Here is a 55,571-nt window from a genome sequence, read left to right on the forward strand (position 1 = left end):
CTTTTTGGTATACAAGCGCCTGTTTATCCCCTGCGGGCCCGCGTGGGGGAGTCTGGCCGGGCCCAATCCCGGGCGCGGGGGGGGGGCGCCCGGCGCACCGGCGGGGCGGCCGCCTTCACAACCCTGAAAATTTTGGCTGACCTTGAAGGGTGACCGTCATGGCTACTCAGCAGACCCGTTCGCTTGCCCGCTTCATGATGGCGCCATCCGTGGTGCTGCTGTTCGTCTGGATGATCGTTCCGCTGGCATTCACCCTGTGGTTCTCCTTCCAGCAGTACAATCCGCTCAACCCGATCCGGGACGGGTTTGTCGGCTTCTCGAACTACGCGCTTTTCTATTCCAATCCGGCATTCCTGCAGTCGATCCTCAACACGCTTGTCCTCGTGGCCAGCGTGCTTTTGATCACGGTGATCGGCGGCATCCTGCTGGCGCTGCTGATCGATCAGCCGATGTGGGGACAGGGCATCGTCCGCATCCTCGTCATCTCGCCGTTCTTCGTCATGCCGCCGGTCGCCGCACTTGTCTGGAAGAACATGATCATGCATCCGCAATACGGCGTCTTTGCCGACATTGCGCGCTTCTTCGGCGGGCAGCCGATCGACTGGTTTGGGCAGTATCCCATGCTGGCGATCATCATCATCGTCGCCTGGCAGTGGCTGCCGTTTGCGACATTGATCCTCTTGACGTCCCTGCAGTCGCTCGACGGCGAGCAGAAGGAAGCCGCCGAGATGGACGGGGCCGGCTTCATCAGCCGCTTCATCTATTTGACGCTGCCGCATATGTCGCGCGCCATCACCGTCGTCATCCTGATCCAGACGATCTTCCTTCTGTCGGTCTATGCCGAGATCCTCGTCACCACCAATGGCGGCCCGGGCTACGCCTCCACCAACCTGCCCTTCCTCGTCTACCAGAAGGCACTGCTGGAGTTCAAAATCGGCCAGGCATCCGCCGGCGGTATCCTCGCCGTCATTCTCGCCAACATCGTCGCCTTCTTCGCCATGCGCGCGGTCGGCAAGAACCTGGATAAATAAGGGAGGAAACGATGGCACGTGCAGTCAGCACCCAGCACAAGACGATCGCGACCGCGGCCGCCTGGATCGTCGCCCTGCTGATCTTCTTCCCGATCCTCTATACGATCATCACCTCGTTCAAATCGGAGCAGGAGGCCATCCAGGGCTTCAACCTGCTTCCGTCGGGAACCACGGAGAGCTATACGGCGGTCGAGGCGCAGAGCGGCTACTTCAAGTTCTTCCTCAACTCGGTGTTCCTGTCGGTCGGCTCGACTATCCTGGCCTTGCTCGTCGCCATACCGGCGGCTTGGTCGATGGCGTTCTCGCCGGGCAAGTGGACCAAGGACATCCTGATGTGGATGCTTTCCACCAAAATGATGCCGGCGGTTGCCGTGCTGTTCCCGATCTACCTGATCTTCCGCGATACCGGATTGCTCGACAGCCGCATCGGTCTGATGATCATGCTGATGCTGATCAACCTGCCGATCGTGGTGTGGATGCTCTACACCTACTTCCGCGAAATCCCAGGCGAGATCCTGGAAGCGGCGCGCATGGATGGCGCATCGCTCTGGAACGAGATCGTCTATGTGCTGACGCCGATGGCGGTGCCGGGCATCGCCTCGACGATGCTGCTCAACATCATCCTGGCATGGAACGAGGCGTTCTGGACCATCCGGTTGACCACCACCGAGGCCGCCCCGCTCACCGCCTTCATCAGTTCCTTCTCAAGCCCGCAAGGGTTGTTCTGGGCCAAGCTTTCCGCCGCCTCGACACTGGCGATCGCGCCGATCCTGATCATGGGTTGGTTCAGCCAGAAGCAGCTGGTGCGCGGCCTGACCTTTGGCGCCGTGAAATAACAGCACCGCAAGCGGTGAACGACCGACAATAACCCCTCGGGGAGGAAACAATGGGAAACATCACGCTCAAGCACGTCTCCAAGTCGTTCGGCTCGACGATCATCATTCCGGGCATCGACCTGGTCATCGAGAACGGCGAGTTCGTCGTCTTCGTCGGCCCGTCGGGCTGCGGCAAGTCCACGTTGTTGCGACTGATCGCCGGGTTGGAGGACACAACCGCCGGCACCATCAACATCGACGGCCGCGACGTCACCGGCGAGGCGCCGGCCAAGCGCAAGTTGGCCATGGTGTTCCAGTCCTATGCGCTCTATCCGCACATGACCGTTGCCAAGAACATTGCCTTCCCGCTGAAGATGGCGGGGGAGGACCAGGCGACTATCGACAGGAAGGTGAAGGACGCGGCGCGCATCCTGAACCTCACCAACTACCTCGATCGCCGCCCCGGCCAGCTCTCCGGCGGTCAGCGCCAGCGCGTCGCCATCGGCCGCGCCATCGTGCGCCAGCCATCAGCCTTCCTGTTCGACGAACCTTTGTCCAACCTCGACGCTGCGCTGCGCGGCACCATGCGGCTGGAGATCAGCGAGCTGCATCATCAGCTCAAGACGACGATGATCTACGTCACCCACGACCAGGTCGAGGCGATGACCATGGCCGACAAGATCGTCGTGCTCAATGCCGGCAACATCGAACAGGTCGGCTCGCCGATGGAGCTCTACAAGACGCCGAAGAACCTGTTCGTCGCCGGCTTCATCGGTTCGCCGAAGATGAACCTGATCGAAGGTGGGCCGGCGGCCAAACATGGCGCCAAGACTGTCGGCATCCGTCCCGAGCATATGAACATCTCGACGACTTCAGGCGAATGGAAAGCCACGGTCGGCGTCGCCGAGCATCTCGGCTCCGACACGTTTTTGCACGTGCAGGCCGACGGTGTCGGGCCGCTGACGGTGCGCGCCGACGGCGAACTGGCCGCCCATCACGGCGACACGATCTATCTGACGCCGGACAAGACCAAGCTGCACCGCTTCGGCGCCGACGGAAAGGCGATGGTGCAATGAGGCTCGAGGGTAAATCGGCGCTGATCACCGGATCGGCGCGCGGCATCGGCAGGGCGTTCGCCGAAGCCTATGTCCGCGAGGGCGCCACGGTCGCCATCGGCGACATCAATCTCGAAGCCGCCGAAAAGACGGCTTCGGAGATCGGCGGCAACGCTTACGCCGTGAAACTGGACGTCACCGACATCGCTTCGATCGAGGCGGCGGTCAAGGCGGTCGAGACAAGGACCGGCGGGCTGGACATTCTGATCAACAACGCCGCTCTGTTCGACCTGGCGCCGATCGTCGAGATCAGCAAGGCGAGCTATGACAGATTGTTTTCCGTCAATGTCGCCGGCACGCTGTTCATGCTGCAGGCCGCCGCCCGCTCGATGATCGCGGCTGGTCGGGGCGGCAAGATCATCAACATGGCGAGCCAGGCCGGGCGCCGCGGCGAGGCGCTGGTCGCCGTCTATTGCGCTACCAAGGCCGCCGTTATCTCACTCACCCAGTCGGCCGGGCTCGACCTGATCAAGCACCGCATCAACGTCAACGCCATCGCGCCGGGCGTCGTCGACGGCGAGCACTGGGACCATGTCGATGCCCTGTTCGCCAAGTACGAGAACCGGCCGAAGGGCGAGAAGAAGAGATTGGTCGGAGAGGCGGTGCCTTACGGCCGCATGGGCACGGCGCAAGACCTCACCGGCATGGCGGTGTTCCTGGCCAGCGACGACGCCGAATACATTGTCGCCCAGACCTACAATGTCGATGGCGGCCAGTGGATGAGTTGAGGGGGCGAAGGCGCTCTTCTCCCCGTCTCCTCCACGGGGAGAAGAGCCGTCCCGCCAAAGGATAAAAGCAGATGACCGTGAAACTCTCTTCTTCCATCCTCGCCAAGCTTCCGCCTGAGGTCGCCGGCCCGAAATATGATCGCGCGGCGCTCAAGGCCGGCATCGTCCATTTCGGCGTCGGCAACTTCCATCGCTCGCACCAGGCCGTCTATCTCGACGATCTGTTCAATGCGGGCGTCGGCCACGACTGGGCAATTGTCGGCGCCGGCGTCTTCGAGGGCGAAAAGGTCGGCCGCGGCAAGTTGCAGGAGCAGGACTGGCTGACCACCGTGGTCGAGCAGGATTCTGGCCACATGAGCGCCCGCGTCACCGGCGTCATGATCGACTTCCTGACGCCGGGTGACGCGCCCGCGATCATCGAACGGCTTGCCGATCCGGCGATCAAGATCGTTTCGCTGACCATCACCGAGGGCGGCTACTTCATCGACCCGGCGTCGGGAATGTTCAATCCGACCCATCCCGATATCGTCGCCGATGCGCAGCCGGGAGCAACGCCGAAGACTGTTTTCGGCATCATTCTTGCCGGGCTGATGCGCCGCCGCGACGACGGCATCGTGCCCTTCACGATCATGTCCTGCGACAACATCCCCCACAACGGCCATGTCACCGCTGATGGCGTCATCGGTCTCGCGCGGTTGATAGACGAGGATCTGGCGAACTGGGTGAGCGAGGAAGTCGCCTTTCCCAACGGCATGGTCGACCGCATCACGCCGGCCACCACCGACCGCGAGCGTGGCATTCTGTCGAGCGAATTCGGTCTCGACGACAACTGGCCGGTGTTCTGCGAGCCGTTCAGGCAATGGGTGCTGGAGGATCATTTCACCGACGGCCGCCCTTCGCTGGAAAAAGTCGGCGTGCAGTTCGTCAGCGATGTTGCGCCCTATGAGCTGATGAAGATCCGCATCCTCAATGGCGGTCATGCGACCATCGCCTATCCAGCCGGGCTGATGGACATCCATTTCGTCCACGAGGCGATGCAGGAGCCGCTGGTGCGCGGCTTTCTCGAAAAACTGGAGCACGACGAGATCATCCCGACCGTGCCGCCGGTGCCGGACACCGTGCTGGAAGACTATTATCAACTCATCGAGCACCGCTTCTCCAATCCGAAGATCGGCGACACCATCCGCAGGCTTTGCCTCGACGGCTCCAACCGGCAACCGAAATTCATCATCCCGACCATCGCCGACCGGCTGAAGGCCGGCAAGGGCGTCGCCGGCCTGGCGCTGGAATCGGCGCTCTGGTGCCGCTACTGCTTCGGCACCACAGATTCCGGCGCCGTCATCGAACCCAATGATCCGAGTTGGGACCGGCTACAGACGACCGCCAGGGCGGCAAAGGATGCGCCTGCCGTCTGGCTGGCCATGGAAGACATCTATGGCGATGTCGGCCGCTCGGCGCCGTTTGTCGAAGCCTTTGCCAATGCGCTCAAGGCGCTCTGGGCCGACGGTGCACGTGCGACACTGACGCGCTATCTCGCCGGCAATCTCTAAGATCGGCTCAGCGCATGAGGCCCGGCCGATGAAGGCCCTCAATGACGCCTGACCTGGTCATTTTCGACTGCGACGGCGTGCTGGTTGATAGCGAGGGGCTGTCGGTTTCGGCGCTGCTCGGCATGATCGCGCTCGCCGGCGGCAGTGTCAGCGAGGACGCCGCCTATGAGCATTTCCTCGGCAAGAGCATGAAAAGTGTCCGCGAAATCCTCGGCCGCGACTTCGGGCTTGATATCACCGACCAACACCTGAGCGAGATGCGCGTCGAGCTGATGCGCAAATTTCGCGAGGAGCTGAAACCGATCCCCGGCATCGGGCAGGTTCTGCCGAGCCTCGCCATGCCCTGCTGTGTTGCTTCCTCCGGCACGCTGGAGCGTATCCGCTATGCGCTCGAGGTCACCGGGCTGCTCGGGCTGTTCGAGCCGCATCTGTTCAGCGCCGCCATGGTGGCGCGGGGCAAGCCGGCGCCGGATCTGTTTCTCTACGCAGCTGCCAAAATGGGAGCAATCCCGCGAAATTGTCTCGTCGTCGAGGACAGCCCCGCCGGCGTCGCGGCGGCACGGGCGGCGGGCATGCGCGTCCTTGCCTTCACCGGCGGCTCGCACGCGGGCAACCCGGCACTGAAAGCGCGGCTTGCGTCGAGTGAACCGGACTTTATATTCGCTGACATGCTGCAATTGCCCGATCTGATTGCAGGCCTGGGAGCGAGAGTAAGAACATCTTGACGAAAAGTTTCGTTTGCGCGGTCGATGTCGGCACCGGGAGCGCCCGTGCGGGCATTCTCGACACCAGAGGCACCTTGCTCGGTCGCGCCGAGCACCCGATCGTCATGAACCGGCCGAAGGCCGATCACGCCGAGCACGATTCGCAGGATATCTGGTCGGCGGTCTGCATTGCCGTGCGCGCCGCCCGTGAAAAGGCCGGCCTGGCAGCTGAGGACATTGTCGGCATCTCTTTCGACGCCACCTGCTCGCTGGTGGTGCGCGGCAAGGATGGTGGCCAGCTCAGCGTATCGCTGTCGGGCGAAAGGCGCTGGGACACCATCGTCTGGCTCGATCACCGCGCCATTGCCGAGGCCGATGAATGCACCGAAAGCCGCCATGCCGTGCTCGACTATATCGGCGGCGTCATGTCGCCGGAAATGGAGACGCCGAAGCTGATGTGGCTGAAGCGCAACCTGCCCGGAACATGGAACGAAGCCGGCTATCTATTCGACCTCGCCGACTTTCTTAGTTGGAAAGCGACCGGTTCGCTCGCCCGCTCGCAATGTACGCTGACTGCCAAATGGACCTATCTGGCGCATGAAGAGACCGGCTGGCGGCACGACTTCTTCCAAGCCGTCGGGCTCGGCGATCTTTTTGAGCATGGCAATCTGCCTGACAAGGCCAGCCCGGTCGGCGCCGATATCGGCCGGCTGAGCGCGCAAGCTGCGACTGAGCTTGGTCTTACCGAACAATGCCGCGTCGGCGCCGGCGTCATCGACGCCTATGCCGGCGCGCTCGGCGTGCTCGGCGGCTTCGCCGGCGACGAAACCAACATCGGCCGGCATCTGGCGCTGATCGCCGGCACCTCGAGCTGTGTCATGGCGATGTCGCCCGACCCGCAACCCTTTGCCGGCGTCTGGGGCCCGTATTATGGTGCGGCGCTTCCCGGCCTGTGGCTGTCGGAAGGCGGCCAATCGGCCACCGGCGCGCTGCTCGACCATATCATCCGCTGGCATGGCGCCGGCGGTGAGCCGGACACCGCCATGCACGCGAGGACCGCCCGGCGCGTTGCCGAGTTGCGCGCCATGGAGGGCGAGAATCTTGCGGGAAGGCTGCATGTGCTGCCGGATTTCCACGGCAACCGCTCGCCGCTCGCCGATCCGCATGCGGTTGGCGTCATCAGCGGCCTGACGCTGGATTCCTCCTTCGACAGCCTGTGCAAGCTCTATTGGCGCACCGCCGTAAGCGTCGCGCTCGGCGTGCGCCATGTGCTGGAAGCACTGAACGAGAACGGTTATCTGATCGACACGCTGCATGTCACCGGCGGTCACACCAAGAACCCGCTGCTGATGGAGCTTTATGCCGATGCCACCGGCTGCACTGTGGTCGAGCCGCTGGCCGACGAGGCGGTGCTGCTCGGCACCGGCATGATCGCCGCCACCGCCGCCGGGCTTTTCCCCAATCTCAACACTGCATGCATCGCGATGCAGCAAGGCGGCAAGACGCGGGAGCCCAATCCGGCGGCTGCCGGCCGGTTCGACCGCGACTATCGGGTGTTTTTGGAAATGCACCGGCAGAGACAGGCGCTGGACGCGATCCGATAGGCGCGAACAAGCCTGCAATGCGTCTGCTATCTCTGATTCCACCGCCGGATGATTGGTTCGCTGAGGTCGTGGTCGTAGCCGAGTACGCTTATGCTGGCGGTATCCAGCACGAACAGAGCGCCATCTTGCGGCGGCAGGCCGAGCCAGCGCGCGGCCAGCACCCTCAGGAAATGCGAGCTTGAAAACACCAGGACGTTGCCGTTGACGTCACGCAGCTCGTCAACGATCCGATCCGCCCTTGCGCCGACGTCGTCTGCCGCCTCGCCGTCAGGGCAGCCGTCGCGAAAGAGACGCCAGCCGGGCCGTTCGATGCGGATCTGCTTTGTGGTCAGCCCCTCGTAAGCGCCGTAATTCCATTCCGCCAGATCGGCCTTTCTCACGCCGGCCGAACCGAAGCCGGCCAGCGTACAAGTCTTGAAGGCGCGCTGCGACGGGCTCGACCAGACGGCCTGGAACGAAAGGCCCTGCAACCGCTCAGCGACCCGCCCGGCGGCCTCCTCGCCGGCAGGTGTCAACGGTATGTCGGTCCGCCCGGTGTGCTTTCCAGACGCGCTCCATTCCGTCTCGCCATGCCGGACTAGGTAGATTTCAGGAAACGCGCTCATCCTCATGCCTTTCGATGGAATCCGATGTGATGCCCGCTCTTCAGATCGGCCAACGACACAATCATAGCGGCTTCTGCGCTCTCTGGCTCAACTCTTCCTCTGAGCCAGCCTCTTGTCATAGCTGCCCATTTCGTAGACAAGCCGTGCTGTTAATGCGGAATCCGGGCCGATCACGGCCATTTTCCGCGCTGAGACGTGGCTTCCGGCTTTTTAGCCGACGCGCCGCAATCGGATAGGCGAAAAAATGTCTGCGATCGAAGCCGGCGCTCGCGCGCCGGAAAATCTTTGGCGTCAGGAAATCAGGGCGACGCTGGCGCTCGCCTGGCCGATGGTGCTCACCAATCTCGGCCAGACCGCGATGACCGCCACCGATGTCATGATGATGGGGCGGCTGGGTCCGGACACGCTGGCCAGCGGCGCGCTCGGCGCCAACCTCTATTTCATGCCGCTGATCTTCGGGCTTGGCCTGATGCTGGCGACCTCGCCGATGATCGCCACGGAACTCGGCCGCCGTCGCCACTCGGTGCGCGATCTGCGCCGCACCGTGCGGCAGGGCCTGTGGCTGGCGATCCTCATCTCAATCCCGATCTGGATATTTCTCTGGTACGGCGAGGCCGTGTTGCTGGCCATGGGCCAGGAGCCGGCGCTGGCGCATCAGGCCGGCATCTACCTGCGCTGGCTCGAATGGGCGGTACTGCCCTTCTACGGCTATATCGTCCTGCGCTCGTTCATCTCGGCGCTGGAGCGGCCGGGTTGGGCGCTGGTCATCGTCTTCGTTGCCGTCGCCTGCAATGTCTTCTTCAACTGGGTGTTCATGTTCGGCAATCTCGGCGCCCCTTCGATGGGCATCGCCGGCTCCGGCCTCGCTACCACGCTGTCCAGCACGCTGATGTTCGCCGGCCTGGCGGCTGTGGTGATGCTTGAGCCGAAGTTTCGCCGCTACCACCTGTTCGGGCGCTTCTGGCGGGCCGATTGGCCGCGCTTCAAGGGGTTGCTGCGGCTCGGCCTGCCGATCGCCGGCCTCCTCGCCTTCGAGGTGACGATCTTCAACGCCGCAGCCCTTCTCATGGGCCTGATCGACGCGGCCTCGCTCGCGGCGCATGCCATCGCCATCCAGATCGCCTCGGTCAGCTTCATGGTGCCGCTCGGCCTCAACCAGGCGGCGACGGTGCGCGTCGGGCTCGCTCATGGCGCCGGCAATCCGGAAGGGGTTTCCCGCGCCGGCTGGACCGCCTTTGTCATCGGCGTCTCGTTCATGGCGCTGATGGGGCTGGTGATGATCCTGTGGCCGCAACTGCTGATCAGCGCCTTCATCGATCTCGGTGACCCGGCCAATGCCAGGGTGATCGGGCTTGCCGTGTCGTTCCTGGCTTTTGCCGCGCTGTTCCAGATTTTCGACGGCGCACAAGCGGTGGCCGCCGGCATGCTGCGCGGCCTGCACGACACCAAGGTGCCGATGATCTATGCGGCGATCGGCTATTGGGGCATCGGCCTGCCGCTCGGCGTGCTGCTCGCCTTCTATTCCGGCCTCGACGGCGTCGGCATCTGGATCGGCCTGTCGTTGGGGCTGGCGGTGGTGGCGGCGCTGCTTCTGGCACGCTGGCTGCGGCGGGACAGGATCGCGCCGCCGCTCTCCTTTGGACATTGATGAAAGCGGCTTCCTCACGAGTAGGGCGGGGTCGTGACGTCTATGGATATTCCGTCTGATTTGCACTCGCGGCCTGTGGGCTTAAGTCGCTTTGCAACTCCTTTGGCACTGGAAGGCTTGAGCACCGCGAGTGCACCGCGCGAGCGAACAATTTTCGTTGCTTCTGCTGGTGCTCCTTGATGGCTGCTGCGAGCCCTAATCCGTAGGGGCCAAGAAAGACGCCGGTTCCCCAGCCCGGCTGCTTTTTTTCGCGAGCATCGTACTCCGAAGCCTCCATGCGGGCTTGCTGGCATTCCGGCGACGCCCATTTCCGGTCTTGCTTCGAAAGCGACGCTCCATAGTCGACCGGAGAGGTCGCGCATCCAGCCGCTGTCGCGGCCAACGCGACGAACATTGCAATTCTCATCCCCAAGCCCTTGATAAAGCATTGTGAGAGTACACAGAACTTTTCTTCTAACAAGGAGGTAGCTCCGAGGCAGCTTCCTAGTTTGTAGCCGCCCGTCGTTCAAGCGAGCGTGCGTACTGCGTCAGCGGGAAGCACATGATGAAGAAGATCAGCGCCACCAGCCCATAGACGGTGAAGGGTTCGAAGGTCGCGTTGTTGATCGCGTTGGATGTCCTGACCAGTTCCTCGAAACCGATGATCGAGGTCAGCGCGGTCGACTTGATCAGCTGCACCAGGAAACCGACGGTCGGCGCGCGGGTGATCGAGAACGCCTGCGGCAGGATGATCAGCCTCAGTTCTTGCAGATAGTGGAGGCCGAGGCTGGCGCCGGCATCCCACTGGCCGCGCGGCAGCGCATCGACGCCGCCGCGCCAGATTTCGGCGAGATAGGCGCTGGCGAAGAAGGTGAGGCCAAGTGCTGCGGCGGTCCACGGTTCGATGCGCAAGCCCAGCATCGGCAGGCCGAAGAACATCAGGAAGAGCTGCATGAGCAGCGGCGTTCCCTGGAAAAGCGCGATGTAGCCCGACGCCAGCCGCCGCGCCCATTTATTCTTGGCGATCCTGAAGAACAGCACGACCATGCCGACCACACCGCCGCCGACGAAGGCGGCCAGCGACAGAAGCACCGTCCAGCGCGCGGCGAGCACAAGGTTTCGGACGATATCCCAGAAGGTGAATTCGATCATGACACGCCGGCTCCCAGAGCGCGGCGGCCGCCGCTGACCAGCAGCCGGCGCAGCCCCATCGACAGGACGAGATAGACCATCGTCACCACGAAATAGGTCTCAAAAGCACGGAAGGTGCGCGCCTGCAGCATGTCGGCCTCGTAGGTCAGTTCGCGCACCGCGATCTGCGACACCACGGCTGACTCCAGCATCATGATGATGATCTGGCTGGTCAGCGCCGGAAAGATCACCTTGAGCGCCTGCGGCAGCACGATCTTGACGAACACCTGACGTGGCCGCAGCCCGAGGGCCAGTGCTGCTTCCGTCTGCCCGCGCGGCACCGCGTCGAGCCCGGCGCCGACGATCTCGATCGTGTAGGCCGCCATGTTGAGCGTCATTGCCAGCATGGCGGCCAGCAGCGGATCGAGCCTTATGCCGATGCTGGGCAGCCCGAAGAAGATGAAGAACAGCTGCACCAGGAATGGCGTGTTCCTGATAATTTCGACATAGATGCCGATCGCCCGCTTGAGCAGCAGGGGACCGTTTCGCCGCCCTGCCGCGCCGAGGATGCTGAGGAACGTCCCCGCGAGCGTGGTCACGACGATCAAAAGGACCGTCGTGGCCGCTCCACGTGTGATCGCACCCATCGCATCGGCAAGCCAGCCGAAGTCGAGGCTGTAGCCCATGATAGGTCCTTACCGGAGATCAATCCTTGAGATTGTCGGGATTGAGCGGTGTTTTGAGCCAGGCCTTCGAGCTTTCGTCCAACTTGCCGTCGGCCAGCATCTTGGCGACCGCGTCGTTGACCGCTTGCTTCAGGCGGTCCTCGTTCTTGTTGAGGCCGATATGCGACGGCGACGTGAGAAGCTGGAACTTTTGTTCTGGCTTCAGCGCCTCCTGGCGGGCGAGCACCTGGGCGCCGACATCGTTGCCGACGACCATCAGCTGGGTCTGACCCGAGATGAAGGCCTGGATGACGGAATTGTAGTTGTCGAAGCGGCGGATGTCGGCCGAGGCGGGTGCTGCCTCGGTCAGCGACGTATCCTCCAGCGTGCCGCGGTTGACGGCGATCGACTTGTCGGCGAGGTCGTCCTTGCCTTCGACCTTGAGCGCGGCCGGGCCGATAACGGCGATATAGTAGGGCGCATAGGCGGCGGCGAAATCGATCACCTGCTCACGCTCCTTGGAGTAGCCGACGCTCATCAGGACATCGACGCGCTTGTCGGTAAGATACGGAATGCGGTTCTGGCCGGTCACGCTGACCAGGTTGAGCTTGACCTTGAGCTGGTCGGCGATGAACTGCGCCACGTCGATGTCATAGCCCTTGATGCTCATATCGGCGCTGGCCGAGGAGAAGGGCGGGAAGTCGGAGAAAATGCCGACATTGATGGCGCCGGCCTTGGTGATGTCGTCGACCGCGTCGGCATTGGCGGTCTGGGTGGCAAGACCGAGGCCGGCGAGCAGCAGCACGCCGGCGATGGATGATTTGAGCTTCATATGAAGTGTCATTGTCGTTCCCTGCTGGAAGCTTGTTTGTTTTGAATGCGGCCGCCGGCTCCAGTGCGGCGGTCGCCTTGGAAGTTCTTGTCTAATGCGTCAGGCTTTGTTGCCTGAGATCGCCGGGCTGAAGACCATCAGGCTGAGGATCTCGAACAGCACCTGCGCGCCGGCATGGGCCGTGTTGGTGGTTGCGTCATATTGCGGCGCCACCTCGACGACGTCGCCGCCGACGATGTTGAGCCCCTTCAGGCCGCGCAGGAGTTCAAGCACTTCCCGCGTGGTCAGGCCGCCTACTTCCGGCGTGCCGGTGCCCGGCGCGAAGGCCGGGTCGATGCTGTCGATGTCGAAGGACACATAGGTCGGGCCATCGCCGACGATCTGGCGCGCTTTCGCAATGATGGCGGGGATGCCGAGGCCGGTCACCTCTTCGGCATGGACCACGGTCATGCCGGATTCGTAGGTGAACTCCCACAGATATTCGGCTGAACCGCGAATGCCGATCTGGATGGTGCGCGACGGGTCGAGCACGCCGTCCAGCACCGCGTTGCGGAACGGCCCGCCATGGTGGAACTTAGTCATATCGAACAGGCCGCTGGTATCGCAGTGGGCGTCGATATGGATCATGCCGACCGGCGCCTTTTTGCCGACAGCCTTCAGGATCGGGTGGCTGATCGAATGATCGCCGCCGACCGATAGCGGGATAACGCCCGCATCGACGATCTGGTTGGTGCGACGCTCGATATCGTCATGGCTGGTCTCCAGCCGATAGCGGCTCTGGAACGGCACGTCGCCGATATCGGCCACCTTCAGCTCGTGCGTCGGCGCGCATTCCAGCACATGGTTGTAGGGACCGATGCGCTCGATGGCGCGCAGCGCCCTTGGCCCGAAGCGGGCGCCGGGCCGGTTGGTCACGCCAAGGTCCATCGGCACGCCGATCATCGCCACCTGCAGGTCGCCGAAATCCGGATTGTCGGCGGCAATTTCCCGGTAGGGCGCAGCGAGGAAGGTCGGGATGCCGGAATAGGGCGCCAGCCGCGTGCCGCTCTTGGAGAAGATCTTGTCGGCGACGCGCCGGAATTTGGGGTCGAACATCTCGCCGCCATGGCTCTCGCCATATTTGCGGCGCAACGCTTCGAGCTTGCCGCGATCATAACCCATGTCGGTCCTCCATGGCCTGGTGCATTGCGGCCATCAATGACGGTCGCCATCCTGCCGGTTGCCTGCGGATTTCACGTCTTGAAGCTGTTCGACCCAAAGTGTCTTGCAGCTGCATTGAAAAATCAATTGATATTGTTAGGGTCTTTGCTGTGAGAAAATCTCACATTAATATTGAGCACGATCTTATCCGAAGCCGGGTTCAACTTTTCGGGAATCGTGACCCTTCGAGGCTCCGATGGCCAAGCGTCTGCCTCCCCTGAATCCATTGCGCGCCTTCGAGGCGACGGCGCGCCATGCCTCGCTGACCAAAGCGGCGGCTGAGCTCAACGTCACCCACGGCGCCATCAGTCATCAGATCAAGGCGCTCGAACAGTCGCTTGGCGTCAAGCTGTTCGAGCGCGCCGGCCAGCGGGTGAAGCTAACGCCGCACGGCGCCGAATTGCTGCCGGCGGTGTCGACCGCCTTCGACGGCATCGCTGCCGCCACGCAACGCATGACGAGGCCGGCGAGCACCGGCGCCCTCTCGGTGTCCTGCGTGCCGGCGCTGCTGCTGCTGTGGATGATCCCGCGGCTCGGCAGCTTCACCTCGCAATATCCAGATATCAGGCTGACGCTGATCCCATCCAACGACGCCAAGGACATCCGTGCACCGCATATCGACGTCTGCGTGCACTATGGCGACGGCAGCTGGACCGATTGCTGGATGCGCAAATGGTCGGGTCTCGAACTGTTCCCGGTGGTCAGCCCGACGCTGATCAACAACCGTCCGATCCGCACCGTGCGCGATCTCGCCGACCACGTCTTCCTGCATGGCGACGACGGCCGCGAGTGGCACACCTGGCTGGCCGCCGCCGATGCGCTGGATCTGGAGCGCGGCCGCCGCCATCATCTCGGCGACGCGCGCATGGCGAGCGAGGCCGCGGTTCACGGCCATGGCGTGGCGCTCGGCGATACGGTGACCGCAAGCGGACTGCTCGCCAGGGGACTGCTCGTCGCGCCGTTCAGCCTGTCGGTGCCGGCGGTCGACGATTTCTACGTCGTCTGCCGCAACGAGATGAGGTCGGCGCCGATCGTGCAGCTGTTCATCGACTGGCTGTTTGCCGAGAAGGAGCAGGCCGACGGCCGCGCCGATGCGCCGGTGGCGGGCCGCATCGGCATCCGCAGGAAGCGCCCGGCGCTGCGAGTGATCGGCGCCAAGACCGCGTCCTGAGGCCGAAATTGCCGAAGCCGCGTACTTGCCGCAGGGTTTTCTTTTTGTCGGGCCAGCCCGCAAAGCGGGAGGCGCATTCAAAAATTCAATGCTAAGAGGCATTTGGTGCAATTCCAGTGTGCAGCGGTTTTCCCGGGAAAAGCGCATAGCGCTTTCCCTAGGGAATTGCCCTAAACAAAAAAAGCTAGAGCGAGCAGTGAAGGCGGCATCGAGACATGACTAAGACCGATATAGCGCGGCGCGTCTACAACCACACCTGGAAGCTCGACCCGATCGTCCGCAGCCTGCTCGACACCGATTTCTACAAGCTGCTGATGCTGCAGATGATCTGGGGCATGTATCCCAAGGTCGACGCCACCTTCTCGCTGATCAACCGCACCACCTCGGTCCGCCTTGCCGACGAGATCGATGAGACGGAGCTGCGTGATCAGCTCGACCATGCCCGCACCTTGCGCTTTTCCAAGAAGGAGATGATCTGGCTCGGCGGCAACACTTTCTATGGCCGCAAGCAGATTTTCGAACCGGAATTCCTCGCCTGGCTCGAAAATTTCCAGTTGCCGGAATACGAGCTTTCCAAGCGCGATGGCCAGTACGAATTGAGCTTCAGCGGTCCGTGGATGTACACGACGCTGTGGGAGATCCCGGCGCTGGCAATTATCAATGAACTTCGATCTCGCGCGGCCATGCGGGCGTTCGGGCCGTTTGCGCTCGACGTGCTCTATGCCCGCGCCAAGGCCAAGATGTGGGCCAAAACCGAGCGGCTGAAAGCGCTGCCCGATATCCGCATTTCCGACTTCGGCACCCGCCGCCGTCATTCCTTCCTGTGGCAGCGCTGGTGCGTCGAAGCGCTCAAGGAAGGCATCGGTGAGGCTTTCACCGGTACGTCCAACGTGCTGCTCGCCATGGACAACGACCTCGAAGCGCTCGGCACCAACGCGCATGAACTGCCGATGGTGTTCGCCGCGCTCGCCAATTCGGAAAAGGAATTGAAACAGTCGCCCTACAAGGTGCTGCAGGACTGGCAGCGCTACTATGGCGGCAATTTGCTGATCGTGCTGCCGGACACCTTCGGCACCGCGGCGTTCCTGCGTGACGCGCCGGACTGGATCGCCGACTGGACCGGCTTCCGCCCCGACAGCGCACCGCCGATCGAAGGCGGCGAAAAGATCCTTTCTTGGTGGCGCGGAAAGGGCAAGGACCCCAGACAGAAGCTGCTGATTTTCTCCGACGGGCTCGAGGTCGAGACCATCGAGGAGACCTACCGCCATTTCCACGGCAAGGTGCGCATGTCGTTCGGCTGGGGCACCAACCTGACCAATGATTTCGAAGGTTGCGCGCCGACCGACACCAACCGGCTCGACGCCATCTCGCTGGTCTGCAAGGTCACCGAAGCCAATGGCCGCCCAGCGGTCAAGCTCTCAGACAATCCGGCCAAGGCCACCGGCGACGAGAAAGAGATCGAACGCTATTTGCGTATATTTGGCGAGAAAGACCGCGTGGAGCAGCTGGTTAAGGTGTGAGGGGCTGCGAATGGTTTCGCCTCGCCAAAAGGGAAATCTCGGATAGCGTGAGTTCCCGCCCACCCCCCTCTGTCCTGCCGGACATCTCCCCCGCAGGGGGGGGAGATCGGCAGTTCGTTCGAACGGCGCCCTTCCTGCAACGTCGAAGATTGGCGAAAGCCGGCATGCCAGCCAATCTCCCCCCTTGCGGGGGAGATGTCCGGCAGGACAGAGGGGGGTGCGAAGGATCACTGCGGGCGAGCATATTCTTTCTGGACGGGAGCTTTCATCTGTTCGGCTTTCATCGCATCGCCCACCCCCGCCTTCGCCCATGCCTCCGATCGCGGCCACGTCCTGCTTCTGCCCACCGGCTACTACGTCGCCGGCGGTGCGCTCGCGGTCGCCGCCAGTTTCCTTATCCTGGCACCGGTGCCCTCAGACTTTCCTGCCCGCTTCTGGCGGCGGCGCCTGCCGCTTTTCGCATTCGGCGACGGCGCACGGGCAATCGCCAGCCTGATATCCTTTGCCGGCTTTGCAATTCTTATTGCGGCCGGCTTGTTCGGCAGCCGCGATCCGCTTTCCAACCCGCTGCCCCTGGCCATCTGGACGCTGCTCTGGGTTGGGCTGGTTTTGCTGCAGGGGCTGCTCGGCAATCTCTGGTCATGGCTGAACCCCTGGTACGGGCCTTGGTATGTCGTTTCCAGCCTGTTCGGCAAGCGGCAGACATGGCGCCCGCCTCCGTGGCTCGGCTGCTGGCCGGCCGTCGTGCTGTTCTTCGCCTTCGCCTGGTTCGAGCTGATCGACCCGGCGCCCGACGACCCGGGGCGGCTCGCCTGGGCTGCCGGCCTCTATTGGCTGCTGAGTTTTGCCGCCATGCTGGTGTTCGGCTACCGCGGATGGAGCCGGCGCGGTGAGTTCCTGACCGTCTTCTTCGCTATGGTGGCGCGCTTCGCCCTCCTCGAGCGCAATGAAGACAAGCGCAATGAAGGTGGGCGCAAAGAAGGTGGTCGGCTCAGCCTGTGCTGGCCGGGCGCCAAGCTCAGCGATGCCGCGCCGCTGTCGCTCAGCGGCATTGTTTTCCTGCTGCTTGCGCTGTCGTCGGTCTCCTTCGACGGCCTGTCGAAAACCTTCTTTTGGCTCGGCCTGTTCGGCCTCAATCCACTGGAATTTCCGGGCCGCACGGCGGTGGTCGGCATCGGCAGTCTCGGGCTGGTGCTAACGTTCGTCTTGCTCGCTGCCGCGTTCGTCCTTGCCATTGTCCTCGGCCAGCGTCTTGCCGGCAGCCCGCATTCTCTCGGTCGAGCCGCAGGGCTGCTGGTCTGGTCGATCGTGCCGATCGCGCTCGCCTACCATGTCGCGCACTATCTGACCGCGCTGCTTGTCGACGGCCAATACGCCATGGCTGCGCTTTCCGACCCGTTCGCGCTGGGCTGGAACCTGTTCGGCACCGCCGGCATGCAGATCGAAGCCGGCGTCGCCGCCGGCGCCGGCTCGGCATGGTGGCTGTGGAATATCCAGGCCGGCGTCATCATCATAGGCCACATGCTCGCCGTGCTCATCGCCCATGGCCTCGCCTGGCGATTGCACCCGGTTCCCGCTCGCGCCGCGCTCAGCCAATTTCCGCTCACCGTGCTGATGATCGCCTATACGGTCTTCGGCCTGTGGCTGCTTGCCACGCCGGCGGCCGGATGAGACAAAAGCCCGGTTCGACGGCGTCGATTGATCCCTAGGGAAAGCCCGCTTGCCACATCAGGGCTTTGATGATTTAGTTTGTACACATGCAATTTCGGCACTCCTACCAGAGTGGCCCGCCTCGCTACAGCCATTGGTCAAAACTCAAAAAACAAGGGGAACTGCCGTGACTGACAAGAATGGGTTTTTCGATCTCTCCACAACCGGTCTCACCCGCCGCACGGCGCTGAAGGGGTTGGCCGCAGGCGCCGGCCTCGCCGTCGCGCCTGGGTTCGTGCGTTACAGCCAGGCGCAGAGCTCGGCGCCGATTAAGATCGGCTTTCAGTGCCACCGCACCGGCATCGGCGCCGCTTATGGCCGTTGGTACGAGAGGACCACCGCCGCCGCGGTCAAGGCGATCAACGAAGCAGGCGGCATCAACGGCCGGCCGGTCGAGGTGATCATAGAGGATGACGGCACCGATCCCGGCCGCGGCGCCGAAGTGGTCGGCAAATTCGCCACCCAGCACAAGACCGACATCGTCTACGGCACGCTGTTTTCGCATGTCGTCATCGGCTCGGCGCCGGCCGCCGGCGAGGCCAAGATGCCCTATTTTGTCGTCAGCGAAGGCCACCACGTCGCCTCGACCAAGCTCAACCGCTACGTCTTCCAGCCCGGCATCACCGACGTGAAGAGCCAGATCCAGGCGATGGCGCCGTGGATCGCGGCGAATGCCGGCAAGAAGGTGACGCAGATATTCCCCGATTTCGCCTTCGGCTACGACCATCGCGACTACCTGCCGCCGGCGCTGAAGGCGCAAGGCGCCGAGGTCATCGCCCAGATCGCCATCCCGCCGACGGAATCGTCCTTCACCAAATATTTTCCGCAGATCCCGGCCGAAACCGAGGTGATCTACCACGTCATGGTCGGCCCGGCGGTGCTCACTTTCGTCAAGGAACTCGGCGAATTCTACGGCTCCAACCGACCGCAGCTGTTCGGCTTCATCGATTCGCTCGAAGCCACCGACATCAACAGCCCCGGCCTCGAATTCCTCGACGGCAGCCATTTCTGGGAAGGCTCGCCGCGCTACGCGCAGCCCGATGATTCCGCCGCGCAGAAGGGCTATCGCGCCGCTGTCGGCATCGACGACAACGGCGCTGCCGTCGGCGATCCGAAGGACGTCTCCACCGCCGCGCACATGTTCGGCTGCTGGGAAACGCTCTGTGTCGTCAAGAAAGCGATGGAGGATGCCGGCTACAAGGGGCCGGAAGACCGCGCCAAGCTGGTCGAGGCGACCGAGGCCTTGACCGAGTTCGCCGAAGGTCCCGAGCATCCGCAAGGGCCGAAGACCTTCAACGGCAAGATCCACCAGTGTTTTGGCATCCAGAACATCTCCAAGGTCGAAGGCGGCCGGCTGAACGTCGTTCACAAGACCAAGATCGAGGACGGCCTCTACGAGCCGGAAGGGGATTACACGACCCAGCCGCTTTAGGCTCGGCTTAGCAGCAAGCGTGAGCGCCAAGCCGCCCCCCTCTGGCCTGCCGGCCATCTCCCCCTCAAGGGGGGAGATTGGCTGTCACGAATGCTTTCGCCAATTGCCAAGGCCGGTGAATGGTCGCCGTCGCAGGAACTGCCAATCTCCCCCCTTGAGGGGGAGATGTCCGGCAGGACAGAGGGGGGTGCTTCTCGCATCCGCTGGTGCTTAGCCGATGCACTTCGGACCTCATCTTCTCCTCGCCGCCCTCGAAGGCCTCGTCACCTCCGCAGTGCTGGCGCTGACGGCGCTTGGCCTGTCGCTGGTGTTCGGCGTCATGCGCGTTGTCAATGTCGCCCATGGCGAGTTCTTCATGCTGGGCGCGGTGCTTGCCTGGGCGATCTCAACGGCCATATCAGGCCATCCGGCGCTCGGCTTCCTGACTGCTCTGATGCTGGCGCCGCTGATCGTCGGCCTGATCGCACTGGTCGCCGAACGGCTGGTGCTGCGCCGGCTGAGTTACAATCCGGAAGCCACCATCGTCGCCACCATCGGCATGCTCTACATCATCCAGCAACTGGCGCTGACTTTCTACGGCCCGGAGGCACGGCCGGTTGAAGCGCCCTTCAGCTACCGCATCCTTTTGCCGTGGTTCGGCTACTCCGGCTACAAGCTGTCGATCATCGCCGCGTCTGCGCTTCTGCTTGTCGCGACGTGGTTCGTGCTGACGCGTACGAAAATCGGTCTTGTCATGCGCGCCACGCAATATGACAGCGAGACGGCGCAGGCCTTCGGCATTCCGGTCGACCGCGTCTACGCCGGCGTCTTCGCGCTTGGCGCCATGCTGGCAGCGGTGGCCGCGGTGCTGATTGTGCCGATCAGCCAGGCGCATTATCTGATGGGGCAGGACCCGCTGCTGCTGTCCTTCATCGTCGTCATCATCGGCGGTCTCGGCTCGCTGCGCGGCACCGTCGTTGCCGCCGTGCTCATCGGCCTGTCGGACGGCATCATCTCGGTGTTCTTCTCGCCGACGCTGGCCAAGATCATCGCCACGCTGCTGGTTGCCATGGTGCTGGTGTTCCGGCCGCAAGGCCTGTTCGGGACGGCATCGCGATGAAGGAGGCCTCACCGGCAAAAGCCTATGCGTTGCATCTGGGCGTCATCACGCTGCTGTTCGCTCTAAGCTTCGTCCTGCCGGAATATCACCACGGGCTGCTCGCCCGCATCATGGTGCTGGCGGTCTACGCCATGGGCTACAACATGCTGTTTGGCTATGTCGGGCTGCTCAGCCTCGGCCACGCCATGTTCTTTTCGGTCGGGCTCTATGGCGCAGGTCTTGCCGTCATCCATCTCGGCTGGAGCGTGCCGGCCGCCTTTGCCGCCGGGCTTGCCAGCGGCGCGCTTCTCGCGCTGGTGATCGGTCTGCTGGCGCTGCGTACTTCCGGCGTCGCCTTCATGATCGTCACCATGATGTTCGCGCAGGTGTTCTATCTCATAATCCTCTATTTCGCGGCCTGGACCGGCGGCGATCAGGGCCTGGTCGTGCCGCAGTCGGCGCGTGTGCTTGTTTTGGGCGACACGTCGCTCGGCCTCACCGATCCGACCGTGCGCTACATGAGCGCGCTCGTCCTGTTCTCGATCGTGCTGCTGGTGACACTCGTCGTCGTCCGCTCCAGGTATGGCCGTGTGCTGGTCGCCATCCGCGAAAACGAGGAGCGGACCAAAATGCTCGGCTACGACACGTTTTCCAACAAGCTTGCCGCGGTACTTGTCTCCGGCACCATCTGCGCGGCTTCGGGCGCTGCCTACGCGCTGCTGTTCGGTTATGTCGGCTCGACTTTTGCCTCGGTGCAATATTCCATCCTGCCTCTGCTCTGGGTGCTGCTCGGCGGTGCTGCGACCACGCTCGGTCCGCTGATCGGCACGCTGTTCATGTACTATGTCGTCGACATCACCAGCGGCTATACCTCGGCCTATCTGCTGATCGTCGGCATTGCCCTCATCCTGCTGGTGCTGTTCTTCCCCAAGGGCATTCTCGGCACCATCCGCCAGCGCTGGCTCGGATGGCTGCCATGATGCCGCTGCTGACGACCAAAGGCCTGTCCCGCAATTTCGGTGGCCTGCGCGCCGTCGACGGTGTCGACTTCGCGCTGATGCCGGGCGAGATCCGCGCCGTCATCGGTCCCAACGGCGCCGGCAAGACCACTTTCGTCAGCCTGGTCAGCGGCCGCATTCAGCCATCGTCGGGCATGATCGTCTTCGACGGCGCCGACATCACCAACCTGCCGGCCTACGCCAGAGTCCGCCTTGGCATTGCCTACACCTTCCAGATCACCAGCGTCTTTGCCAACCTCACCGCTTACGACAACGTCGCGCTGCCGGTGCAGCGAACGCTGACCGATGGCCGCTCGAAAGGGGCCGTGTATGCCGGCGCCATGGCGGCGCTCGAGCGCACCGGCCTTGCCGACCGCGCCCATATGCCGGCCGGTCAACTGTCCTATGGCCATCAGCGCCTGCTCGAAGTGGCGATGGGGCTGGCGCTGAAGCCCCGCCTGCTGATCCTCGACGAGCCGACGCAGGGGCTGGCCGACAGCGAGATCGACAATTTCATCGGGCTGGTGCGCGAGATCGCCAAGGGCGCCACCGTGCTTCTGATCGAGCACAACATGCCGGTGGTCATGCAGCTTGCCGACCGCATCACCGTCTTCAACGCCGGCAAGATCCTGGCCGAAGGCACGTCCGAGCAGGTCCGCGCCAATGCCGAGGTGCAGGACGCCTACCTGGGGACGGCCCCATGACTGAACCACGGGCTGAAGCTCTGACCATCTCCGGGCTCGACTGCTTCTATGGCGAGGTCCAGGTGCTCTACGGCCTCGACCTCGTGCTGAACAAGGGCGAGGTGCTGTGCCTGTTCGGCCGCAACGGCGCCGGCAAGACGACGACGCTGAAGGCGATCATGGGCCTCGTTCCCTCACGCGCCGGCTCGATCAGGCTCGACGGCAGGGAGTTGACCGGCCTGCCGGCGCATGACGTGCCGAAGGCTGGCGTCGCCTATGTGCCGCAGGGCCGGCGGCTGTTCGCCGAGATGACGGTGGCGGAAAACATCGAGATCGGCTTGATGACCCGCGACAAGGGCAAGGCGACACGCGAAAACGTGCTCGACCTTTTCCCGCTGCTGCGCCAGCGGCTGAGACAGCGCTCCGGCACGCTGTCGGGCGGCGAGCAGCAGATGCTGGCCATGGCGCGGGCCCTGTGCCTCGAACCGCAGGTGCTTCTGCTCGACGAGCCGACCGAAGGGCTGATGCCGTCGATGATCGCCAGGATCCGTGAGACCGTGTCGAAGCTGCGCGACCTTGGCGTTTCGACGATCCTGGTCGAGCAGCGGGTCGATGCCGTGCTATCCGTCGCCGACCGGGTCTCGTTCATCGAGAACGGCCGCAACCGCGAGACCGTCGATGTCGAGGAGCTCCGCGCCGATCCGTCGGCGGTCCGCCGTTATGTCGGAGTTGGGTAGTCACCCGAAGAACAAAAAGCCGGCAAGCAAAAATATCGGGATCAGCACCGCGCCCGACCATGCCATGTAGCCGAAGAAGCCCGGCATCTTGACGCCGCGATGTCTGGCAATGGCGTACACCATGAAGTTCGGCGCATTGCCGATATAGGTGTTGGCGCCCATGAACACCGCGCCGGCCGAGATCGCTGCCAGCGTCGAGGCGAGGGTGGTCATCAGATGTTGCGGATCGCCGCCGGCGAGCTCGAAGAACACCAGATAGGTCGGCGCATTGTCGAGGAAGGATGACAGCGCTCCGGTCATCCAGAAATAAGCGAGGTCGTTTGGCTCGCCAGTCGGCGAAGTAACAAGCGAGACCAGCGGCGCCAGCGCCCCGTCGGGGCCGGCCCTGAGAATGGCGATGACCGGCACGATGCAGATGAAGATGCCGGCAAACAGTTTCGCCACTTCGGCGATCGGCTCCCAGTGGAAGTTGTTCGCCTGCCGGTGGCTCTTGGGCGAGACGCCGAGGGAAAGGAAGGCAAGCGCCAGGATGATGGCGTCGCGCACGAGGTTCTGCAATTCAAGGCTCACGCCCTGCACGGAGAAAGCCACGCCCGGCTTCCAGGTCGCGGAAAGCAGGATCGCGCCGATCACTCCGGCCAGCAGCGGGACGTTGGGCAGGCCTCGGATGCGCACCTTCGTATCCGGTGTCGGATCCTTGATCTTCGGCGCGCCTGCCTCGCGGCGATGCAGGACTATGTCCATAGCCAAGAAGACGGCCAGCACCAGGCCGCCGACGAACAGTGTCTCCTGATAGAGGTTGGTGGTGGTCCAGAAGAAATCGACGCCGCGCAGGAAGCCGACGAACAGCGGCGGATCGCCGAGCGGCGTCAGCGAGCCGCCGATGTTGGACACCAGGAAAATGAAGAAGATGACGACATGGGCGTTGAAAGGCCGGTTGTCGTTGGCGCGCAGGATCGGCCGGATCAGGATCATCGAGGCGCCGGTCGTGCCGATGACCGAGGCGAGCATCGCCCCGATCAGCAGCAGTCCGGCATTCACCAGCGGCGTGCCATGGATGTTGCCGGCAACGAGGATGCCGCCCGAAATGGTGAACAGCGCAAACAGAAGAATGATGAACGACATGTATTCGGTGAGCAGGGCATGCAGCACCGCCTCCGTGGCCGAAGGCATGCCGAACGCCACCGCCAGTGGCACGACCGCAAGGGCCGCCCAGAAGAAGGTGATCTTGCCGTAGTGATGCTCCCAGACATGGTGGAAAAGCAATGGCCCGGTGGCGATCGACAGAAGCAGGCCGGCAAAGGGCAGCGCCCACCACAGCGACATTGTTTCGCCCGGCAGTTCGTGGGCCTCGGCTGCAAGCGCCATTCCCGGAGACAAGGTTGCGACTGCCATCACAGCGCCCGCCGTCAAAGCCGCCGCAAACCCCATAATGCCCCCTCTGGAATTGTGTCGAATGCGATTGGTGATGTTCAAGCCAGCGTCACGCCGGCATCGCGCATTCGGTTCAGCATCGTCTCGACGGAGCCATTGAGATCGATGCCGCGGCAGGCGTCGAGCCGCACCGTCGTCTTGAAACCCTGCTTGGCCGCATCGAGCGCCGAAAAGGCGACACAGAAATCGGTCGCAAGACCAACCAGGGTCAGCGTGTCGATGCCACGCTCCCTGAGATGGCCGGCAAGACCGGTCGGTGTCGTATGGTCGTTCTCGAAGAAGGCCGAATAGCTGTCGATCTCCGGGCGGAAGCCCTTGCGGATCACCAGTTCGGCCTTGGTCCAGGCAAGCCCCGAATGGAAATCCGAACCCAGGCTGCCCTGGATGCAGTGGTCGGGCCACAGCGTCTGCGGGCCGTACGGCATCTCAATCGTTTCGAACGGCTGCTTGCCGGGATGACTGGAGGCAAAGCTCGAATGGCCGGCGGGATGCCAGTCCTGCGTCAGCACGACATGTTCGGTCCGCCGGATCAGGTCATTGACCAGCGACACGATCTCGTCGCCGCCGGCCACCGGCAGCGCGCCGCCCGGGCAGAAATCGTTCTGCAGGTCGATGATGACAAGCGCTTCGTCGACCATGGAGCCTCCCTCTTGTTTGTCCCGGAGGCATAACCCGAACCGGAAGTCTGCCAAACGTGGAATCCGGTGTTCGAACCCAGGCTCCACCGAAAAATGCCGCTAACGCGACCGGATGCAGAAACTTGACCAGATGGCCGGCTGCGTCAACCTCCAACGGCATAACAAATGCGTACCGTCGCGCCGATACGGGCGCCGACGCAAAACTCTGGCTTTGACAATTCCCGCCGGCTTGATATCATTTGCATACGAATGAATTTGACCGGCCCGAATGCCGGAAGGATCGCTATTTTCTGGGAAGGCAAAGCGTGATCCGTTACGCGAAACCCACCACGGTCGACGAGGCGCTCGCTTTGCTTGGCGAGGCTCCGTGGCGCATCCTTGCCGGCGGCACCGATTTCTACCCGGCACAAGGAGCCAAGCCTTTCCGCGACAATGTCCTCGACATCAACGGTCTGGCGACGCTTCGCGGTATCGCCGAAACCAAGGATCATTGGGTCATCGGCGCGCGCACGACCTGGACTGATCTTGTCCGCCATCGACTGCCGGCGGCTTTCGATGCGCTGAAGCAGGCGGCGCGAGAAGTCGGCTCCGTGCAGATCCAGAATGTTGCCTCCATCGCCGGCAATCTCTGCAATGCCTCTCCGGCTGCCGATGGCGTGCCGGCGCTGCTCGTTCTCGACGCCGAGGTCGAATTGCGCTCGGTGGCGATGGTCCGCCATCTGCCGCTGGAAAAATTTATCCTGGGAAACCGCCGCACGGAACTGCAGCCGGGCGAAATGGTCACCGCCATCCGCGTGCCGAAAAACGCGGCCACCGGCACGTCGGCTTTCGTCAAGCTCGGCGCGCGTCGCTATCTCGTCATTTCCATCGCTATGGCGGCGGCCCGCTTGACCATTGAGGACGGCATCGTCGGCAACGCTGCCGTCGCCGTCGGCTCTTGTTCCATTGTCGCCAAGCGTCTCTCTTGCGTCGAAGCAGCCTTGCGTGGCCTCCCGGTCGACCACTCTCTCGCCACCGCGATCCAGTCCGCACCGATGGACGAGCTGTCGCCGATCGGCGATGTCCGCGGCAGCGCCGAATACCGGCTGGACGCCGCGCGCGAGATCGTCGCCCGCGCCGTTCTCGGTGCCGCGGGTCACGCGTCGAATGACAAGGCGGTGGCCGCATGAGCAAAGCTCAACCTGGCATGACCAAAGCTCAGCCTGGCATGAGCGTGGCTCAGCTTGGCATGAGCGAGGCTCAGCCTGGCATGAGCATGGAACGCGCCGACATCGCCTTCGAGGTCAACGGCGCCGCCGTTTCTGTCTGCGTGCCGCCGGTTCGCCGTCTCTCTTCGGTGCTGCGCGACGAATTGCGGCTGACCGGCACCAAAGTCGGCTGCGACGCCGGCGACTGCGGCGCCTGCACGGTGCTCGTCGACGGCGAACCCGTCTGCGCCTGCCTCATGTCAGCGGCTTCTGCCGCTGGCACCGTGGTGACAACCGTCGAGGGTCTCGCCAACGGCAGATTGTCGGCGCTGCAGGCGTCGTTCCTCGATCATGGCGCCGCGCAATGCGGCATCTGCACGCCCGGCCTGCTAATCGCGGCAACCGCGCTGCTGGACCGCAAGCCCAACCCAACCGAGGCCGAAACGCAGGATGCGCTGGGCGGCGTCCTCTGCCGCTGCACCGGCTACCGGAAGATCATCGCGGCGGTGATGGATGCTGGACGGTTCGCGAGCGAACTCTCGACCGACGGCACTGCCCCTCATCCGCCTGCCGGCACCTTCTCCCCGTATAGTGACGGGGAGAAGGGACAAGCTCCAGCGCCGGCGTCCCCCTCTCCCCGTCTTTCACGGGGAGAGGGTAAGGGTGAGGGGCAGCGCCAACTTCAGCGGCTGGATCTCGATCTTGACCGCAGAATGCCGATCTCAGGCCAAGCGGTTGGCTCCTCACCCGTCAGGCTGGACGGCCTGCCGAAGGTCACCGGCGGCGAAAAATTCGGCGGCGATTCCTTTCCGGCCGATGCACTGGCGGTGCTGGTGGTCCGCTCGCCGCATTATCATGCCCGCTTCGCCTTCGGCGATCTCGACGCCTGGGCGAAAGCCCGTCCCGGCATCGTCGGCGTCCTCACCGCTGCCGACATTCCGGGAAAGAACTGCTTCGGCGTCATTGCGCCTTTCGCCGACCAGCCGGCGCTGGCTGAAGGTTTTTCGCGCTTTCGCGGCGAGGCGGTGGCGCTGGTTGCCGGTGAGCGCGAGGCCATCCTCGATCTCGATCTTTCGGATTTTCCTGTTCGTTGGACCGAGTTGCCGCATGTCCTGCAGCCTTGCGAGGCGCAGGCCGGCGGCGCTCAGCTGATCCACGAGAACCGGCCGGCAAACCGGCTCACATCAGGCTTTGTCGAGCGCGGTGACCCGGAGGCCGCCCTTGCCGGCGCGGCTTTCACGGTTTCGGGCGCTATCGACACGTCCTATGTCGAGCACGCCTATATCGAGCCGGAAGCCGGCTATGCCTACATGGATGGCGACACGCTGGTAGTCGTTGCCTGCACGCAGGCGCCCTACATGGACCGCGACGACGTGGCCAAGGTGCTTGGCCTTGCCGTCGACAAGGTGCGGATCGTGCCGACCGCCACCGGCGGCGGTTTTGGCTCCAAGCTCGACGTTTCGTTGCAGCCGCTGATCGGCCTGGTCGCGATGAAAACCGGGCGGCCGGCGGCACTCGCCTATACCCGTCATGAATCGATGATCTCGACCACCAAGCGTCATCCCGCCGAGATGAAGGCGACGATCGGCGCCGATGCCGATGGCCGCATCATCGGCATGGTCTTCGCCGGCGATTTCAACACCGGCGCCTATGCGAGCTGGGGTCCGACCGTCGCCAACCGCGTGCCGGTGCATGCCTCCGGTCCCTATGCGACGCCGAATTATCGGGCCGAAGGCCGCGCCATCCACACAAATGGCCCGATCTCCGGTGCCTTCCGCGGCTTCGGCGTGCCACAGGCGACGATCATGCAGGAGACGCTCTATGACGAGCTGGCCGAAAAGCTTGGGCTGGATCGGCTCCAATTTCGCTTGAAAAACTGCCTTCGAAACGGCTCCGAAACAGTTACCGGCCAGAAGTTGGAAGCGGGCGTCGGCATTGCCGAGTGCCTCGAAGTGTTGCGGCCGCATTGGACGCGCGCGCTTGCCGATGCCGATACATTCAATAGTGCCAATGAAATCCGGAAACGCGGCGTCGGTGTCGCCTCCTGCTGGTATGGTTGCGGCAACACCTCGCTGCCCAATCCATCGACCATCAGGGTCGGCATCTCGGCTGAAGGCGATGTCGTCCTGCATCAGGGTGCGGTCGATATCGGGCAGGGTTCGAACACGGTCATTGCCCAGATCTGCGCTGACGCGCTTGGCCTGCCGCTCGAAAAATTTACACTGAAAAGCGCGGACACGGCGATCACACCGGATGCCGGCAAGACGTCCGCGTCGCGCCAGACCTTCGTGACCGGCAAGGCGGCCGAAAAGGCCGGCCGCGCCTTGCGCGAGGCCATGCTGCGCTTCGCCAATGTGTCGGAAAAAGCGGCGATCGCTCTCGATGGCACAAGCCTGGCCATCCGCGAGGGCGAAGCGACACGGCATATCGATTTGTCCACGCTGGAGGCCGATGCCGATGGCTTGGTCTTCCGCGCCGAGGAAAGCTACGATCCGCCGACGCAGCCGCTCGACGCCAAGGGTCAGGGCAAGCCCTATGCCGTCTATGGCTACGGCGCGCAGATCGCCGAACTGGAGGTTGACCTCAAGCTCGGCACGGTGGAGCTGATCAAGATCACCGCCGCGCATGATGTCGGCAAGGCGATCAATCCGCTGCTCGCCGAAGGCCAGATCGAGGGCGGCATCGCGCAAGGCATCGGCATGGCGCTGATGGAGGAGTACATCCCCGGCCGCACCGAGAATTTGCACGATTATCTCATCCCGACGATCGGCGACGTCCCGCCGATCGAAACCATCCTGATCGAAGTTCCGGATCCGGAAGGACCCTTTGGCGCCAAGGGTCTGGGCGAACATGTGCTGATCCCGACGGCGCCCGCGATCCTCAACGCCATGCGCCATGCCACCGGCGTCCTGGTCAGCAAAATTCCGGCGACGCCGACCCGCATCCGCGCCGCGATCCGCGACAAGGAGGCGCGCCGATGAGCGAGCTTGCCGAACGCTTCGAGACGCATGATCCCGGCGAGAAGCAGGTGGCGGAAAAAATCCGCTGCGATGCCTGCCCGGTCATGTGCTACATATCAGATGGCCGCACCGGCGCCTGTGATCGCTACGGCAATGTCGGCGGCAGGATCGTGCGGATGGATCCGCTGACCATCCTCGATCATGCGACCGAGACCGGTGGCGCGGTTGTTCCTTTCATCGCTGAAGGCGAGGCCTGGGACGGCGAACTGGTCAACACCGGCCGCCGCTTCGTCACCGCGATCGGCGCCGGCACCACCTATCCCGACTACAAGCCGGCGCCCTTCATCGTTAGCCAGGAGGTCGAAGGCGTCGATCTCGTCACCGTCGTCACAGAGGGCATCTTCTCCTACTGCGGCGTCAAGGTGAAGATCGATACCGACCGTCATATCGGTCCCGAAACGGCGACGGTCCGCTCGGCGGGCGAGGCGATCGGCCATGTCACGACAGGCGAATATGGCTCGCAAATGCTGTCGCTGGGCGGCGTGCATCATCTGACCGGCGGCTCGAAAGCCGAAGGCCGCGCCACCTGCGATGCGCTGCTCAATCTGTGCAACCGCAAGCCGGTCGAGCTCACCATCGACGGCGGTGCCACGGTCGTCGTCGAAGCCGGCAAGCCGCCGGTCATCGACGGCAAGGTTGAACGTCGCATGCGTGTCGGCTGCGGCTCGGCCACCATCGGCATGTTCGCCACCCAATGGCGCGGCCTGGTCGACGAAGTGGTGGTGGTCGACGACCACATCACCGGCGTCGTCTCCGAGCATCAGGCAGGCAAGGTGCTCGGCTGGCAGGACACGGGGATAAAAATCATCGGCCGCCGTTCGACGCCGGGCCGTTATTTCAAAGTGTCGGAGCCCGGCCTCGGCTGGGGCGGCACCAGCATCTCCGATCCGCTGTCGATCCTCGGCGAATGGAATGCGAAAAAGGGCGCGCGGCCTGGCCTGTCGCTGCTGATGGTCTCGACCACCGGCGAGCAGTTCGCCTATTACGAGCTCGACGACGAGTTGAAGCCGGTGCAGAAACCGTTCCCGGAGCGGCTGCAAAAATCCGTCGGCCTGATCGAGGACAATTGCGAGCCGGCGCTGTGCACCGTGCTGTTCGTCGGCGGTGCCGGCGGCTCGCTGCGCGCCGGGGTGACCGAGAACCCGGTCAATCTGACCCGCTCGGTGCAGGGCCTGACGACTTATGTGACGGTCGGCGGCGCGCCGGTCTATGTCTGGCCGGGCGGCGGCATCACGCTGATGGTCGATGTCACCCGCGTGCCGGAAGGCGCCTTCGGCTATGTGCCGACGCCGGCGCTGGTGGCGCCGATCGAGTTCACCCTGCGCCGCGACGATTATATCAGGCTCGGCGGCTACGAAGCCGAGATCCGCAGCGTTGACGACATTCTGGCCAAAGGTGGCGAGTATCTCAACCCGCGCCGCGGCACGGCTGCGCCGGACCGCAATCCGTGGCCGCCGCTGGCGCAGTTGCGGCGTGCAGCCGGCAACGGGGCCGGGTGATGAACGGGCCGCAGGTACGTTGGCTTGAGGACGGCAGGCGGCTGCATCTCAATCACGGCCCGATCGACCTGATCATTGAGGCATTTGGCGATGCGGACGAATGCCGCGCCGCCTATGGCCAGGCGGCGGCGCGGTTTCGAACAATCCTGCAGGAGCTCGTCGACGAACTGCCAGAACTGCGCCGCCCGGCCTCGTCGCGACCACGTGCTTTCGCTGGCCCGACGGCGCGACGTATGGAAGCAGCGATTGTTCCGCTGGCGAAACAATTCATCACGCCGATGGCTGCCGTCGCCGGTTCGGTAGCCGACGAAATGCTTGGTGCGCTGCTGGGCGGCCGCCGGCTCGATCGCGCCTACGTCAACAATGGCGGCGACAGCGCGATCCATCTCGGCAACGGCCGGTCCATGACCGTCGCCATTGCCGGGACGGGCCATGGACTGGCTGACCGGATCACGATCCGCGCCGAAGACGGGATCCGCGGCGTCGCGACAAGCGGCTGGCGCGGCCGTTCCTTTTCGCTCGGCATCGCCGACGCCGTCACGGTGCTGGCGCGGACCGGTGCTGAAGCCGATGCCGCCGCGACCCTGCTCGCCAACGCCGTTGACCTGCCCGGTCATCCTGCCATCGAGCGCGTGCCGGCGCGCGATCTGGCGCCGGACAGCGATCTTGGCGATCGTCTGGTCATCCAAGCCGTCGGGGCGCTTTCCGCCAGCGAAATAGCCGCCGCGCTCGACAGCGGGCTCGCCGTCGCCGAAGATTTTCGACGACACGGCCTGATTGCCGCTTCAGCGCTGTTCCTTGCCGGTCAGGCACGGATCGCCGGTCCCATGGCGCTCGCGCCCAATGAGAAATCAAGGAAGGAAATTGCCCATGCCTGAGTTTGCGATCCGCAAGATTGCGGTGCTGATGGAGGAGATATTTCACGAGGGCGGGCCGGTCGCAAAGGTGCCGCGCCGCCGCGCTGCCGCCATGGCGGTGGTGAAGAACCCATTCGCCGGCCGCTACGTGGAAGAGCTGCAGAGCGCCATGGACGATCTGAAGCCGCTCGGGCTGCTGCTCTCCGACAAGCTCATCGCTGCATTGGGTGGCGACGTGAAACAGATCGACGGGTACGGCAAGGGCGCCATCGTCGGTATCGCCGGCGAGCTGGAGCATGGCGCACTGTGGCATGTGCCTGGCGGCTATGCGATGCGCGAGCGGCTCGGCGATGCCAAGGCGATCGTACCATCGGCAAAGAAGGTCGGCGCCTTCGGCGCGCGGCTCGACGTGCCGCTCGGGCACATCAACGCCGCTTATGTGCGCAGCCATTTCGATGCCATGGAGGTCGGCATCAGCGACGGGCCTCGTCCCGACGAAATCCTGTTCTGCCTCGCCATGACCTGCGGTCCGCGCGTGCACGACCGCATGGGCGGGCTCGCGGCAACAGATATCAAGGCTTGGGACGGACTGCGGTGAGCGCCGAAGACGTCAAGCTCAAGCTGGTCGAGGCCGAGGAGCCTGATGAAAACGACTACCGTTTGCAGGAGCAGGTCGGCTTCATCCTGCGCAAGGCGCACCAGCGCCATGTCTCGATCTTCGCCGCGCACATTGCCGACCTGACACCGCCGCAATTCGCCGCCCTGGCCAAATTGCACGATGTCGGCGAGACCTCGCAGAACCAGCTTGGCAGCCTGATCGCCATGGACGCGGCGACCGTGAAAGGTGTCATCGACCGCCTCAAGGCGCGCGGCCTGGTCGAGCTTTCCAAGCATGAGGTCGACAAAAGGCGCCTGCTGGTCAATCTGACCGCTGAAGGCCGCGACGCCGTCGAGCGGCTGATCCCGATCGCCCGCGAGATCACCGAGGAAACGCTGGCGCCGCTTTCGGCCAAGGAGGCCGCGATTTTCATGAGGCTTTGGGCCATGCGGGGGTGAGCGGGGCGTGGGCCAGCGCGGCCCCCCCCCGGCCGGCCGCCCCCGCCCCCCGAAACCCGGGGTGTGGGGCGCCGTCATCGACGACTTCGTCTCAGAGCCCGTGCTCCTTCAGGATCTGGACGGCATTTTCCTTGGTGATCTTCTGCGTCGGCAGCGTGATGGTCTTTTCGACCTTCTCGCCGTTCAGAAACTTGATCGCCTGCCGCAGCCCTTCGGCACCCGGTGTCACATAGGTGAACGTCGCCGTCAGCTCGCCATTGTTGACCAGCGTTACGCCTTCATTTGGCAGGCCGTCGATGCCGATGAACTTGATGTCCTTCTCGCGTCCAGCATCCTTGGCGGCAAGATAGGCGCCGTAGGCCATCGGGTCGTTGTGACCATAGACGAGGTCGATCTTCTCGTTGTTGCGCAGTGCCGTGGCCATGATGTTGTAGGCCTGGTCCTGTTTCCAGTCGCCCGACTGCTGGTCGAGCAGGTATTTGATGCCCGGCTCCTTGTCGGTGAATTCATGGAAGCCGTCATGACGGTCATGAGCTGGCTGGGTGCCCATGCCGCCCCAGATCTCGACGACATTGCCTGATGCCTTGCCTTTGCCGCCGAGCAGCTCGACGGCGTATTCACCGGCAGCCCGGCCGATCAGCTTGTTGTCGCCGCCGACGAACTGCGTGTAGTCCTTGGTTTCGACATTGCGGTCGAGCACGAAGACCGGGATCTTGGCGTCGATCGCCTGCTGCACGACGCCGGTCAACCCAGCGGATTCCTTCGGTGACACCAAGAGCGCATCGACTTCCTGGCGGATCAGGTTTTCGACATCGGCGACCTGCTTTTCCGTCTTGTCCTCGCCGTCGGTGACGATCAGCTCGACTTCGGGATGCTTGGCGGCCTCAGCCAGGATGTCCTTGTTGAACTGGGCGCGCCAGGGCTCAATGGTCGTCACCTGCGAGAAGCCGATCTTCCACTTCTTGTCCTGCGCGTAGGCGTTGCCGCTGGCCAAAAGCGCGGTCGTGGTCAGCAGTGCCGCGGTGACGGCGGCGAGCTTCAGCAATTCACGTCGTTTCATTTCTTGTTTCCTCCAAGATTTAGAGACGGGGTCTCTTTTGACGGCCGCTTTGCTGCGGTCGTTTCCTTGTGCGCCTGCCCGCCCCAGAGAGGCGCAAATACCAGGCGCAGATAGAAGAGAAGATCAACGGCATTGCGCTCCTGGACGAGCACGGTGCCGATGATGATCATCCCCTTCAGTACGAGCTGAAGGTTCGAATTGATGTTGTGCAATTGCAGGATGTTCGAGAGCAGTCCGAAGATCAGCACGCCGCAGAATGTGCCGATGAGGCTGCCGCGTCCGCCCATCAGGCTGGTGCCGCCGATGACCACGGCGGCGATGGCATCGAGCTCCAGCCCGGCGCCGGCATCCGGCTTGCCTTGCCTGTATTGCGCGACATAGAGCACCGCCGCCACGCCGGCCAGCAGCCCGGACATGGCGTACGTGGCGATCTTGACGCGGCCGGCGGCGATGCCGGACAGCCGTGCCGCCTCTTCATTGCCGCCGATTGCATAGACGTAGCGGCCGAACGGGGTGAAGCGCAGCACCGCGCCGTAGATCAGGATCGCTCCGAGGAAGAAGAGGCCCGGCATTGGGATCACGCCGAAGACCAGCGAGCGCAGCATTTCGAAATCGGCGGTGGCGTTCGACCCGGTATAGACCGGCAGCACCGCATTGTTCTGGCCGGCGGTCAGCCGGGCGATGCCGAGCGCCGTCACCATCATCGCCAGCGTGACGATGAAGGGTTGCAGCCGTCCGGCAACGATGATGAAGCCGTTGAGTGCGCCGAACAGCAGGCCGACGCAAGGCGCCACCAGCAACACGCCGAGCACGCCGAACTTTGAGCCAACCTGCGGCAGCAAGAACCACAGCGCGAGACTGCACAGGATCACCCCGATGATGCCGGGCGTGACCAGTCCACGAACGCTATCCAGCTTGATGGCGTGGGTGGCCTGCGGACCGGCGCGGGATTTTTCGATGTTCAGGAAGACGAAGCGGGTGACCAGAATGCCGAGGCAAAGGGCGACTACGGCAACTGTCGGCACCCCCAGCACCACCGCCGGCGTGACGCCCGGAACCGTCAGCAGCATGGCGCAGACCACGGTGCAGATCGCCATCAGCGAGCCGACGGAAAGATCGATGCCGCCGGTGATGATCACCGCCGTCATGCCGGTGGCGATCAGGCCGGTGGTCGACACCTGGCGCAGCACATCGAGCAGATTGCCGTAGGACAGGAAGATGTTGTTGCCCTTGGAGCTGATCGGCGAGCCCAGCACGCCGATCAGGAAGATGGCGATCAGGCCCCAATAGAGCTTCGTCCGGGACAGGATGTTCAAGATGCTCATGCTGCGGGTCTCGTCATGGTCCGGCGCGGCGCCGCGAGCCGCATGATGGCCTCCTCGCTGGCTTGCGCGCGGGAAAGGATCCCCGTCTGGCGACCATCGGCCATAACCAGGATGCGGTCGGAAAGATGCAGCAGCTCCGGCAATTCCGAGCTGATGACGGCGATGGCGAGGCGGTCTTGCGCCAGCTTGAAGATGAGATCGTAGATATCCCGCTTGGCGCCGACATCGATGCCGCGTGTCGGCTCGTCCAGCAACAGCACCCGCGGCCGCGTCGCCAGCCATTTGCCGATGACGACCTTCTGCTGGTTGCCGCCGGACAGTGTGCCGGCCGGCTGCTCGATGGTCCCGCAGCGAATGCCGAGCGCCTTGACGGCGTGCCGCGCCAGGCCTTGCTCGGCGGCCCGCGAGCGAAGGCCGAACCGCGCCAGCGCGCCGACCAGCGGCAGCGCGACATTGTCGGTGATTGAGGCCTGAAGATGCAGGCCTTGCGTCTTGCGGTCCTCGGTCACCAGGGCGATGCCGAGCCGGCGGGCGTCGCGCGGCGCACGGATCTCCACCGGCTCGCCGGCGCGCCGGAATTCGCCGCCGGCGCGGCCGCCGCTGGAACCGAAGATGGTCTCCAGGATTTCGGTGCGTCCCGAGCCCAGAAGCCCGCCTATCCCCAGAATTTCCCCGGCGGCAAGATCGAAGTCGACGCCGTCGAGCGCGGTGCGCCAGCCGTGGCGGTCGGGTTTCGACAGCGATAGGCCGCTTACGGAGAGGACGATCTTACCGCTAGGGCCACGCTCTTCCTGAGAGGAGGCAAGCAGGTTTCGCCCGACCATCGCCGAAATGATGGTGTCTTCGTCGAGCTTTGCCATGGCCTCGGTGAGCACGTGGCGTCCATCGCGAAACACGGTGACCCGGCCGGCCAGCTGCATGACCTCGTCGATGCGGTGCGAGATGTAGACGATCGCCACGCCGCTGTCGGCAAGCTGACGGATGATCCGGAACAGCCTTTGGCATTCGGCCGGCGAAAGCGCCGAAGTCGGCTCGTCCATGATCAGGATACGCGCCGACATCGACAGTGCCTTGGCGATCTCGACCAGCTGCTGCTCGCCGACGCGCAGGCTGCCGACCCGCGCTTCCGGGTTGAGCTCGATGCCGAGCCTCTGCAGCAGCGCACCGGCGGCATGGCTGCTTGCCTTGCGGTCGACGATAAGTCCGGCGATCAGCTTCTCGCGCCCCAGGAAGATGTTATCGGCAACGCTGAGTTCGGGGACGAGATTGAGTTCCTGGTGGATGATGGCGATGCCGGCGTGCTCGGCGTCACGTACGCCGGCGAAACGGATCGGATTGGCATCGACGTTCACTGTTCCGTCGTAGTCCGTATAGATGCCGGAGAGGATCTTCATCAGCGTCGACTTGCCGGCGCCGTTTTCCCCCATCAGCGCATGGACCTCGCCGCGCCGCAGGTCGAAGCCGACATCGACAAGCGCGGCGATGCCACCGAACGTCTTGGAGATGTGCTCGGCGCTCAGAACGACAGCCGAGCGGGCGGCCGCAGCCGCATCATCTCCGGACGTGCCGAAATTGCCAGGCTCCATGACAATAACGGCCTCCCTTCCGTCGTCGTCGAACGCCTCAAACGCTAATCTAAACGTTTCGATCATGTCAAGCTGCTATCTGACGAGGCGGGATTGATGCATTTCAATTCTTGCGCAAATCCGCGAGATTCCGTAGGTATTGCAGTCAGAGAGGGCGGTGAAACGTTTCGAAAATGATGGCGTCAGGGCGAAAAAAGCAGCGAAGGTCCACGGCCCCAACGATGCTGCACGTGGCTGAGGTGGCGCGTGTTTCGGTCGCCACCGTCTCGGCGCTGATCAACGGCACCGCGACCGTCAGTCCCGAGCTCAGCCAGCGTATCGAACAGGCGATCCGCGACATCGGCTACAACCGCAACGCGATCGCCCGCAGCCTGAAGATGGGCACGACCCGCACCATCGGGCTTACCGTTCCCCACATCACCAATCCGTTCTTCACCGATGTCGTTTCGGTCATCCAGCAGGCATTCGACCGCGCCGGCTACGCGGTCATGCTGTGCTGCACGGACGAGGATCTGAACACGCAGGACGACCAGATCAGGCTGCTGCTCGACCGGATGGTCGACGGACTGATCGTCGCGCGCGTCGGCGACGGCGCGATCCTGAAGAGAATTGTCGACGACGCCAACGTGCCGGTGGTGATGCTCGACCGCGTTTGCGAAGGCGTCGATACCGACACCGTCGTTCTCGACAACCAGCGCGCGGTGTTCGACGCGATCACCTATCTGATCGATCTCGGCCACAAGCGGATCGGCTACATCTCCGGATCGTTCGACATCTCGCCCATGCATGACCGCATGACAGGGTATCGCGAGGCGCTCCAGACTGCCGGCCTGCCGGTCGAGAACGAGCTTATTCGCTTCGGCAATTTCCACGAAGTCGACGGCTACAACGCGACGATGCAGCTGCTTTCGCTGCACGACCGCCCGAGCGCCATCTTCTCGGCCAACAACCCGATGGTGATCGGCACCATGAAGGCGATCCGCGATATCGGGCTGTTCTGCCCCGAGGATATTTCGGTTGCCTGCTTCGACGATTTTCCATGGTCGGACGTGTTCCAGCCGCAACTGACCACAGTCGCACAACCGGTCAAGGCGATCGGCGAGCAGGCGGCCAATCTGCTGCTCGACCGGCTCGCCGGAAACAGGGACGCGCCGCCGCGCAAGCTGACGCTCAAGGGACGGCTGATGATCCGCAATTCATGCCGGCCAGTGGGGGCGCCCTTGGCGGCGATCGCACAAAGCGTCAGCGCGTGACACGCCTTTAGCAGCCTCGAAAAGAACGTCAGGCCGCTTCCGACAGCGATTTGTGGACGTCGCTCAGGATCTCGAACGATCGCACCCGCGCTGTGTGGTCGAAAATCTGCGCGGTGACCATCAGCTCGTCGGCACCGGTGCGCCGCACGAACGCCTCGATGCCTTGCCTGACCGTTTCCGGGGCGCCGACGACGGCGCAGGACAGCGCCTGGCCAAGCATGGTTTTGGCCATCGGGTCGAGGTCGCGCTCATATCCCTCGACCGGCGGCGGCAATCGGCCGGGTCGGCCGGTGCGCAGATTGACGAAGGCCTGCTGCAGCGAGGTGAACAGCAGCCGCGCCTCAGCGTCGGAGGGCGCCGCGAACACGTTGAGGCCGAGCATGACATAGGGCTTGTCGAGCTGCTTCGATGGCTGGAAGCCCGAGCGGTAGATCTCCAGTGCGTGGTCGAGTTCGGCCGGTGCGAAATGCGAGGCGAAGGCGTAGGGCAGACCGAGCATGGCGGCTAGCTGCGCGCCATAGAGGCTCGAGCCCAGGATCCAGATCGGCACCTGCTCGCCCTCGCCGGGCACAGCTCGGATACGCTGACCGTCTTCGGCCGGCTGGAAATAGCCCATCAGCTCGACGACATCCTGCGGAAAACTGTCGGCGCCGGCCTCGAGGTTGCGGCGCAGCGCGCGCGCCGTGCCCATGTCGGTGCCCGGCGCCCGGCCAAAGCCGAGGTCGATGCGGCCGGGATGCAATGCGTTAAGCGTGCCGAACTGCTCGGCGATGACCAGTGGCGAATGGTTGGGCAGCATGATGCCGCCGGCGCCGACGCGTATCGTTCTGGTGCCGCCTGCAACGTGGGCAATGACGACAGAGGTGGCGGCGCTGGCGATGCCCGGCATGTTGTGATGCTCGGCCAGCCAGTAGCGTTTGTATCCCAGCCGCTCGGCATGGCGGGCGAGATCGAGCGAATTGGCGAGTGATTGCGGAGCGTTGCTGCCTTCGACGATCGGCGACAGGTCGAGAACGGAAAGAGCGGTCATGGGGGGATCCTGTGGACGGGAGGGATGTAGGAAGCGACCGCCACAGCCACAAATTCAAAAAATTGAACAGACGCCGCGCGTCCAGGCAGGCGCAAAGGACGCTCTGAAATTTTGAATTCGAGAGGTCGTTTCCGGAACTTATCCAGGTTCTCGGATCATGCGCCCGCCGCCTTCTCGGTTTCTGAAATCTCTTCGTCCTCAACCGCCGTATGCTGCGCCGCCAGGAAATTGCCGACATGGCTGAGCCGGTCGAAGTGGTCGCAGAACACCTTGATGACGACCAGCAGCGGTACCGCTATCAGTGCGCCGACAAAACCCCACAGCCAGGACCAGAAGGCAATGGCGATGAGGATTGCCACTGCATTGATCTCGAGGCGGCGGCCAACCACCGTCGGCGTCACGAACTGTCCTTCGATGATGACGCACAAAATGACGAAGGCTGGCGCCAGCAGCGCATAGGAGATCGTCTCGAAGCTGATCAGCGCGATCACGGTAACCAGCGTGATCGTAATCAGCGCACCGATATAGGGCAGGAAATTGAGCAGAGCCGCTGCAGCGCCCCAGACCTGCGCGTTGGGCAGGCCGAGTGCCCACAGGCCGAGCCCGATGACAACGCCGAGACATGTATTGATGACCGTGATAGTAAGCAGATAGTGCGAGATCTCACGTTCGACGTCATGGACGACGCGCAGCGCCCGCTTCTTTTCGCTGAGGCTGGGGAAGGACTGGACAATCTTCTCATAGAACATCGTGCCGGAGGCGAGCAGGAACAGCGACAGGACGAAGACGATGGTGATGCTGGTGCCGGCCGACAGCACATTGCCGGCGGCCTGTGAGAGAAGGCCCGATGGCGCCATGGCCACCCTCTGAACGCCGGGCTCCTGGGAGGTCTGCGTCAGTCCCTCTATCTGACGCGAAATTTCCACGATCCTTTCGAACGGACGGCGCAGTTGCGCCAGACGTTCCGCAAGCTGCTGGCCGATCGACGAGGTGTTATTGATGAGGTCGATGACCGGGCCGCTAAGCAAATACCCTGCGACGGCGATGACGCAGAACGACAGCAGCACCAGCAATGTCGCCGACATGGGATCGGGCATGCCATGCTTGCGCAGGAAGCGGACAATCGGCGTCAGCGTCAATGCCAGCAGGAAAGCCAGAATGACCGGCATGAAGAAGGCACGGGCGAAGTAGAGCGCATAGATCGCCATAAGGATGAAGATGCCAACGAGCAGCGAACGCATCAGATGGGTATCCGCACGCGCCTTGGCGCGCGAATCCGGGCTATCGGCAGCGCCTGCGCCCGAAGCGGCGGGTTCGGCTTTCATTCTGGCCCTCGGCGGCACACCGCGATTGGCGTAGACCGTGGGCGGAAACGTCTTTGCGGCTTCAAAGTTCCGTTAGAGCGACGTGCGTCCACTTGGACGCACAAAGTGCGCTCTAACACTTTGAATCTGCGCATCGTGCTTTCCGAAAATCGATTCCGATTTCGGACCGATGCGGTAGCCGGCGTCGACGACGACCTTAGCCCTACATCGATCTTGCCGACGAATCAGACGGCCGGCGCGGCCACGGCAAGGATGGCCTTCGCCGTTTCCTTGCGCACGATCGGCGCCACCTTGGTGCCGTAGAGTTCTATCGCCTTCATGATCTTAGCGTGCGGCATGGTGCCGATCGCCATTTGCAGCAGAAAGCGATCGTTGCCGAATATCCTGTGCTGGGCAATGATCTTCTCGGCCACCTGTTCGGGATTGCCGACGAACAGCGCACCGTTCGGGCCGCGCGACTGGTCAAAATGTGCCCTCGACGTCGGACCCCAGCCGCGCTCGCGGCCGATGCGGTTCATCACCTCCGCCTGCGGCCCATAAAAATCGTCGGCTGCCTGGTCGGTGGTCTCCGCGATGAAGCCGTGCACGTTGAGGCTGGTGGCCAGATCAGCCGGATCATTGCCGGCCCGGTTGGCCGCCTCCCTGTAGATGTCGAACAGCGGTGCGAACCGCGCCGGCTCGCCGCCGATGATGGCCAGCGCCAGCGGCAGGCCGAGCGCACCGGCACGCGCGGCGGATTGCGGTGTGCCGCCGATCGCGATCCAGATCGGCAATCGGTCCTGGAACGGGCGGGGATAGACGCCGCGATCGTTGATCGGAGCGCGCAGCCTGCCCGACCAGGTCACCTTGACATGATCGCGGATGGCAAGCAGCAGGTCGAGCTTTTCGGCAAAGAGCTCGTCATAGTCCTCGAGATTGTAGCCGAACAGCGGAAAGGATTCGATGAACGAGCCGCGCCCAGCCATGATCTCGGCCCGGCCGCCGGATAGAAGGTCGAGTGTCGCAAACTGCTGGAAGACACGAACCGGATCGTCGGAGGAAAGCACGGTGACCGCGCTGGTCAGCTTTATGCGCCTGATGCGTTCGGCCGCCGCGGCCAGGGCCACGACCGGCGCTGAAGCCGCATAATCGGGACGGTGATGCTCGCCCAGCCCAAACACGTCGAGACCGACCTGGTCGGCCAGCTCGATCTCCTCGATCAGGTTGCGCAGCCGCTCATGCGCACCGATGGCACCGGGGCCCGGTTCCGGGCTGACGTCGCGAAGGTGTAGAGACCGAGTTCCATCATCTGTCATCCTGGCGTTTGTTTTCCGCGCTACAGGTAGCGACCGGCCCGCCGCGCCGCCAGAGGGCCGGATGGTGAACAGTGCATGTCCGTTTCTGCCGAATTCAGCCGAAAAGGCGTCACCCGACTGCAACAGCTCAGAATTTCATGGCTGGCATACCGTTTTGGCGCTTGAACTCTGGGTTTTCACGCGTATGTAAGCCTCGCAAATTGACTCCAGGGAAGTGGACTTGGCTATCTATAGGGAAAAAGACGTTTTCGAGCGGCGCAATGCCGCAAACGAGGCAAAGAGGGCGCTTCTCGAGCGCTTTAAGGCAAAGCCGGCAGCAGACGATCCAGCGGTGCTGGCACGACAGGCCGAACGCAAGGCAATCCTCGAAGCTCGTGCGATACGCGAGGCCGAAAAGGCCAGGCTGAAACAGGAAAAGCTGGCGCGCGAAGCGGCCGAAAAGGCCGAGCGCGAAGCTGCTGCCGAAGCAGCGCGTATCGCTGCGGAAGAAGCGGCGCAGGCGGAAGCGAAGATCCGGGAAGCCGAAGAGAACGAGCGCATCGCTCGTCTGCTTGCCGACGAGGCCGAGCGCAAGGCCAAGCGCGACGCGCGTTATGCGGCGCGCAAGCAGCGCACCGGCAGGACGCCTCCGGGCTTTTCCGCTCGCTAGCGCTCCTACAGCGCGATTTCACTAATCAAGTTCAGGGCCGCCTTTGCAGCGGCCCTGAAGGCGTTTGTGCTGCGGCCTGGCAGCAAAAAACTAGGCCGCGAGTTTCAATCCCATGATGCCGCAGACGATGACTGCGATGCAGGCCAGCCTGATCGCGGTCGCGGGCTCGCCGAGCAGCCAGATGCCAAGCAGCGCCGTGCCGACGGTGCCGATGCCGGTCCACACCGCGTAGGCCGTGCCGACCGGCAGCGTCTTCAGCGCCAGTCCGAGTAAGGCGAGACTGACAACCATCGAGACAACCGTCAGGACCGTCGGAAGCGGCTTCGAAAATCCGTCAGTATATTTGAGGCCGATCGCCCAGCCGATCTCGAACAGGCCAGCGAAGAAGAGAAGAATCCACGACATCGGAACGCTCCATTGGATTGCGGGTCGTCCCGGTCTTTTCGCAAAGCGCGAAGCCGTCTTCGCTGCATTGATATAGAAATTTCGGGTGCCTAATCAACAGCAGCGCCGACGGCATTTCAGGACCAATCGCTGAACATCGATTGGTTCTGAAATGCCGTCGGTCATGACCTTTGCGCCGAAACGCCGAGGCTTACCTGTCCTTGAGTTTGGTCGCCTTGACGGGCGGCGTTTTCAGGGTCGGCGCAGCAGCGGGTTTTTTCGCGTCTTTCTTCGGTTTGCGGGCTTCTTTGCCCGCCTTCATCGCACCTTTAGCCATGATTCGTTCCTCCGATTGTGGCAAGCGAAATGAACCAAGAGAAATGCGCGACCGCAAGTGGCATAATCTGGCGTGGGGACGGCGGGCGGCTATCAACCGATCTCTAATTCGCTCGTAAACCGCGTTGGTCCGTGCGATGATCTTTTTTGCGCTGCAGCATCGGCCCGTCCTTTCGCCGGGTGACGATCAGGCAGGGCGGGTCAGGACGACAATGCGAATCCATATCGGCTGCGAGATGAGCTTCGACTTTCCGCAGGAAACGCCGCTGATCGCGATGCTCAACGTCCACTATTCCCGTGCGTCAGATCTCGAACGGCCTGACTTCCTGACCTCGAACCTACCGGTGCCGATCGAGAGCTACCGCGATAGTTTCGGCAATTGGTGCAACCGTCTTGTCGCCCCGCCGGGTCGCTTCAGCTTTGGCACTGACGCGGTGATCCGGGATCCCGGCACTTTCGAGATCGGCGATCTGATGGCCTGGCAGCACGAGGTCCGCGATCTGCCGTCGGAAACATTGCTGTTCCTGCTGCCCAGCCGCTATTGCGAGAGCGATGTGCTGGCGACCGAGGCGTGGCGGCTGTTCGGCCACACGCCGCTCGGCATTCCACGCGTGCAGGCGGTCTGCGACTTCGTCCACAACCACATCATCTTCAATTACGGCAATGCGCGGCCAACGCGCACGGCAGCTGAGGCCTACCGTGAGCAAAGCGGCGTCTGCCGGGACTTCGCCCATCTCGCCGTCGCCTTCTGCCGCGCCTTGAACATCCCAACGCGCTACTGCACCGGCTACATCAGTGACATCGGCCTACCGAAACCGTGGTCGGACATGGATTTTGCCGCCTGGATGGAGGTCTATCTCGGCGGCCGCTGGCATGCCTTCGATCCGCGCAACAATGCGCCGCGCATTGGCCGTATCCTGATCGCCTCCGGCCGCGACGCTGCCGATGTGCCGCTGACCCATATTTTCGGGCCGGGCACGCTGGCCGGTTTCAAGGTCTGGACGGAAGAGATCGTCGACTAGGCCGTGTGGACAGTTAGCGCAACCACAAGACAATAGCCGCGAGAGTGACAACGGCGCGGTAATTGCGGGCGGTCTTCTCTAAGCGGTTGCGACCCGGCGGAACTGCTTGAGTTTGGAGAAGCAGCACTCGACGAGATGATGCTGGGCATAGAGGTGCCCTGACAGTGGGACAGTTTCTGGAGGCGGCCTACTTAGATTAGCTTGCACTGTAGTGGCGCTTGCCAAAGTCTCAAATGCGGTCAGACGTTCAAGAACCTAAAAAGCGGCGGGCTTGCTTCGGATGGTTAAGGCCAGGAGCGCCTCCGAAAGTCGTTTCTTCGCTCGCTCGACCCCGTTCTCGTCGATTGCCTCAACATCGAGGAACAAGTCGAGGCCAGTCGCGTGCTCGCTGATGACCTGAGGGCGCTGGGCCAGTTCACCCAGGAGGCCCTCGACTTCGTAGGGGACAACCTCCCGGCTGATCCCCTTCATGGCAATCGGTGCTAACGGACGCGCCCGGACAAGGTCGCGGACGAGCGCGTAAGTCTCATAGCTGAGGCAGATGCCGCCAGGCTCGGCAATCGACTGCAGACGGGCCGCCAAGTTCGCTTCGGCTCCGATGATCGTGTAGTCCATCCGATCATCGGAACCGAAGTTCCCAACATTGCAATAGCCCGTGTTGATGCCCATGCGAGCTTGGAAGGGCCGTTCAACTCCGCGGTCACGCCACACCCTGTTCAACTGCTCCAGCCGACGCTGCATGTCGACAGCCATGCGCAAGCAGGCTCTCGCGTCCTCCTCGACGCCTTGCGTCTCGGGGTCTCCGAAGAACACAAGAAGCGCGTCGCCGATGAACTTGTCGACGGTGGCGCCGTGTTTGAGCGCGATCGTCGACATCTCGGTGAAGTACTCGTTGAGGAGAACCGTCAGGTCCTCGGGCTGGAGCCGTTCCACGATCGCGGTGAAATCCTTGACGTCGGAGAAAAAGATCGTGAGCTTCTTGCGCTCGGTCGCGATGGTGACGTCCTTCTGGCCGCTGAAGATGCTTTTGTAAATTTGAGGCGAGAGGTATTTGGCGATCTTCAATGAGATTGCGGCCAGGAAGTCGTTTGCCTCGGAAAGCTCCTTATTGATGCCCTGAACCAAGGCGGACTGCCGACGCTGCAGGAGAATGAACGTCAGGCCCGCCGCCGCCGCGAAGCCGAAATATAGGAGCAGATATTTGAAAGCGAGGACGTTCGCAGCAATGGGCTGTTTGACTGATATCTCCTGGATCCCTCGGACATCCCCTACCTTCCAGTCCGTCTTGGGGCTGTCCGGGTGTGAGTTATGGCAGGTCACGCAGACTTGTCCCATTACAACCGGGGCCGCGGCGCGGACGTGCCGGTCAAACAGCGAACCCGAGACTTCGATGACCGGCTCCTTCGGGTTGGCGCGCAAAGCAAAGATTGCATTCCGCTCGAATACATCGAGCTGATGGGGGTCGCGACCTTTGAAAGGTAGATCCGAGACGAACCGATATTTGACCGACCCGTCGTGAGCGCTGATGCGCTTGCCGAGTTCGATCGAGAGGGTTGCTGGAATAGGGATCGCGCCTGGCACGTCCCGGTAGTTGTGCGTCGCGGTCACGGCGTCGTCGGCTTGCAGCACGCGTCCCACGACTTCGCTGCCGTAGAATCCGCGCATTTCGTCGATGATCCGGCTGATTTCGCTGGCTTGCGTGCGCAGCATCCGTTCCGATAGGTCTCGAAGGTCGAGCCAAGCTGCGACGGGCAGACCTATAAGGCCGATGACCACTGCCGCTACCAGGAGCGGTCCCATGGTGCGCTGCTGACGCGCAATCTGTTCACCCAGTCCAGCCATTGTGCAAGCGCCCGGCAGTCATTGGTATCTGAATTATAGCTCATTCCCGGCACGGTACTAGCGTCAGTCTTGGCTCGATGAAAACACGTCAGCCCTGCCATGACGGACCGACCTTGAGCGGTTGTTGCTAAGCCCCCACTCTCACAGCGGATTTCGCATCTGGCGCTAGACGGCAGTGAATCAGTGGGGATGTCGCAAATCGGTTGTGGCCCGGAATGCGCTCCGCGATAACCGCTTAAGGGTTAGAAGTTCACCTCTGGCAAGGTTGAGACTTCTGCGGCCGGAGAGCGCGTCGGAAAAGAAGTGTCCCGCGAAGCGTATCCTTCGGCGCCCGGCCAACTGCGGATGGTCGAACCGGCCTCGCCCGAAAAACAGAAAAGAGTGCTGACCATTGCCCAGCAGGATGCGGCGGTTCAGCGGGCCAACGGCGTGCTGACCGTCCATATGGGTCCTCGGGAGATCGTCGCCGGCTTGAGCATCGAGTTCGAGGACATTTATCGGCGCCCGAGATCGAGGCCTGCCTCGAACGCATCGAGGCACGGCTGAAGACCGAGATGCCCGAGGTCACGCGACTCTTCGTCAGGCCACAGACCAGCGGAACCTGGGCCCGCCGGCTTGAAAGTCGGAGTCGATTTCGGAAAGCATGATGTGTAGATGCAAAGCATTACAGCATACTATGTGTCCAAACGGGCGCACGTCGCTCAAGCATTGCCGAACGGATTTTGGGAGGAATGAAGATGAAGATCGACGGCGGGTGCCATTGCGGCGCCATCACTTACGAGGCAGAAGTCGATCCGGAAAAGACCAGTATCTGCCACTGCACCGATTGCCAGCAACTGACGGGCACGGCCTTCCGCGTGACCGTGCCGGCGCCGGAGGAGCACTACCGGATCACCAAGGGGACGCCGAAGATCTACATCAAGACCGCACCGAGCGGCGCCAGGCGCGCCCAGGCCTTTTGCGGCGAGTGCGGTTCACATCTCTACGCCACGTCGGTTGGCGACGGGCCGAAAGTCTACGGCATCAGGGTCGGCACGGCGCGGCAGCGCGAACAACTGATCCCGAGAAAACAGATCTGGCACCGCTCGGCGCTGCACTGGCTGCCGGAATTCGAAGGCACGACGATCGTCGAGGAGCAGTAGCCTCTCAGTCGTCGCCTTCGACCACTCTTAGCCTCAGCTGGCCGGTCTTGGAGTCGGCGACGCGTGCGCCTGCTTCGGCCCTCGCGCCGGTCCCATGTGTCGTCCCCGCCGATCCGGCGTCGCCCTCCGTCGGCTGCGCGCCGAACTCCAGCGCCTCGATCTTCTGGCCGCGCTTGGTCACCTTCGACGTCGAGACGAGGATTTCGTCAATATCCTTGGCCGACTGGCCGAAATGGCTCTGCAGCTTGCGCACCCGCTCGTCGAGGCGCGAGACATCCTCCATCAGCCGGATGACTTCGCCCTGGATCAGATGCGCCTGCTCGCGCATGCGGGCGTCCTTGAGAATCGCCTGAATGACCTGGATCGACAGCATCAGCAGCGATGGCGAGACGATGACGACGCGGGCGCGGTGCGCTTTGTGGACAATCCCCTCGAAATTCTCGTGGATCTCGGCGAACACCGATTCCGACGGAACGAACATGAAGGCGGTGTCCTGCGTCTCGCCCTGGATCAGGTATTTTTCGGAAATATCGCGGACATGCACCTCGATATCGCGCCGAAACGCTTGTGCGGCGACCTTCTGCAAATCGACGCCTTCGGCGGCACGGATGGCGTTCCAGGCTTCCAGCGGAAACTTGGCGTCGATGGCAAGTGCGGGCGCGCCGTTCGGCATCTTCACCAGGCAATCGGGTCGGCTGCCATTCGACAAAGTCGCCTGAAATTCATAAGCGCCGTGCGGCAGGCCGTCGGCGACGATCGCCTCCATGCGTGACTGGCCAAAGGCGCCGCGCGTCTGCTTGTTGGAAAGGATTGCCTGAAGTTGCACGACCTGGCTGGCGAGCGACTGGATGTTGCCTTGCGCGGTATCAATGACCGCCAGCCGCTCCTGCAGTTTGGCGAGGCTCTCATGCGTCGATTTCGTCTGCTCGGTCATGGTCTGGCCGAGACGGCCGGTCATCGCGTCGAGACGTTGTCCGATCGACTGTGTGAGTTCGGCCTGCCGCGCCCCGAACACTTCGGCGATGGCGCCCATGCGGCCCTGCATCTCGGCCTGGCTTGCCAAGATGCCGGCCATCCGCGCCTCGGCGTCACGGGCGTGGTCGGCGGCTTCCGCGGCAGCCACCGCACGCGCCTTGGCCGAGCGCCAGAGCGCGACGATGAGCGCCACGAACAGGCCCAGAAACAGGATCGCGCCGAATGCCAGCGCGTGGCCGAGCGTGATCGTGGTGGCGCCGAGCCGGGCGATTGGTTCGGACAGGATGGTGGTCAAGTCGTTCATATAGGACAGCATAGATGATTCGGCCTGACGGCACAGATCAAAACGTGAACGGCGCTGCAAATGCCCCGGTTGACGCTTTTCGTGCGAGGTCTTAGGTGAGACGCCATGTCGATCAAGCCGCTCATCATCCTTCCCGATCCCGTCCTGCGCCAGGTTTCGAAACCGGTCGAGCGCGTCGACGGCGCTTTGCGCAAACTGGCCGACGACATGCTGGACACCATGTATGATGCGCCGGGCATCGGTCTGGCGGCGATCCAGGTCGGCGAACCGCTGCGCATGCTGGTGATCGATCTCGCCAAGGAGGACGAGACGCCGGCGCCGCATGTCTTCATCAATCCCGAAATCCTTGAGAGCGCCGATCAGCGCTCGGTCTACGAGGAGGGTTGCCTGTCGATCCCGGATTACTATGCCGAGGTCGAACGTCCCGCCGCCGTGCGGGTGAAATATCTCGATCGCGACGGCAAACTGCAGGAGATCGAGGCCGAAGGGTTGATGGCGACTTGCCTGCAGCATGAGATCGACCATCTCAACGGCGTTCTGTTCATCGACCACATCTCCAAGCTGAAGCGCGACATGGTGATGAAGAAGTTCAAGAAGCTCGCCAGGGACAAAGCAGGCAACAAGGCGCCGGGCAAGTTGGTGGGATAGGGCTCAAAAATGCCCTTGCGCGTCATCTTCATGGGTACCCCTGAATTCTCCGTGCCGACGCTGCGGGCGATCGCGGACGCCGGACATGAGATAGAAGCCCTCTATACCCAGCCGCCGCGCGCCGCCGGTCGCCGCGGGCTGGAACTGACGCCGTCGCCGGTGCAGCGCGAGGCGGAGCGGCTGGGCGTCGAGGTGCGAACGCCGGTGTCGCTGAAAAGCGAGGCCGAGCAGCAGGCGTTCCGCGCCTTGCGGGCCGATGTCGCCGTGGTCGTCGCCTATGGCTTGCTGTTGCCCATACCCATTCTCGAGGCGCCGCGGCTCGGCTGCCTCAATGGTCACGCGTCGCTGTTGCCGCGCTGGCGCGGCGCCGCCCCTATTCAACGCGCCGTCATGGCCGGCGATACCGAGACAGGCATGATGGTCATGCGGATGGAAGAAGGACTGGACACCGGCCCAGTGGCCATGGTCGAAAAATGCACCATCGGACCCGATATGACGGCCGGCGATCTGCACGATCGGTTGATGCTCATTGGCGCTGCGCTGATGGCGGAAGCGCTGGCACGGCTGGAACGGGATGCCCTGACATTTACGACTCAGGCGACGGTGGGGGTGACCTACGCCAAAAAGATCGATAAAGCGGAGACGCGCGTGGACTGGACGCGGCCTGCTGGCGAAGTCCACGATCATATTCGCGGCCTGTCGCCCTTTCCCGGCGCATGGTGCGAGACCGAAATCGGCGGCCGCCTGGAACGGCTGAAACTGCTTCGCTCGACGCTTTCGCAAAGCGCCGGCGAGCCGGGAGGAATTCTCGACGACCGGCTGACGGTCGCCTGCGGGTCAGGCGCGATCAGGCTGGTCGAAGTTCAACGTGCGGGCGGAAGGCCCATTGCCGCGCAGGAGTTTCTGCACGGGGCCAAGCTCGAAAAAGGAATGAAGTTCTCATGAGCATGATGTCAATACGCGCGGCGACGCCGCGAGACCGCGAGGCGATCCGCCTTGTCGAGGAACACGCATTCGGCCAGCAGACGGAGGCCGGATTGGTCGATGCGCTGGTCAGCGGCGGCGATGCCGTCGTCGAACTGGTGGCGGAAGAAGATGGACAGGTAGTCGGCCATATCCTGTTTTCGCGGCTTTTCGTGCAGAACGGCGGCAAGAGCTTTTCGGCCGTGGCGCTGGCGCCCTTGGCTGTCGAGCCGTCATTCCACGGCACCGGCATCGGCGGCGCGCTGGTCCGCGAGGCGCATATCCGCCTGAAGGAGGCCGGCGAGGTGCTGGCTGTGGTGCTTGGCGATCCCGCCTACTATGGCCGCTTCGGCTACAGTCATGCGCGCGCCGAAAAGTTCGAAAGCGAGTACCAGGGCGAAGCCCTGCAGGCGCAGGCCTGGGGCGAGGCGCCTGAGACCGGCAAGCTGGTCTACGCTTCGGCCTTTAGCTCCGCGCTCGCCGCCTAACCTCATCCTGCTTAGGAATGCCGCGTTTTCGCCTCGACATCGAATATGACGGCAGCCTCTATGCCGGCTGGCAGCGCCAGGCAGACCAGCCTTCGGTGCAGCAGGCGATCGAGCAGGCGATCGAGAAATTCTGCGGCGAACGGGTCTCGCTGCGCGGCGCCGGCCGCACCGATGCCGGCGTCCATGCGACCGCTCAGGTGGCGCATGTCGATCTCGTCAAGGCATGGCCTGATGACAAGGTGCGCGATGCCGTCAATGCGCACCTGCAAACGGCCAAGGCGCGCATCGCCATTCTCAAGGCGGCTATCGTGCCTGATAGCTTCGACGCGCGTTTCTCGGCGATTGGCCGCCACTATCTCTATCGCATCGTCAACCGGCGCGCGCCGGCGGCGCTCGACAAGGGCAAGATCTGGTGGGTGCCGAAGCGGCTCAACGCCGAGGCCATGCACGAGGCGTCAAAGGTGCTGCTGGGGCGGCATGATTTCACCACGTTCCGCTCGACCCAGTGCCAGGCCGACAGCCCGATCAGGACGCTCGACCGGCTGGATGTCAGTCGGCTGGGTGATGTGATCGAAGTGCGAGCCTCGGCGCGCTCGTTCCTGCACAATCAGGTGCGCTCGATGGTCGGTTCGCTGAAGCGCGTCGGCGAAGGCGGTTGGACAATTGTCGACCTGAAGGCGGCGCTTGATGCGCGCGACCGTGCAGCCTGTGGCCAGGTGGCGCCGCCCGACGGACTTTTTCTCGTTGGGGTAGATTATCCGAAAGTCGACTAATTAGGCGCACCGATGCCGAGCAGCGCCTGCAGGCCGAATAGAACGACCAGCGACGCCACGAACATGCCGGCGAAGACGGCGGTGCCGACAGCCGCGCCCCTGCCGATGGCGACGTTTGTCATCCGCCAGGTCAGGATCATCGACAGCGCAAACAAAAGCAGCGACGCCAGTACGGCGAACTCGTTGGTGGACGGCATGAAAAGCCTGATCAACGCCGCCGGCAGCATCATCCAGGCGATGATCGCCGACGCCCAGTTGCTGGCGACGACATAGTGGACGAAGCGCCCGCCAATGCCGGCCCACGGCGCGACCAGGGCAAGGCCGGCGAGCGGCAACACCCAGGCGCCGATGTCGACCGTCGCCAGCCGGATCAGCATGCTGAAGCGCCCCGCGAATGCATTCGGATCGCCGATCTCATTGGCAAGGCCGACCCAGCCGACGATCAGCGCCGGTGCCGCGACGATGATGGCGAAGAAGGAATTCCAGAAACCGTCGGCCGAAAGGTCGAGCTGGCGCAGCCCGTCGGCCTTGCCGAGCATCAGTCGCCAGGCGCCGGTCATCGAAGCATAAGTTTCATCCGACGAAAGCATGATTACGATGCGCCTTGATCGAACCAGTCTTCGATGAAGCGCTGATAGATCTGCGTCAGCGTCTCGAGGTCGGCAAGCGCGACGCGTTCATCGACCATGTGCATGGTCTTGCCGACCAGCCCGAACTCGACCACCGGACAATAGTCCTTGATGAAGCGCGCGTCGGAGGTGCCGCCGGAGGTGGAAAGCGCCGGCTTCCTGCCGATCACCGCCTTGACCGAACCGCTGAGCGCTTCGATCAGCCGGTCGTCGCGGGTGAGGAAGACGTGGCTCGGCCGATCGCGCCAGACGAGCTCGTAATCGACCGGCGTCGTCTTGCCGGCCCGATATTTCTTGCGCTTCGCCGCCTTATCGAGGCGGTTGTGGATTTCCGCCTGGATGGTCTCGGCGGTCCATGTGTCGTTGAAGCGAATGTTGAAGGTGGCGGTCGCCTTTGCCGGAATGACATTGGTGGCCGGATTGCCGACGTCGATCGAGGTCACCTCCAGATTGGTCGGCTGGAAGTCCTTGGTGCCCTTGTCGAAGACGGGGTTCAGCAAGGCTTCGACCAGTGTCATCAGCCCGCGTACCGGATTGTCGGCAAGCTGCGGGTAGGCGGCGTGGCCTTGGCGGCCGTTGACGGTGATGCTGCCGGACAAAGAGCCGCGCCGGCCGATCTTGATCATGTCGCCCAACGCGTCGGGGTTGGTCGGCTCGCCGACGATAGAGGCGTCCCATTTCTCGCCCTTGGCGGCCGCCCATTCGAGCAGCTTTGTCGTGCCGTTGATGGCCGGCCCTTCTTCATCGCCGGTGATCAGCAGCGAGACCGAGCCTTTCAGGCCGCCTTTCGACTCGAAATGGCGCGCCACCGCGGCGATGAAACAGGCAATGCCGCCCTTCATGTCGACGGCACCGCGGCCGAACATCTCGCCTTTGGCGATCTCGGCGGCGAAAGGCGGATGCGTCCATGAGGCCTCGTCGCCGACCGGCACCACGTCGGTATGCCCGGCGAACATCAGGTGCGGACCGTTGCCGGAGCGCCGCGCATAGAGATTTTCGATATCGGGCGTGCCTCCTTCCGAAAACACCGGGCGCTCGACGGAAAAGCCGAGTGCTTTCAGCATTTTCTCCAGTGTGCTCAGTGCCCCGCCCTCAATGGGCGTCACCGAGGGGCAGCGGATGAGGGCGGCGAGATTTGCAGCGGGATCGGTCGGCAACGTCATGGGCAAAAGCGATAGTCGAAAGCGCAAGGCCTGTCACGGCCAGACATAAGGGCCAGCCATCCCGCCAAGATTATGGTTTTCATGCCGTATAGTCGCAGGCCAAGGCAGCATCATCGGATGGCCAACGAGGACAAAAAGATCGTCATTGCCGGCGCCGGCAGCATCGGCTGCTATGCCGGTGGCTGCCTGGCGCTCGCCGGCGGCAGCTGATTCTGCTGGCACGGCCGCGCATCGAAGAGCCCTTGCGGAAGGGCGGGTTGCGGGTCACCGACCTTGACGGCCGCGATCGCTCCATCAAGCCGGATGGGCTTTCGGTCACCGCCGATCCGGCGGTCGCGTTGCGCGGCGCGGCGCGACTGAAGAGATTGCGGCGCTCATTCCCGCCCACGCTCGCCCGGACGCAGTGGTGGTCAGCCTGCAGAACGGCGTCGACAATGCCGACAGGCTGCGGGCTGAGCTCGCCGGGCGGCATGTGCTCGCCGGCATGGTGCCGTTCAACGTGGTCCAGTCACTGGTGGCGAATTGCCGCTTCGCGTGCATCGCGATATAGGCAAAAAATCCGGCAAGGCTGATATCAAAATCCCTTAGGGCAGCGGAATGCCTAGTTTTCTTGGCCAGTCTGACCGCGGACAGTGGAATGCAAGACTGCGTTACTTCGGTCCTCGAGCGGCCAATCTATCTACCGGCACCGGGCACGTCGGATTTCTCTTCGGCAGGTAGAGAGCGGGTGTACCTGTTCTGTATGCTATGCTCAGGACCTCAGCCTGCTAGGAGCTGACCGCTAGCGTACGTCGCCGCATTCTTGCTCGTCACTGCTGACCGAAATGGCGATCGGGCCGGATCACGCCCACGGGATCACCATCATGACAAGCCACAGTCGCCTGTGGCGATGGTGGCTTATGGAATGGAACGGCTGGGCAAGTTGCGAGCTCTCATTTAGGAGCCAGACCATTTTCCTCCGCCGGATAAACTCCTTTCAGCACGTCATCGAAATGGCGGCTCGTGGCGGAATTGCACTCGCAGGCAAGCGCGCGGAGCCCATCGACATCGCGAATATTCATTCTGGCGCGCCGTGTTTCGACGACTCCTCGCCATCTGAGATCATGAATGATGCGGCTCAAGTAGCTGCGGCCCACGCCGAGCATACGCGACCTGTTTGGAAGACAAGAATGCCCATGTGGCACTTGGCGGGCCGCCCTCAGCACGCCGCAAGAACCCTTATGCAGGCGGGCCTGAAACATGAGCTTGAAACATCTTGCCGGCCCGCAATTCAGCAGCCTGCTGCGGCTGTATGTGGCCGGAGATTCGCCCGGTGCCCGCCGAGCCCGGGAGAGTCGGCTTCAAATTCTCGAAGAGTTGAAGGGCAAAATCGAGATTGAGATTATCGACATTCTCGTTCGGCCGGAGGAGGCAGAGAAGGGGGACATCCTTGCCACACCAACCCTTTCCGATGAATCCGTCAGCCCGCCCCGTCGCCTGGTCGGCGACATCAGCAACGTCGCACAGGTTCTCGAGTATTTCGGTTTCCGCAAAAAAGGACAGTGAACCATGACCGCAGAGGAAACTCTCATCGATCCTGTGCTCCAACGCGTCAAGACCGGCATTGAGGCATTCGACGACTTGGTGATGGGCGGATTGCCGCGTGGCCGCACCACTGTTGTCGGGGGCACGCCCGGCAGCGGCAAAACAGTGTTTGCCACGCAATTCCTGGCTCATGGCATTACTGATCTCAACGAGCCAGGCGTCTTTGTCACGTTCGAGGAATCACCTGCCGAGATCGAGGTCAACATGGCAAGCTTTGGCTGGGAGATAGGCCGGTGGCGCGAGCAAAACAAGCTCGCCTTTGTCGATGCCAGCCCGCGCCAATCGGACCAGATCGTAGTGGGTGATTTTGATCTAGCGGGGTTGCTGACGCGTGTCCTGCACGCCGCCAAGAGTGCCAAGGCCAAGCGAATCGTGCTCGATTCGATCACCCAGCTCTTTGACCATTTCGTCGGCGATCAGAAAACGGTGCGCCGGGAACTCCTACGCATTGCGACCGCCCTAAAGAAGGAGGGCCTAACTGTCCTTATGACGTCCGAGCGCAACAGCGAATATGGGGAAATCTCGCGCCACCGGATCGAGGAGTTCGTGGCCGACAACGTGGTCATCTTGCGCAATGCGCTCGACCGTGAACGCCGCCGCCGCACGATCGAAGTTCTCAAGATGCGCGGCAGCCGACATGTCGAAGGCGAGGTGCCGATCACGCTGGTCAGGGAGCAAGGAATTGTGGCTGTGCCTCTGTCGTCGCTGCGTCTTGAACAGCAATCCAGTACGAAGCGAGTGACCAGCGGCAACTACGAACTGGACAAGATGAGCAGCGGTGGCTTTTTCCGAGATAGCGTGACGCTTGTCAGCGGCGCGACTGGAACCGGCAAGACTTTGCTTGTTACTAATTTTCTTGCCGGCGGTGTTGCGGCTGGCGAGCGTGCCTTGCTGGTCGGCTATGAGGAAAGCCGTGGCCAGCTCTTCAGAAACGCACACAGCTGGGGCGTCGACTTCGAGGCAATGGAAGCGGAAGGCCGCCTCAAAGTGGTCTGCCTCTATCCGGAAGCCCAGAGCTTGCCCGATCACCTGCTGATGATTCGAGAGCTTGTCGAGGAGTTCAAACCTGATCGACTAGCTGTGAGCTTTCGGGAGGTTGTCCATTCGGACCGGACCGGGGAGACTGGAGTTACCAGGCTTCAGCACTCACCGGAGGGTCCGAATGAAC

General features: G+C 63.2%; 53 protein-coding genes and 3 pseudogenes. 34 read left to right on the forward strand and 22 right to left on the reverse strand.

What is annotated here, in order from left to right; all coding sequences use genetic code 11:
* Window positions 1-158 precede the first annotated feature (158 nt).
* The 7 genes from NKH12_RS14820 (at window position 159) to NKH12_RS14850 (ending at window position 7,547) form a co-directional block, all read left to right on the forward strand.
* Entirely contained in the window at window positions 159-1,031 is an 873-nt protein-coding gene (locus NKH12_RS14820) for a carbohydrate ABC transporter permease (protein WP_352953805.1), read from the forward strand.
* Between the two features lie 11 nt (window positions 1,032-1,042).
* Window positions 1,043-1,867 (forward strand): carbohydrate ABC transporter permease, encoded by an 825-nt coding sequence (locus NKH12_RS14825; protein WP_352953806.1) that lies wholly within the window; start codon window positions 1,043-1,045, stop codon window positions 1,865-1,867.
* Window positions 1,868-1,917: 50 nt separating this feature from the next.
* Window positions 1,918-2,922 carry an ABC transporter ATP-binding protein gene (locus tag NKH12_RS14830; protein WP_352953807.1) on the forward strand — a complete coding sequence of 335 codons (1,005 nt, stop codon included), beginning with the start codon at window positions 1,918-1,920 and terminating at the stop codon, window positions 2,920-2,922.
* Window positions 2,919-3,689, forward strand: coding sequence for an L-iditol 2-dehydrogenase (locus NKH12_RS14835; protein ID WP_352953808.1), 771 nt, complete (start codon window positions 2,919-2,921; stop codon window positions 3,687-3,689). The genes NKH12_RS14830 and NKH12_RS14835 overlap by 4 nt, the downstream gene beginning before the upstream one ends.
* Before the next feature lie 71 nt (window positions 3,690-3,760).
* Complete coding sequence (locus NKH12_RS14840; RefSeq protein WP_352953809.1) at window positions 3,761-5,239, forward strand: mannitol dehydrogenase family protein; 1,479 nt, start codon at window positions 3,761-3,763, stop codon at window positions 5,237-5,239.
* A 41-nt stretch (window positions 5,240-5,280) separates the two neighbouring features.
* On the forward strand, window positions 5,281-5,964 hold the full coding sequence (locus NKH12_RS14845) for an HAD family hydrolase (RefSeq protein ID WP_352953810.1): 684 nt from the start codon (window positions 5,281-5,283) through the stop codon (window positions 5,962-5,964).
* Entirely contained in the window at window positions 5,961-7,547 is a 1,587-nt protein-coding gene (locus NKH12_RS14850) for an FGGY-family carbohydrate kinase (RefSeq protein WP_352953811.1), read from the forward strand. Before NKH12_RS14845 ends, NKH12_RS14850 begins: the two co-directional genes overlap by 4 nt.
* A 26-nt stretch (window positions 7,548-7,573) precedes the next feature.
* Here the strand turns inward: NKH12_RS14850 and NKH12_RS14855 are convergent, their stop codons facing one another.
* The gene (locus tag NKH12_RS14855) at window positions 7,574-8,152 is read right to left on the reverse strand and encodes a histidine phosphatase family protein (RefSeq protein WP_352953812.1); all 579 of its coding nucleotides are present in this window, start codon (window positions 8,150-8,152) and stop codon (window positions 7,574-7,576) included.
* 244 nt (window positions 8,153-8,396) lie between these two features.
* Between NKH12_RS14855 and NKH12_RS14860 the strand changes: the two genes are divergently transcribed.
* Complete coding sequence (locus NKH12_RS14860; protein WP_352953813.1) at window positions 8,397-9,800, forward strand: MATE family efflux transporter; 1,404 nt, start codon at window positions 8,397-8,399, stop codon at window positions 9,798-9,800.
* Between the two features lie 40 nt (window positions 9,801-9,840).
* Here the strand turns inward: NKH12_RS14860 and NKH12_RS14865 are convergent, their stop codons facing one another.
* The 5 genes from NKH12_RS14865 to speB all read right to left on the reverse strand — a co-directional run bounded on the left by NKH12_RS14865 (window position 9,841) and on the right by speB (window position 13,568).
* Window positions 9,841-10,206 (reverse strand): hypothetical protein, encoded by a 366-nt coding sequence (locus NKH12_RS14865; RefSeq protein ID WP_352953854.1) that lies wholly within the window; start codon window positions 10,204-10,206, stop codon window positions 9,841-9,843.
* A 77-nt stretch (window positions 10,207-10,283) separates the two neighbouring features.
* Window positions 10,284-10,931 carry an amino acid ABC transporter permease gene (locus NKH12_RS14870; RefSeq protein WP_352953814.1) on the reverse strand — a complete coding sequence of 216 codons (648 nt, stop codon included), beginning with the start codon at window positions 10,929-10,931 and terminating at the stop codon, window positions 10,284-10,286.
* Window positions 10,928-11,596 carry an amino acid ABC transporter permease gene (locus tag NKH12_RS14875; protein ID WP_352953815.1) on the reverse strand — a complete coding sequence of 223 codons (669 nt, stop codon included), beginning with the start codon at window positions 11,594-11,596 and terminating at the stop codon, window positions 10,928-10,930. The genes NKH12_RS14870 and NKH12_RS14875 overlap by 4 nt, the downstream gene beginning before the upstream one ends.
* Window positions 11,597-11,615: 19 nt before the next feature.
* Window positions 11,616-12,419 carry a transporter substrate-binding domain-containing protein gene (locus tag NKH12_RS14880; protein ID WP_352953816.1) on the reverse strand — a complete coding sequence of 268 codons (804 nt, stop codon included), beginning with the start codon at window positions 12,417-12,419 and terminating at the stop codon, window positions 11,616-11,618.
* Between the two features lie 87 nt (window positions 12,420-12,506).
* Entirely contained in the window at window positions 12,507-13,568 is a 1,062-nt protein-coding gene (gene speB / locus NKH12_RS14885) for an agmatinase (protein ID WP_352953817.1), read from the reverse strand.
* Window positions 13,569-13,803: 235 nt separating this feature from the next.
* Here speB and gcvA point away from each other — a divergent pair, with 235 nt between their 5' ends.
* The 8 genes from gcvA (at window position 13,804) to NKH12_RS14925 (ending at window position 22,936) form a co-directional block, all read left to right on the forward strand.
* A complete protein-coding gene (gene gcvA / locus NKH12_RS14890) occupies window positions 13,804-14,778 on the forward strand; it encodes a transcriptional regulator GcvA (RefSeq protein WP_095517536.1) in 975 nt (324 codons plus the stop codon).
* Between the two features lie 215 nt (window positions 14,779-14,993).
* Window positions 14,994-16,298, forward strand: coding sequence for a nicotinate phosphoribosyltransferase (pncB, locus tag NKH12_RS14895; RefSeq protein ID WP_352953818.1), 1,305 nt, complete (start codon window positions 14,994-14,996; stop codon window positions 16,296-16,298).
* Between the two features lie 195 nt (window positions 16,299-16,493).
* Complete coding sequence (locus NKH12_RS14900; RefSeq protein WP_352953819.1) at window positions 16,494-17,969, forward strand: hypothetical protein; 1,476 nt, start codon at window positions 16,494-16,496, stop codon at window positions 17,967-17,969.
* Between the two features lie 166 nt (window positions 17,970-18,135).
* Window positions 18,136-19,440: an ABC transporter substrate-binding protein gene (locus NKH12_RS14905; protein WP_352953820.1), complete on the forward strand. Its 1,305-nt coding sequence runs from the start codon at window positions 18,136-18,138 to the stop codon at window positions 19,438-19,440.
* Between the two features lie 217 nt (window positions 19,441-19,657).
* Complete coding sequence (locus NKH12_RS14910) at window positions 19,658-20,539, forward strand: branched-chain amino acid ABC transporter permease (protein WP_352953821.1); 882 nt, start codon at window positions 19,658-19,660, stop codon at window positions 20,537-20,539.
* Window positions 20,536-21,498 (forward strand): branched-chain amino acid ABC transporter permease, encoded by a 963-nt coding sequence (locus NKH12_RS14915; RefSeq protein ID WP_352953822.1) that lies wholly within the window; start codon window positions 20,536-20,538, stop codon window positions 21,496-21,498. Before NKH12_RS14910 ends, NKH12_RS14915 begins: the two co-directional genes overlap by 4 nt.
* On the forward strand, window positions 21,495-22,220 hold the full coding sequence (locus NKH12_RS14920; RefSeq protein WP_352953823.1) for an ABC transporter ATP-binding protein: 726 nt from the start codon (window positions 21,495-21,497) through the stop codon (window positions 22,218-22,220). Before NKH12_RS14915 ends, NKH12_RS14920 begins: the two co-directional genes overlap by 4 nt.
* Window positions 22,217-22,936 carry an ABC transporter ATP-binding protein gene (locus NKH12_RS14925; RefSeq protein WP_352953824.1) on the forward strand — a complete coding sequence of 240 codons (720 nt, stop codon included), beginning with the start codon at window positions 22,217-22,219 and terminating at the stop codon, window positions 22,934-22,936. Before NKH12_RS14920 ends, NKH12_RS14925 begins: the two co-directional genes overlap by 4 nt.
* On the opposite strand, the gene NKH12_RS14930 is transcribed toward NKH12_RS14925, so the two are convergent.
* Together NKH12_RS14930 and pncA are read right to left on the reverse strand one after the other, a co-directional pair.
* A complete protein-coding gene (locus NKH12_RS14930) occupies window positions 22,937-24,331 on the reverse strand; it encodes a sodium:proton antiporter (RefSeq protein ID WP_352953825.1) in 1,395 nt (464 codons plus the stop codon).
* Between the two features lie 77 nt (window positions 24,332-24,408).
* Complete coding sequence (gene pncA / locus NKH12_RS14935; RefSeq protein WP_352953826.1) at window positions 24,409-25,008, reverse strand: bifunctional nicotinamidase/pyrazinamidase; 600 nt, start codon at window positions 25,006-25,008, stop codon at window positions 24,409-24,411.
* Between the two features lie 305 nt (window positions 25,009-25,313).
* On the opposite strand from pncA, the gene NKH12_RS14940 reads away from it, so the two are divergent.
* The 6 genes from NKH12_RS14940 (at window position 25,314) to NKH12_RS14965 (ending at window position 32,627) form a co-directional block, all read left to right on the forward strand.
* Window positions 25,314-26,177, forward strand: a complete 864-nt coding sequence (locus tag NKH12_RS14940; RefSeq protein WP_352953827.1) for an FAD binding domain-containing protein — start codon at window positions 25,314-25,316, stop codon at window positions 26,175-26,177.
* An 80-nt stretch (window positions 26,178-26,257) separates the two neighbouring features.
* The gene (locus tag NKH12_RS14945) at window positions 26,258-29,176 is read left to right on the forward strand and encodes a molybdopterin-dependent oxidoreductase (RefSeq protein ID WP_502910797.1); all 2,919 of its coding nucleotides are present in this window, start codon (window positions 26,258-26,260) and stop codon (window positions 29,174-29,176) included.
* Window positions 29,173-30,714, forward strand: coding sequence for a 6-hydroxynicotinate reductase (locus NKH12_RS14950; RefSeq protein WP_352953828.1), 1,542 nt, complete (start codon window positions 29,173-29,175; stop codon window positions 30,712-30,714). Before NKH12_RS14945 ends, NKH12_RS14950 begins: the two co-directional genes overlap by 4 nt.
* On the forward strand, window positions 30,714-31,592 hold the full coding sequence (locus tag NKH12_RS14955) for a UPF0280 family protein (RefSeq protein WP_352953829.1): 879 nt from the start codon (window positions 30,714-30,716) through the stop codon (window positions 31,590-31,592). The genes NKH12_RS14950 and NKH12_RS14955 overlap by 1 nt, the downstream gene beginning before the upstream one ends.
* Window positions 31,585-32,169, forward strand: coding sequence for an amino acid synthesis family protein (locus tag NKH12_RS14960; RefSeq protein ID WP_352953830.1), 585 nt, complete (start codon window positions 31,585-31,587; stop codon window positions 32,167-32,169). Before NKH12_RS14955 ends, NKH12_RS14960 begins: the two co-directional genes overlap by 8 nt.
* Window positions 32,166-32,627 (forward strand): MarR family winged helix-turn-helix transcriptional regulator, encoded by a 462-nt coding sequence (locus tag NKH12_RS14965; RefSeq protein ID WP_352953831.1) that lies wholly within the window; start codon window positions 32,166-32,168, stop codon window positions 32,625-32,627. Before NKH12_RS14960 ends, NKH12_RS14965 begins: the two co-directional genes overlap by 4 nt.
* Window positions 32,628-32,718: 91 nt before the next feature.
* On the opposite strand, the gene NKH12_RS14970 is transcribed toward NKH12_RS14965, so the two are convergent.
* From NKH12_RS14970 to NKH12_RS14980, 3 genes are read right to left on the reverse strand one after another with little or no spacing between them, the layout of a single operon-like run.
* Entirely contained in the window at window positions 32,719-33,687 is a 969-nt protein-coding gene (locus NKH12_RS14970; protein ID WP_352953832.1) for a substrate-binding domain-containing protein, read from the reverse strand.
* Window positions 33,684-35,012: an ABC transporter permease gene (locus NKH12_RS14975; RefSeq protein WP_352953833.1), complete on the reverse strand. Its 1,329-nt coding sequence runs from the start codon at window positions 35,010-35,012 to the stop codon at window positions 33,684-33,686. Before NKH12_RS14975 ends, NKH12_RS14970 begins: the two co-directional genes overlap by 4 nt.
* Window positions 35,009-36,598, reverse strand: coding sequence for a sugar ABC transporter ATP-binding protein (locus tag NKH12_RS14980; protein ID WP_352953856.1), 1,590 nt, complete (start codon window positions 36,596-36,598; stop codon window positions 35,009-35,011). The genes NKH12_RS14975 and NKH12_RS14980 overlap by 4 nt, the downstream gene beginning before the upstream one ends.
* Before the next feature lie 221 nt (window positions 36,599-36,819).
* Between NKH12_RS14980 and NKH12_RS14985 the strand changes: the two genes are divergently transcribed.
* Complete coding sequence (locus NKH12_RS14985) at window positions 36,820-37,851, forward strand: LacI family DNA-binding transcriptional regulator (protein WP_352953834.1); 1,032 nt, start codon at window positions 36,820-36,822, stop codon at window positions 37,849-37,851.
* A 28-nt stretch (window positions 37,852-37,879) separates the two neighbouring features.
* On the opposite strand, the gene NKH12_RS14990 is transcribed toward NKH12_RS14985, so the two are convergent.
* From NKH12_RS14990 to NKH12_RS15000, 3 genes and pseudogenes are all read right to left on the reverse strand, one after another.
* Entirely contained in the window at window positions 37,880-38,881 is a 1,002-nt protein-coding gene (locus NKH12_RS14990; RefSeq protein ID WP_352953835.1) for an LLM class flavin-dependent oxidoreductase, read from the reverse strand.
* Between the two features lie 155 nt (window positions 38,882-39,036).
* Entirely contained in the window at window positions 39,037-40,206 is a 1,170-nt protein-coding gene (locus tag NKH12_RS14995; protein ID WP_352953836.1) for an AI-2E family transporter, read from the reverse strand.
* Window positions 40,207-40,430: 224 nt separating this feature from the next.
* Window positions 40,431-41,491, reverse strand: a pseudogene (locus NKH12_RS15000) (LLM class flavin-dependent oxidoreductase).
* A gap of 230 nt (window positions 41,492-41,721) precedes the next feature.
* Here NKH12_RS15000 and NKH12_RS15005 point away from each other — a divergent pair.
* Entirely contained in the window at window positions 41,722-42,150 is a 429-nt protein-coding gene (locus tag NKH12_RS15005) for a DUF6481 family protein (RefSeq protein ID WP_352953837.1), read from the forward strand.
* Between the two features lie 90 nt (window positions 42,151-42,240).
* On the opposite strand, the gene sugE is transcribed toward NKH12_RS15005, so the two are convergent.
* Both sugE and NKH12_RS15015 read right to left on the reverse strand, forming a co-directional pair.
* Window positions 42,241-42,555 (reverse strand): quaternary ammonium compound efflux SMR transporter SugE, encoded by a 315-nt coding sequence (gene sugE / locus NKH12_RS15010; protein ID WP_352953838.1) that lies wholly within the window; start codon window positions 42,553-42,555, stop codon window positions 42,241-42,243.
* Between the two features lie 190 nt (window positions 42,556-42,745).
* Entirely contained in the window at window positions 42,746-42,871 is a 126-nt protein-coding gene (locus tag NKH12_RS15015) for a hypothetical protein (protein ID WP_352953839.1), read from the reverse strand.
* 211 nt (window positions 42,872-43,082) lie between these two features.
* On the opposite strand from NKH12_RS15015, the gene NKH12_RS15020 reads away from it, so the two are divergent.
* Window positions 43,083-43,892 (forward strand): transglutaminase-like domain-containing protein, encoded by an 810-nt coding sequence (locus NKH12_RS15020; RefSeq protein ID WP_352953840.1) that lies wholly within the window; start codon window positions 43,083-43,085, stop codon window positions 43,890-43,892.
* Between the two features lie 13 nt (window positions 43,893-43,905).
* On the opposite strand, the pseudogene NKH12_RS15025 reads toward NKH12_RS15020, so the two are convergent.
* Window positions 43,906-44,060, reverse strand: a pseudogene (locus NKH12_RS15025) (IS5/IS1182 family transposase); the annotation flags it as partial.
* Between the two features lie 87 nt (window positions 44,061-44,147).
* Window positions 44,148-45,734 carry an adenylate/guanylate cyclase domain-containing protein gene (locus NKH12_RS15030; protein WP_352953841.1) on the reverse strand — a complete coding sequence of 529 codons (1,587 nt, stop codon included), beginning with the start codon at window positions 45,732-45,734 and terminating at the stop codon, window positions 44,148-44,150.
* Window positions 45,735-46,085: 351 nt separating this feature from the next.
* Between NKH12_RS15030 and NKH12_RS15035 the strand changes: the two are divergent.
* Together NKH12_RS15035 and NKH12_RS15040 are read left to right on the forward strand one after the other, a co-directional pair.
* Window positions 46,086-46,381: pseudogene (locus tag NKH12_RS15035) on the forward strand (hypothetical protein); the annotation flags it as partial.
* A gap of 90 nt (window positions 46,382-46,471) precedes the next feature.
* Entirely contained in the window at window positions 46,472-46,876 is a 405-nt protein-coding gene (locus NKH12_RS15040; RefSeq protein WP_352953842.1) for a GFA family protein, read from the forward strand.
* Between the two features lie 4 nt (window positions 46,877-46,880).
* Here NKH12_RS15040 and NKH12_RS15045 read toward each other — a convergent pair whose 3' ends face one another.
* Window positions 46,881-48,155 (reverse strand): DNA recombination protein RmuC, encoded by a 1,275-nt coding sequence (locus tag NKH12_RS15045; RefSeq protein ID WP_352953843.1) that lies wholly within the window; start codon window positions 48,153-48,155, stop codon window positions 46,881-46,883.
* A 105-nt stretch (window positions 48,156-48,260) separates the two neighbouring features.
* Here NKH12_RS15045 and def point away from each other — a divergent pair, with 105 nt between their 5' ends.
* From def to truA, 4 genes are read left to right on the forward strand one after another with little or no spacing between them, the layout of a single operon-like run.
* Window positions 48,261-48,803, forward strand: coding sequence for a peptide deformylase (gene def, locus NKH12_RS15050; RefSeq protein WP_352953844.1), 543 nt, complete (start codon window positions 48,261-48,263; stop codon window positions 48,801-48,803).
* A gap of 9 nt (window positions 48,804-48,812) precedes the next feature.
* Window positions 48,813-49,748 (forward strand): methionyl-tRNA formyltransferase, encoded by a 936-nt coding sequence (gene fmt, locus NKH12_RS15055; RefSeq protein ID WP_352953845.1) that lies wholly within the window; start codon window positions 48,813-48,815, stop codon window positions 49,746-49,748.
* Window positions 49,745-50,254, forward strand: a complete 510-nt coding sequence (locus NKH12_RS15060) for a GNAT family N-acetyltransferase (protein ID WP_352953846.1) — start codon at window positions 49,745-49,747, stop codon at window positions 50,252-50,254. Before fmt ends, NKH12_RS15060 begins: the two co-directional genes overlap by 4 nt.
* A 17-nt stretch (window positions 50,255-50,271) precedes the next feature.
* Window positions 50,272-51,027 carry a tRNA pseudouridine(38-40) synthase TruA gene (gene truA, locus NKH12_RS15065; protein ID WP_352953847.1) on the forward strand — a complete coding sequence of 252 codons (756 nt, stop codon included), beginning with the start codon at window positions 50,272-50,274 and terminating at the stop codon, window positions 51,025-51,027.
* Here the strand turns inward: truA and NKH12_RS15070 are convergent.
* Both NKH12_RS15070 and dapE read right to left on the reverse strand, forming a co-directional pair.
* On the reverse strand, window positions 51,024-51,617 hold the full coding sequence (locus tag NKH12_RS15070; RefSeq protein WP_352953848.1) for a transporter: 594 nt from the start codon (window positions 51,615-51,617) through the stop codon (window positions 51,024-51,026). The genes truA and NKH12_RS15070 overlap by 4 nt on opposite strands.
* 2 nt (window positions 51,618-51,619) lie before the next feature.
* The gene (gene dapE, locus NKH12_RS15075) at window positions 51,620-52,819 is read right to left on the reverse strand and encodes a succinyl-diaminopimelate desuccinylase (protein WP_352953849.1); all 1,200 of its coding nucleotides are present in this window, start codon (window positions 52,817-52,819) and stop codon (window positions 51,620-51,622) included.
* 406 nt (window positions 52,820-53,225) lie between these two features.
* Between dapE and NKH12_RS15080 the strand changes: the two genes are divergently transcribed.
* On the forward strand, window positions 53,226-53,369 hold the full coding sequence (locus NKH12_RS15080; RefSeq protein WP_352953850.1) for a 2-dehydropantoate 2-reductase N-terminal domain-containing protein: 144 nt from the start codon (window positions 53,226-53,228) through the stop codon (window positions 53,367-53,369).
* 382 nt (window positions 53,370-53,751) lie between these two features.
* Here the strand turns inward: NKH12_RS15080 and NKH12_RS15085 are convergent, their stop codons facing one another.
* Window positions 53,752-54,060, reverse strand: a complete 309-nt coding sequence (locus NKH12_RS15085) for a helix-turn-helix domain-containing protein (protein ID WP_352953851.1) — start codon at window positions 54,058-54,060, stop codon at window positions 53,752-53,754.
* Here NKH12_RS15085 and NKH12_RS15090 point away from each other — a divergent pair.
* Together NKH12_RS15090 and kaiC are read left to right on the forward strand one after the other, a co-directional pair.
* On the forward strand, window positions 54,059-54,364 hold the full coding sequence (locus NKH12_RS15090) for a circadian clock KaiB family protein (RefSeq protein ID WP_352953852.1): 306 nt from the start codon (window positions 54,059-54,061) through the stop codon (window positions 54,362-54,364). The two genes, NKH12_RS15085 and NKH12_RS15090, sit on opposite strands and share 2 nt — an antisense overlap.
* A 3-nt stretch (window positions 54,365-54,367) precedes the next feature.
* On the forward strand, window positions 54,368-55,571 hold a 1,204-nt coding region (gene kaiC, locus NKH12_RS15095; protein WP_352953853.1), incomplete at its 3' end, for a circadian clock protein KaiC.

This window comes from Mesorhizobium sp. M1322 (assembly GCF_040318085.1).
In the GTDB taxonomy this organism is placed as follows: domain Bacteria; phylum Pseudomonadota; class Alphaproteobacteria; order Rhizobiales; family Rhizobiaceae; genus Mesorhizobium.

What these genes read in the sequence shown, in the direction of transcription:
- NKH12_RS14960 (WP_352953830.1), top strand. Translation starts at nt 31,585, where the DNA reads ATGCCTGAGTTTGCGATCCGCAAGATTGCGGTGCTGATGGAGGAGATA.
- NKH12_RS14945 (WP_502910797.1), top strand. Translation starts at nt 26,258, where the DNA reads ATGAGCATGGAACGCGCCGACATCGCCTTCGAGGTCAACGGCGCCGCC.
- NKH12_RS15090 (WP_352953852.1), top strand. Translation starts at nt 54,059, where the DNA reads ATGAGCTTGAAACATCTTGCCGGCCCGCAATTCAGCAGCCTGCTGCGG.
- NKH12_RS14860 (WP_352953813.1), top strand. Translation starts at nt 8,397, where the DNA reads ATGTCTGCGATCGAAGCCGGCGCTCGCGCGCCGGAAAATCTTTGGCGT.
- NKH12_RS14970 (WP_352953832.1), bottom strand. Translation starts at nt 33,687, where the DNA reads ATGAAACGACGTGAATTGCTGAAGCTCGCCGCCGTCACCGCGGCACTG.
- NKH12_RS15015 (WP_352953839.1), bottom strand. Translation starts at nt 42,871, where the DNA reads ATGGCTAAAGGTGCGATGAAGGCGGGCAAAGAAGCCCGCAAACCGAAG.
- NKH12_RS14865 (WP_352953854.1), bottom strand. Translation starts at nt 10,206, where the DNA reads ATGAGAATTGCAATGTTCGTCGCGTTGGCCGCGACAGCGGCTGGATGC.
- NKH12_RS14880 (WP_352953816.1), bottom strand. Translation starts at nt 12,419, where the DNA reads ATGACACTTCATATGAAGCTCAAATCATCCATCGCCGGCGTGCTGCTG.
- NKH12_RS14995 (WP_352953836.1), bottom strand. Translation starts at nt 40,206, where the DNA reads ATGAAAGCCGAACCCGCCGCTTCGGGCGCAGGCGCTGCCGATAGCCCG.
- speB (WP_352953817.1), bottom strand. Translation starts at nt 13,568, where the DNA reads ATGGGTTATGATCGCGGCAAGCTCGAAGCGTTGCGCCGCAAATATGGC.
- NKH12_RS14910 (WP_352953821.1), top strand. Translation starts at nt 19,658, where the DNA reads ATGCACTTCGGACCTCATCTTCTCCTCGCCGCCCTCGAAGGCCTCGTC.
- NKH12_RS14840 (WP_352953809.1), top strand. Translation starts at nt 3,761, where the DNA reads ATGACCGTGAAACTCTCTTCTTCCATCCTCGCCAAGCTTCCGCCTGAG.
- NKH12_RS15060 (WP_352953846.1), top strand. Translation starts at nt 49,745, where the DNA reads ATGAGCATGATGTCAATACGCGCGGCGACGCCGCGAGACCGCGAGGCG.
- NKH12_RS14985 (WP_352953834.1), top strand. Translation starts at nt 36,820, where the DNA reads ATGCTGCACGTGGCTGAGGTGGCGCGTGTTTCGGTCGCCACCGTCTCG.
- NKH12_RS14830 (WP_352953807.1), top strand. Translation starts at nt 1,918, where the DNA reads ATGGGAAACATCACGCTCAAGCACGTCTCCAAGTCGTTCGGCTCGACG.
- NKH12_RS14820 (WP_352953805.1), top strand. Translation starts at nt 159, where the DNA reads ATGGCTACTCAGCAGACCCGTTCGCTTGCCCGCTTCATGATGGCGCCA.
- NKH12_RS14835 (WP_352953808.1), top strand. Translation starts at nt 2,919, where the DNA reads ATGAGGCTCGAGGGTAAATCGGCGCTGATCACCGGATCGGCGCGCGGC.
- NKH12_RS15040 (WP_352953842.1), top strand. Translation starts at nt 46,472, where the DNA reads ATGAAGATCGACGGCGGGTGCCATTGCGGCGCCATCACTTACGAGGCA.
- NKH12_RS14990 (WP_352953835.1), bottom strand. Translation starts at nt 38,881, where the DNA reads ATGACCGCTCTTTCCGTTCTCGACCTGTCGCCGATCGTCGAAGGCAGC.
- def (WP_352953844.1), top strand. Translation starts at nt 48,261, where the DNA reads ATGTCGATCAAGCCGCTCATCATCCTTCCCGATCCCGTCCTGCGCCAG.
- pncB (WP_352953818.1), top strand. Translation starts at nt 14,994, where the DNA reads ATGACTAAGACCGATATAGCGCGGCGCGTCTACAACCACACCTGGAAG.
- truA (WP_352953847.1), top strand. Translation starts at nt 50,272, where the DNA reads ATGCCGCGTTTTCGCCTCGACATCGAATATGACGGCAGCCTCTATGCC.
- NKH12_RS14930 (WP_352953825.1), bottom strand. Translation starts at nt 24,331, where the DNA reads ATGGCAGTCGCAACCTTGTCTCCGGGAATGGCGCTTGCAGCCGAGGCC.
- NKH12_RS14855 (WP_352953812.1), bottom strand. Translation starts at nt 8,152, where the DNA reads ATGAGCGCGTTTCCTGAAATCTACCTAGTCCGGCATGGCGAGACGGAA.
- NKH12_RS14955 (WP_352953829.1), top strand. Translation starts at nt 30,714, where the DNA reads ATGAACGGGCCGCAGGTACGTTGGCTTGAGGACGGCAGGCGGCTGCAT.
- NKH12_RS14875 (WP_352953815.1), bottom strand. Translation starts at nt 11,596, where the DNA reads ATGGGCTACAGCCTCGACTTCGGCTGGCTTGCCGATGCGATGGGTGCG.
- fmt (WP_352953845.1), top strand. Translation starts at nt 48,813, where the DNA reads ATGCCCTTGCGCGTCATCTTCATGGGTACCCCTGAATTCTCCGTGCCG.
- NKH12_RS14900 (WP_352953819.1), top strand. Translation starts at nt 16,494, where the DNA reads ATGTCCGGCAGGACAGAGGGGGGTGCGAAGGATCACTGCGGGCGAGCA.
- NKH12_RS15030 (WP_352953841.1), bottom strand. Translation starts at nt 45,734, where the DNA reads ATGGCTGGACTGGGTGAACAGATTGCGCGTCAGCAGCGCACCATGGGA.
- NKH12_RS15070 (WP_352953848.1), bottom strand. Translation starts at nt 51,617, where the DNA reads ATGCTTTCGTCGGATGAAACTTATGCTTCGATGACCGGCGCCTGGCGA.
- NKH12_RS14845 (WP_352953810.1), top strand. Translation starts at nt 5,281, where the DNA reads ATGACGCCTGACCTGGTCATTTTCGACTGCGACGGCGTGCTGGTTGAT.
- sugE (WP_352953838.1), bottom strand. Translation starts at nt 42,555, where the DNA reads ATGTCGTGGATTCTTCTCTTCTTCGCTGGCCTGTTCGAGATCGGCTGG.
- NKH12_RS14975 (WP_352953833.1), bottom strand. Translation starts at nt 35,012, where the DNA reads ATGAGCATCTTGAACATCCTGTCCCGGACGAAGCTCTATTGGGGCCTG.
- NKH12_RS15085 (WP_352953851.1), bottom strand. Translation starts at nt 54,060, where the DNA reads ATGTTTCAGGCCCGCCTGCATAAGGGTTCTTGCGGCGTGCTGAGGGCG.
- NKH12_RS14825 (WP_352953806.1), top strand. Translation starts at nt 1,043, where the DNA reads ATGGCACGTGCAGTCAGCACCCAGCACAAGACGATCGCGACCGCGGCC.
- gcvA (WP_095517536.1), top strand. Translation starts at nt 13,804, where the DNA reads ATGGCCAAGCGTCTGCCTCCCCTGAATCCATTGCGCGCCTTCGAGGCG.
- NKH12_RS14915 (WP_352953822.1), top strand. Translation starts at nt 20,536, where the DNA reads ATGAAGGAGGCCTCACCGGCAAAAGCCTATGCGTTGCATCTGGGCGTC.
- NKH12_RS14950 (WP_352953828.1), top strand. Translation starts at nt 29,173, where the DNA reads ATGAGCGAGCTTGCCGAACGCTTCGAGACGCATGATCCCGGCGAGAAG.
- pncA (WP_352953826.1), bottom strand. Translation starts at nt 25,008, where the DNA reads ATGGTCGACGAAGCGCTTGTCATCATCGACCTGCAGAACGATTTCTGC.
- NKH12_RS14920 (WP_352953823.1), top strand. Translation starts at nt 21,495, where the DNA reads ATGATGCCGCTGCTGACGACCAAAGGCCTGTCCCGCAATTTCGGTGGC.
- NKH12_RS14980 (WP_352953856.1), bottom strand. Translation starts at nt 36,598, where the DNA reads ATGGAGCCTGGCAATTTCGGCACGTCCGGAGATGATGCGGCTGCGGCC.
- NKH12_RS15045 (WP_352953843.1), bottom strand. Translation starts at nt 48,155, where the DNA reads ATGAACGACTTGACCACCATCCTGTCCGAACCAATCGCCCGGCTCGGC.
- NKH12_RS15020 (WP_352953840.1), top strand. Translation starts at nt 43,083, where the DNA reads ATGCGAATCCATATCGGCTGCGAGATGAGCTTCGACTTTCCGCAGGAA.
- dapE (WP_352953849.1), bottom strand. Translation starts at nt 52,819, where the DNA reads ATGACGTTGCCGACCGATCCCGCTGCAAATCTCGCCGCCCTCATCCGC.
- NKH12_RS14925 (WP_352953824.1), top strand. Translation starts at nt 22,217, where the DNA reads ATGACTGAACCACGGGCTGAAGCTCTGACCATCTCCGGGCTCGACTGC.
- NKH12_RS14870 (WP_352953814.1), bottom strand. Translation starts at nt 10,931, where the DNA reads ATGATCGAATTCACCTTCTGGGATATCGTCCGAAACCTTGTGCTCGCC.